This window comes from Pedobacter sp. GW460-11-11-14-TSB4, from assembly GCF_059423705.1.
Window position 1 is genome coordinate 11,645 of the sequence record NZ_JBWKYI010000017.1, and the last position, 56,927, is coordinate 68,571.

Below are 56,927 nucleotides of genomic sequence, written 5' to 3' on the forward strand. Positions count from 1 at the left end.
GCACTAAATTAGCATCGGAACTCGTACCAAAAAGCAGGACTACAATGGCCAAAAGCACAGAACCAACCGTTTCCTAATTATATTATTTTTTTCTTTTTTTGGAAATGAAAGGGCAGCCTTGCATAGCGACTGTAGTCCCGCCATCCGCTTTATCCCGATGAAACCTGTGAAACAAGCAAGCACACGATCAAAGACAAAACAGACAGTGCTTTAATCGGGATGTTCGCTCCTGTCGGGTTTAGTTAACAAAAGCCTGTTGCTAGGGTTTCCTGCACCACCTCAGTTAAATAAACCTGATTGCCGGGAACAGCTTCCGATCCTTTACCGATAAATCGGCACTAAATTAGCATCGGAACTCGTACCAAAAAGCAGGACTACAATGGCCAAAAGCACAGAACCAACCGTTTCCTAATCATCTTAAAAACTTTTATTTTAGGAAAATTGCCATCAGTATTTTCACTGCTGCTATGGTCACGCCATTTGCTTTACTTAACATCCTGTTTAGTTCTGAGAGAAATAACATTCCCCTGACCTTGCATTACCGTTAGTAATTTTTAAATTTAAAATCTCATAGCTTCAGCAATGGATAAAAAAATAGCATTACTTAAAGATAAAATCAACCAGGCAAACCTTGGTGGCGGACAGGCCCGGATCGACAGTCAGCATAAAAAAGGTAAACTCACTGCCCGCGAACGCATTCATTTTTTAATGGATGAAGGAAGCTTTGAGGAAATTGGCATGATGGTTACCCACCGCAGTACCGATTTTGGTATGGAACGCGAAAAATATCTGGGCGATGGTGTAGTAACGGGCTATGGAACAGTTAGTGGCAGGTTAACTTATGTGTTTTCTCAGGATTTCACTGTATTCGGTGGCTCGCTCTCTGAAACCCATGCAGAGAAAATTTGCAAGCTGATGGATATGGCAATGAAAAATGGTGCGCCGTTAATCGGTTTAAATGATAGTGGTGGTGCCCGCATTCAGGAAGGTGTGGTTTCATTGGGTGGTTATGCCGATATTTTTTATAAAAATGTACAGGCTTCGGGCGTAATTCCGCAGCTATCGGCCATAATGGGACCCTGTGCAGGTGGAGCCGTTTATTCGCCAGCCATTACCGATTTTATTTTAATGGTAGAAAACACTTCTTATATGTTCGTGACTGGCCCAAACGTAGTTAAAACGGTAACACACGAAGAAGTAACTTCAGAAGAGTTAGGAGGTGCCAGTACACATGCTACAAAGTCGGGCGTTACCCATTTTGCCTGTGCCAATGAAATCGAAGCGATTAACCACTTAAAAAAGCTTCTGAGTTATATGCCACAAAACTGTGAGGAAATAGCTGATCATTTACCTTACGAAACCGCTGATGAAAGCCGGCCGGAACTCAATACTTTTATGCCTGAAAATGCTTCACAGCCTTATGATATACGTGAAGTAATTTCTGCTGTGGCTGATACAGATAGTTTTTTAGAAGTACACGCGGCTTATGCTGAAAATATTGTGGTAGGTTTTGCACGCCTGGCGGGAAGAAGTATTGGTATTGTAGCCAACCAACCAGCCTATTTAGCAGGCGTTTTAGATAGTAATTCTTCTACCAAAGCTGCCCGTTTTGTCCGTTTTTGCGATTGTTTTAACATTCCATTACTCGTATTTGAAGATGTTCCGGGATTTTTACCTGGTACAGATCAGGAATGGAATGGCATTATCACCAATGGTGCAAAATTATTGTACGCTTTTAGCGAAGCCACCGTACCACGCATTACCGTAATTACCAGAAAAGCTTATGGTGGTGCTTACGATGTGATGAACAGCAAACATATTGGCGCAGATATGAATTACGCCTGGCCAAGTGCAGAAATTGCTGTAATGGGCGCTAAAGGAGCAGCCGAAATCATTTTTAAAAGAGAAATTACTTCAGCAGAAAAGCCTGAAGAAAAATGGCTGGAAAAAGAAAAATTATATTCAGATATCTTCGCGAATCCTTACCGTGCGGCCGAGCGTGGTTTTGTTGATGAAGTGATTGAACCGGCCCAAACCCGTATAAAGTTGATAAAAGCTTTTAAGATGTTGGAAAATAAGGTGGTGAATAATCCAAGAAAAAAACATGGAAATATACCTTTGTAAAGATGAAAGATGGATGAGGTAAGATGGATAATGGACTAATTTCCCATCACCCGTTTTACATGATACATATTACATTCACTATTTACATTTTACATTTCGTTACATGTTAAAACGCGCCGATATCCTCCTCATGGCTTTTTGCACAGGCCTGATTGTTGCAAATATTTACTACTGCCAACCTTTGGTAATCTTAATTGCGAAAGATTTTAATCTTACTGAAACCGATGCGGGAAGGATAACCTACCTCACACAAATCGGTTACGCTTTAGGTCTTTTCCTTTTGGTGCCATTGGGTGATATGTTTGAGCGTAAAAAACAGATCCTCGTAATTACCGGTCTCGCTATTCTGGCATTATTAGTCGCTGCGCTTTCGCATACTTTTTTTATACTAGAAGTTGCCTCTGTTTTAATAGGAGGCTGCTCTATCGTACCTCAACTCATTTTGCCCTTAGCGGCTAATTTAAGTAGCGATGAAAACCGTGGGGCCAATATTGGCATGATTATGAGTGGTTTGCTGGTTGGAATTCTAGCCTCCCGGGCCGTAAGCGGAAGTATTGGTTTTTGGTTAGGCTGGAGGGCCGTTTATTATATCGCCGCCGGAATTTGTAGCTTGCTTATTCTGTTAATGGCCAAACGTTTTCCACAAAGCTACCCCGCTTTTAAAGGAACCTACAAAGAGCTTATGCGCTCGATGTTTAGTTATATCAAAACCCAGCCGGCTTTAAGGGAGACATCGATTATCAACTTCCTGGCTTTCGCCATTATCAGCGCATTCTGGACGACTATGGTATTGTTTCTGGCTAACCCTCCTTTTAATTTCCAGACTTTACAGATTGGCTTATTTGGAATTGCAGGAGCTGCAGGCGCATTGGCTGCTCCATTGGTTGGTAAATTAAGCGATGGCAACAATCCACGTAAAAATTTAATGATTGGTTTTATATTACAAATTGTGAGTATCGCCTTGTTTTATTTTACAGGAAGCCATTTGTACCTGTTTGTAATCGGCATTGTGCTTATCGACATCGGTCAGCAAGCCATACACGTAACCAACCAGACCCGGATTTATACCCTAATACCAGAGGCCAGAAACAGACTTAACACCATTTTTATGTCGGTTAGTTTTATTGGTGCCAGCTGCGGCTCTGCCTTGGGTTTATGGCTTTGGGACCAAGGCGGATGGGCATTGTTCTGTTACGGAATGACGGGCATAATCGTCCTGAATATTTTAATTTATCAGTTTTACGGAAGAAAAAACAAATAACCAATCAATAAATTTCATGAAATCTAAAAACGCAATCAAAACACTTTCGGCCTTACTTGTTTGTCTGGCCATTTTCAGTAAAGCAAAGGCTCAGGACAGTACAAAAGTTGAACAACCCACAGAAGTAAAATCGTTAAATAAAATCAGGTTGACCTTATTAGGACTCAGTTACGAAAGAGAGCAAAAAGTGGGTAAAACAACTTCAGTTTATTTTGGTGCGGGAGCCGAAGGAGCTTTTATTTATAAAACCGAGATTACTATTGATAACAATTATAATTTTAGTGCGAACACAGAAACAGATTTCAAAGTTTATCCTGCGCTTAATGCCGGATTTAGGCATTATTATAATTTTAACAGCAGGATTAAAAAGGGTAAAAAAACCATAAATAACAGTGCAGGTTATGTAGGACTTGATGTATTAGCCATCATCCCGACGCAAAGCGACAATGTATATGGTTACCAGATTAATATTATGCCACAATGGGGATTTCAAACCAGTGTTGGCCGAAAAGTTAACTTCGAGTTGGCTTTAGGTCCTCTTGCTGCAGTTAACAAAGTCGATATCTATTATGGAGTCGGTGGAAAAATTGGCTTTAGCTTTTTATTATAATTATGGTTCAAATTGAGCAAATATTCCCTTCTTTAACCTGGCGGATCAGGCACGAGGCCATGTATCCTGAATTACCTTTTGATAGTGTAAAGCTTCCGGATGATTTTGACGGCATCCATTTTGGACTATACCTCGATCATAAATTAGCGGGAGTAGTTTCTCTATTTCATAATGGGGATGTTTATCAGTTCCGTAAACTTGCCATTCTGCCCGATACTCAAAAAGCAGGTTATGGCTCACAACTCATGGCCTATATACTCGATTTTTGTAAAATTCAAAAAGCGACAAAACTATGGTGCAATGCACGTGTAAATGCTAAGGAATTTTATTTTAAATTTGGCTTCCACGAAACCGATAAAACCTTTTTTAAAGATGGTTACGATTTTGTGGTAATGGAAAAAGAATTATAAATTACTCATCGTCATGCTGTCCCCAAGCTTCGGGATCAGCATCTTATTAGTAAGATCCTGAATCAAGTTCAGGATGACGAATAATTATAGAATAATCATATGGCTAAGAAAAAAGACGACGAAAAGAAAAAACATGTTGCTGTAGTTACTAAAAAATCGCTGCAGTTTCTTGAAGAATACATCAATAACCCTGCCCCTACCGGTTACGAATGGGAAGGGCAAAAACTTTGGTTAAACTATTTAAAACCATATATCGACGAACATTTCATCGATAACTACGGTACCGCTGTGGGTGTTATTAACCCTAAAGCTGCTTTTAAAGTAGTTATTGAAGCGCATGCAGATGAAATTTCGTGGTATGTAAATTACATCACTGCAGATGGTTTAATCTATGTGATCCGCAATGGTGGTTCAGATCACCAGATTGCCCCTTCAAAACGCGTAAACATCCATACCGAAAAAGGATTGGTTAAAGCGGTATTCGGCTGGCCGGCCATTCACACCCGCCATGGCGAAAAAGAACAGGCACCAGAATTAAAAAACATCTTTTTAGACTGTGGCTGCACCACAAAAGAAGAAGTAGAAAAATTAGGCATTCACGTAGGCTGTGTAATTACTTACGAAGATGAGTTTATGGTTTTAAACGACCGCTATTATGTTGGCCGTGCTTTAGATAACCGTGTTGGTGGCTTTATGATTGCCGAAGTGGCACGTTTATTAAAAGAGAACAAGAAAAAACTTCCTTTCGGCTTATACATCGTAAATTCAGTACAGGAAGAAATCGGTTTACGCGGCGCTGAGATGATTGCCCAGCGTATTAAACCAGACGTGGCCATTATTACCGACGTAACGCACGATACGACTACGCCAATGATTAACAAGAATATTCAGGGCGATTTATCAGCCGGTAAAGGTCCTGTAGTTTCATATGCGCCAGCTGTTCAAACCAATTTAAATAAATTATTAATTAAAACCGCCGAGAAAAACCATATTCCATTCCAACGTCAGGCCTCTTCGCGTTCTACCGGAACCGATACCGATGCATTTGCCTATTCGAATGGTGGGGTACCGTCAGCATTAATTTCGCTGCCGCTACGCTATATGCACACTACAGTAGAAATGGTACACAAAGAGGATGTTGACAATGTAATCAGCCTGATTTATGAAAGCTTGTTGAACATAAGCAACGGACAGGATTTCAGGGAGTTTAAATAATGGAAAAGGTAAACCACCAAAAAATCATCATCAGCACCTTGCTAAAGGTTTTGCTGATGGTCGTTATTATTTTTATTCTTAACTCCTGGCCAAGCATTAAACAGAGTTTTAGCGGTCATGTACCACCATTTAATTATTGGCTTGATCATAGTTTTAAAATAAGTAATATCATCCTCATCTTAGGATTTGGTGGTTATTTCTATTACAAAGATTTAACAGATCAAAAAGAGGCCATTGAAAAGGCAAAAAAAGTAAACGAGAAGTGGGATAATATCGAGGTTTGAGAATTGATCTCCTGATCGACAAACGAAATAGATTAATTCAGAATTAAATTCCAAAAAGTCAAGTTTTTTCAAACTTGACTTTTTTTTGTCCTAATCCAGCAGTCACTGTAGCACAGGTTACCTCTTGCCCAACATTCGCTTAACTCCCTGAGCACTACGTTTATTTTTATTAATACTCAAAATATCTTTACATTGTTTGTGTAATTTACCCTAATAGTTTATCCTTTATTTATGAGTATGAATAAAAAAAATATTGATCTATCCATTATCTGCGATGATCATTGGGATGTGGTATTCGACCACCTTGGCCTTGGTTTTTGGGAGCTGAGCATAGCAACAGGCATACTCCGTTCCACCCGGTCGTTTAAAAAAAACTTAGGCTGCCCGCCAGATAAGGTTTTAAGTTATGACAAAGTTTTAAGTTTAATCTTACCTGAAGATCTTGATCACGTTCAGGATGAGATTGAACTTACGGTTTCGAGAGAAAAAAACAGTTACCACTCGGTATATAGAATTTGCCGGCCTGATGGGGAGATTAGATGGATTAAAGCTGATGGAATACTATCCCAGCAGGATGGTGAAAGCTTAAAATTAATAGGAACAATTTTAGATGTAACCGATTTAAAAAATAAACCCCTGTAATTTTACGCCTCATTTAGTTCAATCCACACCGGACCGTGATCGCTTGTTTTTTCCCAGCCCCTCACTTGTTTATCTACTCCGGCAGCTTTTAAGCGATCACTAACCTGAGGACTTAGTAAAAAATGGTCAATTCTTAATCCCGCATCTCTACCATATGCATTCCTGAAATAATCCCAAAAAGTGTATATCGTTTCAGTAGGGTATAATTTTCTGATTGCATCTGTCCAGCCTTGCGCCATTAAATTTTGAAATGCCAGCCGGGTTTCAGGCCGAAATAAAGCATCGTCAACCCAGCGTTCCGGTTTATATGCATCCAGCTCTGTAGGTATTACATTATAGTCACCGCATAAAATTACCGGCAACTTATATTCCAATAGTTTTGCTGCATGCGCTGTAAAACGCTCAAACCATCGTAACTTATATTCGAATTTAGGTCCTGGTGCCGGGTTTCCGTTCGGAAGGTAAAGACAACCAATGATCACATTATTTACCATTGCTTCAATGTACCGGCTATGCAAATCTTCAGGGTCACCATCCAGGTTTCGTTTCAGCTCTTTTATTTCCAGATTTCGGGCTAATATAGCAACGCCATTCCAGCTTTTCTGGCCATGCCAAATCGCATTATAACCAGCATCCTTAATAGCCTGCTCCGGAAATTTTTCCTGCGGGGCTTTTAATTCCTGTAAACACACTACATCGGGTTGGGTTTCTTCCAGCCAACGTAACAGAACAGGTAAACGCCCGTTTATTCCATTTACATTATAAGTTGCTATTTTCATCTGTATAAATATGCTTTATGGTGATGAAACCCTACCTGCAATGGCAGTTATCATGAATAATCCGAAATAGGATGTTTGAAAATCATGATGGTTTCATTTTATAAATCTCCGCAATAAAACTCAAAAATGAAACTAAGTATTTCACATCGTAAAGCTAAATTGGCTTAGCATGAATATAAGGCATCATATTTAACTATTTACCCTATTTTTTTAAAACTAATAATAAACTAAAATGTTTAATTTTGGAGATTCATTCATGTTTGAGCGCATGTTTGAGTTTAGATATAGGGATGAGCTATTTAGCTTATCCCTTTTTTTATCTTCAAACATTACCAGTTTCTATTAGCCATTGGCTTTGCAGCCAGGTCGGAGAAATGATATTATGAAGCCAAACCAGATTTATAATTTTTAAGCATCTTTTTTAGAAGACCTCTTGCTACATGTATTTTGGTTTTTACAGTGCCCAGGGGGATATCGAGCTCAGCAGCAATTTCATGATATTTATAACCTTCAAAATAACGACAAAAACAAAAACGGCAATCCTCTGGCAAGGCATTTAACGATTTCTGGATATCCTCCATCATAAACTTTGCGGCACCCCCGTTAGACGAAGCGCTTGGAGCCAGTTGAACGGAAGTTAAATCGTCTTCCTGCTGGATCATTTCGTTTTTGCGTTTTACTTTATAATAATGATTAAGAAAGGTATTTTTTAGGATCGTAAAAAGCCAGGCCCGCACATTACTTCCCATTTCAAACTTAGCCGAAAACCTGAAGGCCTTCATAAAGGTGTCTTGAACTAAATCAGCCGCATCGTCTTCATCATGCGTATATGCTAGTGCACGATCGAAAAGTGGTTGTCTGTATTGGTATATGTCACAATTGAAATTTAATGAATCCATGATCGTTTTAAGGCTGATTGTAGATATTCAACAAACAGGACCATCCAATGTTATTTGTAGAAATACCCGATTTTTTACGGTTTATTTAAAACAGCCAAAAAAGCACCCTAAAACGATCAAAAATACTAGGCTACATAACCATTTCGCATGGCAAAACGAACTAAAGAAGCCGAGTTTTTGGTGCCTGTTTTACTAATTAAAGCTTCTCTCTGGCTCTCTACGGTTCTCCTGCTTAAGTATAATTTATCGGCTATTTCCTGATTCGTTAAGCCATCAGCAATAAGTTTTAACACATTAATTTCGCGTTCAGAAAAGTTAATTTCGGTATTCATTTTTTGCGAAAGCATATTTAACTGGGTATTAAAACGCTCTAAAATGGAGATGCATAAATTAGAAGAAAGGTACCTTTTCCCCTTCATTACATGCTGCAGGCAAAACAGTAATTCATCTTCTTCAATATCCTTTGACAGGTAAGCAAAAGCTCCTGAAATAAAGGCATTTGACGCATACTTTTCATCGTCTAAAATAGACAGAACAACTACTTTTGTGGTATACCCTCGCTCCTTTATGGTGCTGGCCAAAGCTATTCCATCAAGCCTTGGCATTACAATATCTGATAATATGATATCAGCATTTATTCCTTTTTCCAGGAGTTCCAAAACCGCTAAACCGTCTGATACTTCTGCAACAACCTTGATGCCTTCGTGTTTTTCTATAAGTGCTTTAAGTGAGGTCCGGATAATATGGTGATCATCCGCAAGAATAATGTTAATCATAATTCAAATATAACTTACGCCATTTTAAAATTAAAAACGGCTACTTAGGTAGCTCGATATAGAAGGTGGTTCCAACACCGGTTTTGCTCTCAAACCAGATTTTTCCCTGATGTAAGTCAACAATTGCCTTAATAATGCCCATACCAAATCCACCAGATTCTTCACCTTTAAGTCCTGGCCTTAAGGTTTCGGGTAAGTGGTCAAAAAGTCCGGCCTGCAGTTCTTCCGGAATTCCAATTCCATCATCAGCTACGGTAATTAAAACGGTACTTTCATATTCTTCGGCATGTAACGAAATATTTCCATAATCGGCAGTAAATTTTATTGAGTTGGAGATGAGGTTATTGATCACCTGCAAAAACTTCATGCTATCAAGGCGCAGATAAATCTGTTCAGCAGAACTGGTAAGCTTAATGTTCTTCATTTTACCCAGTTTCGATCGTTTATAAAAACGGACTACATCTCTAAGTTCCCAAACCAAATCATTTCGTTCCTTACCAATTTCTATGACAGATGACTTTAAAAACTCCCGGTTAATCATGCTCCGTACCAAAAGCAGGTTACGTTCACACATATCCTGAATAAAAGATAACGCATCTATCATCTGTTCATCGCCTGTTTGTTCAATACCGGCTAACATGGATGAAGCTGTTAATTTCATCATACCCAGTGGTTCTTTTAAATCATGCGCCAATACTTCTAAGGTGATATTTTTTCGGGCATTTATTTGTTCGATATGGATTTTATTATGGCGCATTACAGTGGTATCTTCTACTGTACCGACTAAGCGCTTTATCTCTCCATCTGCAATTGCAAACACAATTACCCGTAAATATTTTTCTCTGTCGGGAAACAACAAACGGAATTCATATTTTTTCTCTTTACCATCTTCAAGGCATTCCTGGTAGCAGGATATTACATGCGCTATATCTTCGGGGTGTATGCGGTTAAGCAGTACAGTTGGATTGGCTATAATTTCATCAATGCTGAGTTCCCAAATTTTACTTATCGATTTATTGAGGTATGAAAAATTTTGTGCCGTATCATCGAAAATAAAATATCCGTCAGCAGAACGATCCCCCAGATTACAAAAAAGTTCGTTATTTAATTCGGTCATGATTTAGTGCTTGATAACTTGTACACAAGGATAATTAAGAAGCTCCTGAGCAGTCAAATCACAAACACCATACACCGTAAAATGTTTTATATAAAAAAATAACGTAAACCTACTTTACATATAGTGGTATTTTGTCCTGTTATGTAAATATCATATACCATTCTGTAGAGATATTAACATTTTCCACACGATGTGCAAAATTATTATGCGAATAAAAACCAACTATTGCCTAAATTGTTAAGCATAAAGGAAAGATAAAAAAGTCCTGTGAGCGGGAGATCCGCGGAGGGCAGGCACACCATAAAGAAGATACCATTCTTCTTCGCAATAGCCATCGCACAGGTGGCTATTTTTGTTAGGGATCAGGCTATTTTAAAACCACCTTTTTACCGGTTTGAGCCGACTTCTTCGCAGCCGCTAAAATTTTCACCACAATTAAATTATTCTGTAGCGACGATAAATCATTTGCCGAATTAATTTCTCCATTTAAAACGGCAGACAGATAACTTAAATGATTTGAATAAATTGGTTTTAAAGGCTTTGCCTGGTAAATTTTATAATCACCCATCCCTTTATTCTTTAGTCTCAAAGTTTTATCGTTAATGGCCTGGATGTATCCGGTTGCGCCAAACACTTCCATATCTTTTATGCTAAAGGGCCAGTTCCACGACGCTTCGATAATTCCTGTAGCCGATGGGTATTCCAATAAAATTGTTGCATCGTCATCAACATTTGGATAAACATCTTTTTTAATCTGGTGGGTAATTGCAGTAACCGAAATTGGCGCTTTTCCATCCATTAGCCAAGTCATTAAATTAGCACCGTAACAGCCAAAATCTACCAATGCGCCTGCCCCGTTTTGATTGGGATCGGTTAACCAGCTTAAAAATGCTGCACTCACGCCAATTTCCTTCGGCCCCTGATGGCCATCGTGCACAATTATTTTGCGTAAGGCACCAATGGTATTGGTTTCCTTTACATCCTGATAAAGTTCCTGATTGCTCGGATACCAGGTAGTTTCGTAATTGGTAAGCACATGCACTTTATATGTTGTAGCCAATGCAGCCATTCTTTCTGCCTGCTTAACGGTTATGGCCAGCGGTTTTTCTACCATTACCGATATGCCAAGAGGAGCTGCTGCTTCTACTACTGCCAAATGTTCGCTTATGGCATTGTAAGCTAAAACCACATCAGGTTTCTTTTTCTTTAATAAATCTGTAAGATTATGATAAAACAGGCTATCAGGAATTTTATAACGGCTTTTGAACCGGTTAACCAACTCAGGATTACTTTCGGCAATACCAATAATGTTAACTTCAGCCTTCTGGTAGCTGTTCATGATGAGATAAACGTGATCGTGACTGAGCCCTGCTATGGCCACATTTAATTTTTGCTGTGCTTTAACAGCGAAAGAAATAAGTAAAAAGCAAATAAGAAAGCCATTGGCTCTAAAAAAACACCTGATCAGATAAGTAGTTATCATATGCTTATTTTCTAAAATTTGATGATTACCAAATTAGAAATTTAAAAAGCGCTTGATACTAATACCCAAAAATATTACAATGTTGAAGACAGGAAAATGGGATGACGAAATTTAAGGCCTAAATAAAAATAAAAAATCTAACGGGATGATTTAGTGTATTCTTATTGTGTAAAAAGTTGTTTATTGATATAAAAATGTTTCAGATCTTTTATTTCTAAGCGAAAATTCCTTATTAATCGGATCAAGCTCTTGTGGCTCCTCTGTAATTAACAGGTCGTTGTATTTTTCAAGCAGATGAATGTATTTGTTCATCCAGAAATATACTGAATTATTATCCGAACCAATTTGTTTACCAGGGTCTGCCGTTTGATTGGTGGATTCGGGGTTGTACTTGGGGAAAGCTTCTGGAAATGCCGAAGAAAGATCCTGACCTAATAATTTGCCTACCTGCCAAATTACTTCATGCCCAATTCTGTCTTGACCAAACCAGTTGTAAATTGTTCTGCGGCTCACATTAAGCTTTCTGGACAGCTCGCTGATGCCCATGCGATCTCTGCGCACTAAGCGCTCAAGAATTTCACCTTGTTTTAATTGTGTTGTCATTGAGATAATTAATTTTTAAAAAATGAAAAAATAATTAAATCAGTTATCGGGGACGATTGACAATTCAAATGTAAGAATAAGTGTAAAAGGTTGTATAAAAGGTGTTAATTTTTTGACATATATCAAACTACTATAGCAAATAATTGTAAAACCCCTCAAAAAACGCCGTTTTTTAAACCTATTTTTTTCAAGAGATGACGTATTACTTCAAATACAATCACCTCAAAAATTGAAATTATTTGGTTAAAGCCTTATATTCATCTTAAAAAAAGATATGGCACAGAATAAAACCACCGAAAACGATTTAAGCGTTCCAGATTTTTTAAATACCGTTCCCGACGAAAATAAGAGAGCTGATTGTTTTAAACTATCGGATATTATCAACCAGGTTACTGGTTTTAAAGCTAAAATGTGGGGCAATGCCATTGTTGGTTTTGGCAGTTATCATTATAAATATGAAAGTGGCCGCGAAGGTGATGCGCCATTAGCCGGCTTTTCGCCAAGGAAAGAGGCTATCGTTTTATATCTGTCTTCTCAATTTAAAGACCGGGAACAATTGCTTTCCAAATTCGGTAAACATAAAACATCTAAAGCCTGTATTTACCTAAAAAAAATGAGTGATATCGATATTGCTGTTTTAAAAGAAATGATTACCAATTCTGTAGCGCATACAAAAAGTTTCTATCCTTAAATATGGAAGGTGTAAAATGTATGATGGAAAGTAACCGTGCTTTCTGTTGTCACAGGCGAGCACAGATTTAACCCCTTAATGGTTGAAATAGGATTATCATTTAGAAATTTATAAGGGTCATTTATTCTTCAGCGATCGGATCAGCATGACAGAAGCACTATCCGCTTATAGATGTAAATAAGAAGTTACGCGATAATAAGTTAAATTTTACAATATTTGATTATTCCTTATATCGAACAAAAAACCGGAAATGATTAAAAAACTACACCTCTATTTATTGATAGCGAGCGCTTCTATTTCGCTTAATTCAGCTGCACAAGATGCCGTAAGCTACCAAACCCCACCAAAAGAAATTGCCGATTTATTACTTGCCAAACCAACACCCGGCGTAAGTATAGATGGCAAGGCAGAATGGATCTTGTTTAGCGAGCGCAATTCTTATCCTTCGGTAGAAGAGCTGGCCATGCCCGAATACAGAATTGCAGGCTTGAGGTTGAACCCCAATAATTACTCGCCAAGCAGGCAAACCTACATCAACAATTTTAGTTTAAAAAACATCAAATCCAACCAAACGTTTCAGGTTACAGGATTACCAACGCCTTTATATGCCAGCAACATCAGCTGGAATCCATCAGAAAATAAAATTGCCTTTACCCACACTACTCAAAAAGGGGTAGATCTTTACATTATTGATCTGGCTACAAAAAAAGCGGTAAAAACCAATAAAGCTTTTTTAAACGTAGTTTTAGGTAGTGGCCTTACCTGGTTAAATGATAACACCATTATCTACCGCACGGTAACTAAACCCGCCAGTGCCGCCCCAGCAAAACCATTAATGCCTAAAGGGCCAACTATTCAGCAAAATTTAGGCAAAGCTGCGCCCAGCGCCACTTTTCAGGATTTAATTAAATCACCTTTTGATGAGCAATTGTTTGAGTTTTTCGCAACCTCGCAATTGGTGAAAAATACAGCAGGCGTAGAAACGCCCATTGGTAAACCCGCTATTTATGGCTCAACAAGTTTATCGCCCGATAAAAACTACATGATGATCGAAACCATACGTAAACCTTTTTCTTACCTGGTTACGGCATATGGTTTTCCATCCACAGTAAGTATTACCGATTTAACCGGAAAAACCATTAAAGTGATAGCGGAACTGCCTTCATCTGAAGGTACCCCATCTGGCTATGATAATACACAAAATGTACCTCACGGTTTCGATTGGAGAGATGATGAAGCTGCAACATTGGTTTGGAGCAAGCCATTGGATAGTGGTTTAATTAAAAAGGATGTTCCCTTTCATGATGCAGTTTATGCGTTAAGTGCACCTTTTACCGGAACAGAAAAAGAATTATTTAAAACACAAACCCGTTACCGCGGTGTACAATGGGGCGATGCCAACCTTGCCCTGATTATGGAAGGCTTACGCAGCAAACAAACCAGTAAAGTGAGCCGCTATAACCCCACAACCGGTGCAGTAGAAGAATTATACAGCCGCAACCAGACAGATGCCTATGGCAATCCAGGTTCTCCGGTTACTACTAAAAACAAATATGGCCGGCAGGTCATTAAAACGGTTGACAATGGCACCAAACTGTTAATGAACAATACGGTAGGTTCATCAGAAAAAGGAGATTTACCTTTCTTAGCTAAATTCGACTTAACCACCAAAAAGAATGAAATAATCTGGCGCAGTGCCGAAGGAACCTTCGAATATGTAAGCGATGTAATTAATCCTGATAAACTGGTTTTGCTGACCCGCAAAGAGAGTCAGAAATTGGTACCGAACTACTTTATTAAAAACCTGATGCTCCGCATCGCCGATCAGCCAATTACCAATTTCACTAATCCATACCCATCATTAGAAGGCATTACCAAACAGAAAATTTCTTACAAACGTGCCGATGGTGTAGATTTAACAGGCGACCTGTATTTACCTAAAGGTTATAATAAAGATAAGGATGGGCCACTACCTTCATTAATTTGGGCTTATCCACGTGAGTTTAACTCCGCAGCAGATGCCGCACAGATCCGTGGATCAAAAGATAAATTTACAACCATTAGCTGGGCCTCACCTATATTCTGGGTAACCCGTGGTTATGCTGTGCTGGATAATGCTGAAATGCCAATTGTTGCCATAGATGGCAAAAAACCTAACGATACCTTTGTAGATCAATTACAGTTAAATGCTGAGGCTGCCATTAATAAACTGGCAGAGTTAGGTGTTGGCGATAAAAAACGTATGGCTGTTGGAGGACATAGTTATGGTGCATTTATGACCGCAAACTTATTGGCCCATACCAACCTTTTTGCTGCAGGTATTGCCCGTAGCGGAGCTTATAACCGTACCCTTACGCCATTTGGTTTTCAGAATGAAGAACGTACCTACTGGCAGGTACCACAGTTGTATTACGAAATGAGTCCGTTTAGTTATGCCGATAAAATTAAAACCCCGATATTGTTAATCCATGGCGATTCTGACGATAACCCAGGTACCTTCCCTATTAATAGCGAACGTTTGTTTAATGCCATTAAAGGTGCTGGTGGTACTACCCGTTTTGTATTTTTACCTTATGAAGCACACAGCTACCGTGGCAAAGAAAACCTGTTGCATATGCTTTGGGAGCAAGACCAATGGTTAGAAAAATACGTTAAAAACAAAAAATAATCTCTCTCTACCTTTATCGATTAAAGTGCCTCCATTTGGGGCACTTTTTTTATTTAATTATGTTTCCTTTTCGTGTGTCAGATATTCTATCTGAAACTGTAAACCAATTGTTAGTTGAATGACTTAGTATCTACCGCTTTTGAAAAGCAAACCTACTTTACACTGACCAATCCTCATTGAAATCTACCATTATAAAGCCTACATTTATGCAATAAAACTGAACATTACCTTTACTTATTTGTTAAGCCATTATGGACTACATAGACTATTATAAAATCCTCGATTTAAAGAAAGATGCAACAACTGAGGATATTAAAAAAGCTTATAGAAAATTAGCCCGAAAACATCACCCCGATCTTAATCCAAACAATGAAGAAGCCAATAAAAAATTTCAGCAAATTAATGAGGCTAACGAGGTTTTGAGTGATCCTGAGAAGCGGAAAAAATATGACAAGTATGGTAAAGATTGGCAGCATGCCGATCAGTTAGATGCCCAGCAACAGCAGCAAAGGCAGTACCAATCGCAAGGCGGAGGTTATGGAGGCAATAGCTATTCAGGAGGTTTTGGCGGCGATGATTTTTCTGATTTCTTTTCTTCCATGTTTGGTGGTGGAGGCAGAAGCAGCAGAAATTCTCCTTTTAAAGGTCAGGATTACAATGCCGATCTTCAGCTAAACCTGCTCGATGCTTATACTACTCACAAACAAACTTTAACTGTAAATGGGAAACAAGTGCGTATTACCATCCCGGCAGGTGTAGAGAACGGACAGAAAATTAAACTACCAGGTTACGGTGCACCAGGTGTAAACAATGGCCCTCCCGGAGATTTGTACATCAAATTTAATATTACAGATAACCCTAAGTTTAAACGAAAGGGAAACGACATCTATATCCAGGAAGAAATAGATGTATATACCGCTGTTTTAGGAGGCGAAAAAATTGTAGAAACCTTAAATGGCAAGGTTAAACTTAAGGTGCCCGAAGGTACACAACCCGATGCCACTTTACGTTTAAAAGGAAAAGGGTTTCCGCTTTATAAAAAGGAAAATCAGTTTGGCGATTTATATATCAAGTGGCTGGTAAAATTACCGACCAACCTCAATGCAGAACAAAAAGAACTATTCGAAAAACTTTCCAAATTCTAACCATTATGGAAACCAATCTAATACCTGTAGAAGAAATATGTGCCTACCACCATGTAGAGATTAACTTTATCCAGTCGCTGGAAGATTTTGGCCTCATCCACACGACGGTTAAAAAACAGTCGATCTTTTTACCTGTTGATGAATTGACCAAACTGGAGCGATATCTTCGTTTAGCACAAGATTTGGAGATTAATTTAGAAGGCATCCATGCGGTTTCCCATCTGCTTAATCAGGTACAGCAAATGCAGGAAGAAATAACGGCATTACAGAACGAACTTAATTATTATAAGCAATTTAACCAACATAACTAAACAACCGTTTGTGCATAATTTTGCATCAAAACTGGAAACAAAAAAACAACCTTTTTAAGATTTGTTTCTTAAATTGGCAATCTAATCTTAAAATATGAGCGATATTTCTTCAAAATTCATCGAAAAAATAAAATCATCCTATGCCCCTACAGGCTCATACATTTATTTAGGCGCCGGAATTTTAGACGGTCAGGTTTACAGCGAAGCTGAAGTTAATTTGTCGCTAAAAATGATGAACAGACACGGCTTAATTGCCGGAGCGACCGGAACAGGTAAAACGCGAACCCTGCAATTATTGGCAGAACAACTGTCAGATGCCAGCGTTCCTGTTTTCATGCTGGATGTGAAAGGTGATTTATCAGGTTTAAATCAACCTGGTTCGGTGAATCCAAAAATAGAAGAAAGAGCACAACAACTCAACAAACCTTTTTCACCATCCGGCTTTCCCATCGAAATTTATTCGCTTTCGGGCAAAATGGGGTCTCAGATGCGGGCAACGGTATTAGAATTTGGCCCAACGCTTTTATCCAAAATATTAGATTTAAACGATACGCAGGCGGGTGTTATGGCTGTAATTTTCAAATATGCCGACGATAACAAAATGCCGATTATTGATTTAAATGATTTAAAGAAGCTGGTTTCTTATTTATCAGAAGGTGCAGGTGCCGCCGAAATAAAAAGTAGTTATGGCACCATCTCAACCGCCACTTCTGGTACCATATTAAGAAAAATTGTCGCCATAGAGCAACAAGGACTAGCAGGTATGTTCGGTGAAAAATCTTTTGATATTGAAGATCTTTTCGAGCGTGTTGATGGCAAAGGAACCATAAGTTTGTTAAATATTGCCGACGTTCAAAATCAGCCCGTATTATACTCTACATTTTTGTTAAGCTTATTGGCTGAGTTATTTAACACCATGCCCGAAGTTGGCGATTTAGATAAGCCAAAACTGATCTTCTTTTTTGATGAAGCGCATTTATTGTTCAAAAATTCTTCGAAAGCATTTTTAGAGCAGATTGAAACCATCATCAGGTTAATCCGTTCAAAAGGAATTGGTGTTTTCTTCTGTACGCAAGCTCCCACAGATGTTCCGGAAAGTGTTTTAGGACAATTGGGTAACCGTGTACAACATGCATTAAGGGCATTTACGCCTAATGATGTAGATGCTTTGAAAAAAACAGTTAATACCTACCCAAAATCAGATTTTTACGAGATCGATAAAATATTAACCTCACTGGGAACAGGTCAGGCATTGGTTACTGTCTTGAACGAAAAAGGTATTCCAACGGAAGTATCTGCTACCATGCTTACCCCACCAAGGGCCGTAATGGGACCACTTACAGCTGCAGATTTCGATCAGCTTGTTCATGCCAGCTCGAAGTATACTAAATACAAAGACCCTATCGATCCTGAAAGTGCTTATGATATTCTAACTAAACGCATTAATGAGCAAACTGCAGCAGCAGAACAGGAAAAACAGGAAGCCGAAGCTCAAAAACAGGCCGAACAAGAAAGCAAACCTAAACCAGGTGAAAAGAGTCTTGTTGAACAGGTAATGGGGGCAACAATAACCCGTCAAATAGGTAAAGAAATTGTCAGGGGCATTTTTGGTATGCTTACAGGAAAGAAAACACGTTCAAAAACCGGTGGCGGACTTTTTGGATTTTAAATAAATTAACTATGAAATATCTATTTTTAGTGCTCTCGCTTATTTCGTTAAAATCCTACAGTCAATATGCACTTACGCCATTTGCAGAAGTTCAGGGCACCCAATTAAGAGAAATAAAATACGAAGATGTAACAGGATCTCCTTATTTATTTGATTACTGGGTTAATGGAAAAGTAACCACCAAATCTGGTAAACATTATGAAAACATGCCCTTAAAGTATAATGTAATGGATGATAAGCTGATTTTCAAACAAGACAAGGATTTAAAAAAGTTATTTGAATATCTAACTAAAATATAAAATAAAACACCTGGTTATTTATAATTAAAATTTAAATAGCTATTACTATTTTCGCATTATGAATACAATATGATTAAAGTAACAATCTTAATCATATAAAATTCTCAAAATAAAATAACAATAGATGAAACCCACCCTATTAATATTGGCTGCAGGTATGGCAAGCCGTTATGGAAGTATGAAACAAATTGATGGTTTTGGTCCGAATGGCGAAACCATTATCGATTATTCAATATATGATGCAATTAATGCCGGCTTTGGCAAAGTTGTATTTATTATTAAAGAAGAGTTTGTAAAAGAGTTCAAAGCTATTTTCGAACCTAAACTTGAGGGAAGAATTGAAACTGCGTATGTTTTTCAAAATTTCGACTTAAAACAGTTTGGTATTGAAGAAGAAATATACAGAGAAAAACCATGGGGTACCGCACATGCAATCCTTTCGGGCAGAAACGAAATTAAAGAACCATTCTGCGTCATTAACGCTGATGATTACTACGGTTTTGATGCCTTTAAAAAAATGGTCGATTTCTTAACTACAGAGGTAACAGACAGCAATTATGCTATTATCGGTTACGAAGTTGGCAAAACCTTATCAGAATTTGGTGCGGTTTCGCGTGGCGTTTGCAAAGTTGATGCATCAGGTAATCTGGAAGAGATTGTAGAACGTACAAAAGTTTATCCTAAAGACGGTAGTATTTTTTATGAAGAAGATGGTGAAGAGTTTCCTTTAGCTTACGAAACTCCGGTTTCGATGAATTTCTGGGGATTTACGCCAGCGGTTTTTAAAATTACCGAAGATTTGTTCAGAACATTTGCTGAGGCAAATAAAGATAAACCAAAAGCAGAATTCTTTATCCCGTTAATAGGTGAAAACCTGGTAAAAAGTAATACAGCAAGCTTTAAAGTTGTACCAACCTCAAACAAATGGTTTGGTGTAACCTATAAAGAAGATAAACCGTATGTTCAGGATTGTATTGACCAATTGGTTAAAAACGGAACATATCCAGAAAAACTATGGAACTAAATTTAGATACCGAAGTTTTAAAAGCCTACGGATACACTAAAGAAAATACAAAAATTACACAAATAGGTACGGGCTTAATTAACCGTACTTATTTGCTTTCGCCCCTGGCAGAAGAAAAAAAATATATTCTTCAAAACATCAACACCTCAGTTTTCAAATCGCCGCAAGCTATTGCAAATAATCTTCGCGCCATTGCCGACTACCTTAACTTTGCTTATCCTGAGTATCTTTTTATAAAACCAGTTTCTACCGCTAATGGCGAAGAAATGGCACATATTCATCATGAATATTGGCGGATGCTTCCTTTTGTAACCGGTACCGTTTCATTAGATGTACTGGCTGCCCCAAAACAGGCATATGAAGCAGCTAAACAATTTGGAAAACTCAGCAGGCTGTTAGATAACTTTGACGCGAAAACCCTTCAGCCTACTATTCCGGGTTTCCATGATTTAGGCTTAAGGTACGAACAGTTTGCACTGACGCTAAACCAGGCAGCAGGAGCATTAAAAGATGAGGCAAAATCAGAAATTGAAGACGCTTTAACACATCGGTATATTCTGGATTATTATACTTCTTATTCGCACAGAAAAGATTTCCCAGACCGGGTAATGCACCACGATACCAAGATCAGTAATGTGCTGTTAGATGATGAAACCAATGAAGGGATTTGTGTAATTGATCTGGATACGATTATGCCTGGAAAATTTATTTCCGATCTGGGCGATATGATGCGTACCTACCTATGTGCCTTCTCAGAGAATGAAACCGATATGGATAAGGTAAAGATACGTTTACCCTATTTCGAAGCGATGATAAGAGGTTATTTATCGGAAATGAAAAGCATTTTAACTGAAACCGAAAAAGAGCTTATCCTATTTTCGGGCAAGTATATTATTTATATGCAGGCTTTACGCTTTTTAACCGATTTTTTAAGTGGCAATAATTATTATCCTACAAGCTATCCTGCACAAAATTTAGACCGGGCAAAAAATCAGTTTAAACTATTACACGAATTATCGGTAAACGAAAAAGAATTACAGGATATTATTGAAGAAAATTTGGTTTAGTTCTTTCGTCACCCTGATATTCAGAACATCAAATGAGCAGCATGAAAATAAATAATTTTAAAGTTTGGCTTTTTATTTCCGCATCTCTTCTTTTTCTCACTTTCACCATTATAACATTTATTGCATACGGAGCTGTTGAAGAGGGTACGGATGGGAATAACCCTATAACACGCGCAATAGCCAGGCTATATTATATTTTCCGTTTTCCTACACACACTTTGTTTTTTAGTATTATGAATAGTCCTCTATTCTTTTTGGGGCTGGTATATAACTGTCTATTTTATGGTTTTCTAACAGAAAGGATCGTCTTTCTATTTAATCAAAAAAAATCAAATTGATGCACTTTAACAATATAAGACAATTGAAAGCTAATGTAAGTTAGGCCAGTTGCTAATTAAAAATCTGGATAAAAAGCACTAGACCCTTCTCCATAAACCCGACAGCAGCGAAAATACTTTTTTAAAATAGTTGCGCTAATACGAGGCAAAGTAACCAATAGAAAAGATGCTTCGTTTCTCAGCATGACAGTAGTGGTTTAAAAAGATTGAAGCGAATGGCGGGGCTGCCGTCACCAATGTGCACCAAACCCTTCATTTCCAAATCCTTTCTTTAACCATATAAGGTATTTAAGAGACATATAAGCTAAGCGCCCACCGCTATTAAAGCACAGACGTGCCTTACTAAACCCGACAGCAGCAATTCCGGTCCTTCATCGGATTAGCGAATGGCGGGACTGTTGTTTGCGAAGAGTACTAAACCGTTCGTTTTCAATAAAAACAAAAGATATATTTAAAACCTGCGAGGTTTGAATAGCGCACAAAAAAAAGCGCTCCTGTATTTAATCAGGAACGCTTTTTATATTTAAATCTTCGGACTTTACGTACCTCAGACTTTCCGACTATAAGACTATTTCTTATCGTCTTCTTTTACTTCTTCAAAATCAACGTCAGTCACGTTATCGCCACCTTGAGGCTGACCATCAGCTTGTGGTTGTTCGCCACCTTGAGGCTGACCGCCATCTTTGTACATTTCCTCTGATGCTGCGTTCCATGCATTTTGCAATTCAGCTTGTGCTGCATCGATATCTGCAAAGTTACGAGAACCGTGTGCTGCTTTCAATTTCTCTAAACCAGCTTCGATTGGCGCTTTTTTATCAGCAGATAATTTATCACCAAACTCTTTTAATTGTTTCTCAGTTGAGAAAATTAAAGCATCAGCACCGTTGATTTTATCAGCTTCTTCTTTCTGCTTAGCATCATCTGCTGCATTAGCTTCAGCTTCTTCTTTCATTTTTTTGATCTCAGCATCAGTTAAACCTGAAGATGCTTCGATACGGATTTTTTGCTCTTTACCAGTAGCTTTATCTTTAGCACTTACGTGTAAGATACCGTTAGCATCAATATCAAACGATACTTCTACCTGAGGCACACCACGAGGTGCTGGTGGAATACCATCTAAAATGAAACGGCCAATTGTACGGTTCTGACCAGCCATTGGGCGTTCACCTTGTAAAATATGGATTTCTACTGAAGGCTGGTTATCAGCTGCAGTTGAGAAAGTCTCTGATTTTTTAGTTGGAATTGTAGTGTTAGACTCGATTAATTTAGTCATTACACCACCCATAGTTTCGATACCTAATGATAAAGGTGTAACGTCTAATAACAATACATCTTTCACATCACCAGTTAACACACCACCTTGAATAGCAGCACCGATAGCTACAACCTCATCAGGGTTAACACCTTTACTTGGCTCTTTACCGAAGAAAGCTTTAACTGCTTCCTGGATAGCAGGAATACGGGTTGAACCACCTACCAGGATAATTTCGTCGATATCACTTGTGCTTAAACCAGCATTTTTCAAAGCAGATTTACAAGGATCGATCGTGCGTTTAATCAAACTATCAGCCAATTGCTCAAATTTAGCACGAGATAATGTACGTACTAAGTGTTTAGGGCCGCTGGCATCAGCAGTAATGTATGGTAAGTTAATTTCAGTTGAAGTTGTGCTCGATAACTCAATTTTAGCTTTCTCAGCAGCTTCTTTTAAACGTTGTAAAGCCATTGGGTCTTTAGCTAAATCCATGCTGTTTTCAGCTTTGAATTCGCTTGTTAACCAATCAATAATAATGTGGTCAAAGTCATCACCACCTAAGTGTGTATCACCATCAGTAGATTTTACTTCAAAAACACCGTCACCTAATTCTAAAACAGAAACGTCATGTGTACCACCACCACAGTCAAACACCACAATTTTCATGTCTTTGTGTGCTTTATCTAAACCATAAGCTAAAGCAGCTGCAGTTGGCTCGTTAATGATACGTTTTACAGTTAAACCTGCAATTTCGCCAGCTTCTTTAGTTGCCTGACGTTGTGCATCGTTAAAATAAGCAGGTACCGTAATTACCGCTTCAGTTACTTCCTGACCCAGGAAATCTTCAGCAGTTTTTTTCATTTTCTGCAAAATCATTGCAGAAATTTCCTGTGGAGTATATTTTCTGTCATCGATTTCAACACGTGGCGTGTTATTATCACCTTTAATCACTTTATAAGGTACACGTCCAGCTTCTTTCGCACTTTCGTCGTAGCTGTTACCCATAAAGCGTTTAATCGAATATATCGTTTTTGTTGGGTTGGTTATAGCCTGACGTTTAGCAGGCTCGCCAACCTTACGCTCACCGTTTTCTGCAAAAGCAACAATAGACGGTGTAGTACGTTTACCCTCACTGTTTGCGATAACTACAGGCTCGTTGCCCTCCATTACGCTTACGCAAGAGTTTGTTGTTCCTAAGTCTATTCCAATAATTTTTCCCATTGTATTTTTAATTTCTCTTTTTAAAGTATTATAATTTCTACTGCTATTAAACAATGCTTGTGCCAATTGGTTTTTGGCAGATAATATGCGCAAAAGACTGATAAAATGTAAAAAAAGAGGCTATGGTTTACTGACAGCATGACAGAATTGATGGAAGATGTGGTAGGAAAGATGGATAATGGAAGTAGAAAGGGTTAAGCTTAAAGACTAAAGCAAAGTATAAATTGTCTGTTTTTTGAAAATGTGCGTAAGTAATCCTTCGGGGGGCAGCAGCCCCGCTATCCGCTTTACTTCGTTGCACTCGTGTTCGCTATTATCGGGTTTATTCTACAGCGGCAGTGCAAACCAACAACTGGCAAGCTAAAACACAATTACAAAATAATCCTCAAAGTTTCATATCTTTAATATACAGAACCTAATCTTTGCAATCATTTAAATCTGTGTAATCCCTTATAAAATGCAATTAGCAGCTCAAATCGCAGTCGGCTTCGTCGCCTTGATTCACCTTTACATTCTTTGGTTAGAAATGTTCGCATGGACCACCAAAGCACCGAAAGTATTCAAAACTATACCTAAGGACTTATTTGTACCAACAAAAACATTGGCCGCAAACCAGGGATTATACAATGGTTTTTTAGCTGCAGGTTTAATCTGGTCCTTATGTATAAGCGATCATCACTGGAGGTTTTATGTGGCCATATTCTTTTTAACCTGTATAATTATTGCCGGCATTTATGGTGCCGCAACTGCCAGTAAAAAAATTCTTTATGTACAATCAATACCGGCTTTAATCGCATTGATTTTATTACACCTATAAGCTCGGTACTATCGGTTGGTGCCACACCGACCGAAACGCGATTCATTTGTTTTTTCATTAATTCTTACCTTTTTGGTTATGGAAATTAGCTTATCTCTACATCATTCCTTAAACCATTAAACAAATGAAGAAATATTTTATCGCAATAGCGCTCATGGGTATCATCTATACCGCGAAATCTCAAAATGTTAAACCTCTAGAAAGTTTTGAAAAAACAATTGAGAATAATAGCTTAATGCTGGATCAACCAGTAGGTTTTGTAAAAACAGAACCAATTAAAAATACAGGTATGATGTATGAATATGCGGTTATCGATACTACAAAACATATTGAGATCAGATATGCTGTTCGCTCCTTGATAGAACGGGTAAAAGAATACAAAAAGTGGCAAGAGACGAAAAAAGAAGGAGAAATTAGAACAGACCCCAATAGGATGGTTCGCGCCTCAATTATGGCAATAGGGATGAACATCGCTAATGAATTCACTAAACCACCAGCTATACAACAATTCCCTCTTGAGTCGGTAAAAAAAGATTTCAATGCCGACGCCGGATTTTTTACCACTATTACGCCAACAAAAAATTTCGGCAAAAACTACAAGTTTTGCATGATGGTTGCCATACACAAACAAGATATTGCAGACGCTTATACTTTTATATTAAGTGATGATATGGAAAACATTAAAAAATATATAACACCAGTTATTTTTAACGCTTTAAGGTTTAAAAAATAACAAGCATGCTGTAGCTCATACTAAAAAACATGTTATTTCTTTTTGTTGGTGTCACACCAACAAAAATAGTGTTCTTCTTGTCATTAATTCTATATGCAAAAATTATCTACGCTCCTCATCTTATTTACACTGTTAAGCTTTAAACCTATTGCAAATAATAAAATAAGTGAGGATAAAATTGATGAAGCCCTAGCTTTCTGCAAGAAAAATAATATGGATACCTCAATCACCATCATGGTTGATATGAGTATCCACTCAGGCAAAAACAGAATTTTTGTTTACGATTTTAAGAAAAAACAAATCGCCATCGAAGGGCTTTGTGCCCATGGTGTTGGCGGTGGTAGTACGCCAAACAAACCTGTTTTCAGCAACAAAGAAGGGAGTTATTGCACCTCTTTAGGCAAATACAAAGTTAAAGGACGCTCATATAGCAATTGGGGGATCAATATCCACTATAAAATGTATGGATTAGAAAAAACGAACAGTAATGCTTTTAAACGGATTGTGGTTTTACATTCTTATACCCCTATTCCAAACGAAGAAATTTATCCGCAAACTTTATTCGGACAAAGTGCCGGCTGCCCTGTTTTATCAGACGGTACCATGAGAAAAATTGATGCGCTGCTCAAAACCAAAAAAAAACCGGTACTGCTTTGGATTTATGAATAAATGTTAAATTAATAAAAGCGGTCGTCGCCATGAACTTGCTTCAGGACCTGGTTAATAAGGAGAATCGATACAAACGGTCGGTGTCTCACCCAACGAAAATGCCCCATCTGTTTTATAGTACATAATAGATGCTGAAATAAATTCAGCATGACGACAGTATTAGAAATTTACAACTCCAACAATCTTTCTAAGTGATGGTAACCAATTCCAAAATATTCCTTACTTGCTTTAATTTTTTGTAAAATTTCTGCTTTCCGCTCTACGCCAAGCCCTTTGCCTTTCACGCCAACAACCAGAACATTCTTAGGCGTATGCGCATCTGAAATAAATTCGAACACTTTGGTTTTATACCCGAAGTACTCTAAAATCAGCGCCCGGATTCCATCGGTAACCATTTCTGCCTGGCGTTCTAAAAAGATGCCATATTTAGTTAAAAATGAAACATCGTTCTTTACTTTATTTTGCTCAATTTCCCTGCGGATCTGCTTATGGCAGCATGGCGCAACCACAATCAGTTCGGCATTGGCTTTAATTCCCTTAAAAATGGCGTCGTCGGTAGCGGTATCACAGGCATGCAAGGCAATTAACAAGTTTACATCTTCAGCCTTGTAATCCTCAATCGTTCCCTGAAGAAAATTCAATTGAGCGAATGAAGATTTTTCGGCAACCTGATTACACAAATCAACCATATCCTGGCGATACTCCACGCCTACCACTTCAGTTTCCAATTTTAAAACCGAGTGCAGGTAATCGTACAAGGCAAAAGTTAAATAACCTTTACCTGAGCCCATATCGGCTACCTTTTTAATGCTACCTTCAGGCAATTCTTTAATTAAAGAACTTAAAATTTCAATGTAATGGTTAATCTGGCGGAATTTATCCTGCGCATTTTTGAATACCTTACCTTCTACATCGGTGATTTTCAGCTCCGTTAAATAAGACTTTGCTTCGGGTTTAATTAACCTTACTTTCTCTTTGTCGTGACTGGCAGAGGGGGCTGCTGCACTTGATGCTTTGCTTTCTCTAAAAACAACCTTACCATTGTTCAGTTCTTCCAAAATCAGGTCTTTTTCAGTGCTAAACAAGGTGGCAATCTTAAATCCATTAGCCAGATAACCGGAAATTAGGTCAACAGCATCATCAATCGCATAGTTTTTAACCACATCGCGTGTTTTGTAACGATAGGTAAAAGCTAGTTTAGTTTCGCGTTTAATGATCACTTTACGAATCAGCAATTGTTTTAATGCTTCCTCCTCTCCTTTGTAATTTCCCAAAGAAATTTTGACAAAAGTTTCGGCATCCAGGCTTTCTTTTAAAGCAGTAGTAAATTGGTTGTTGTATTCTGACACTGACATTGATTTGAACTGCAAAGATAATCAAGTTTATCCGGAGCTGAACATTCAGGAAATAATGTAACAATAGAGCGACTATACAGCGAATGATGGAAGATGTAAAAGGGAAAATGAAATGAATTTCTGCTAGAAAACCTTTATCAGAGCTCTAAATAAATGAATGACGTAATACGATTTAGAAATACGCATGGGCTATATTATCTATATTGATTCCAAAGTAGCTGAACACTTTTTTTTCAAAAAATTAAGTTTTAGATTAGAGTATATAAAAACATCTAACCACAATTCATGAGTGACTTTCAGATAAAAAAATCGCCTACCGTTTATGATGCCATTATTGTTGGCTCAGGTGCAGGTGGCGGAATGGCCGCATACGTTCTGGCACATGCAGGTCAAAAGGTTCTATTGCTAGAGGCTGGTCAAAATTTCGATCCACGACTAGATTCACATCAATTAAAATGGCCCTGGGAATCTCCCCGTCGTGGCGCCAGTACAACACGTCCATTTGGAGATTTTGATGCTTCTTATGGAGGATGGGAATTAGAAGGCGAACCTTATACCCAGAAAAATAAAAGCGAATTCGAATGGTTCCGTTCGCGTATGCTCGGTGGCCGTACCAATCACTGGGGAAGGATTTCTTTGCGAATGGGGCCTGAAGATTTTAAACCTAAAGATGGCTTAACTGATGCCTGGCCTATTACCTACGCTGATGTAAAACCCTTCTACGATAAAGTCGACCGCATGATTGGTATTTATGGAACTGCAGAAGGTTTGGAAAATGAGCCAGACGGCATTTTTATGAAACCGCCAAAACCACGATTAAACGAACTTTTTATAAAAAAAGGTGCAGAAAAGGCAGGGGTAAAAGTAATTACCGGCCGTGGATCGGTACTTACCGAAGCCTTGCCCAATAACAACGACCGTGCACCTTGTTTCTATTGCGGCCAATGCGGTAGAAGCTGTAAAGTTTATGGCGATTTTTCATCGTCATCATGTTTGGTCAACCCTGCTGTAAAAACAGGAAACCTGACTGTAATTACCGATGCCATGGTGCGCGAAGTTATTACCGATAAAGATGGTTCTGCAAAAGGCGTTTCATACGTAAACCGAAAAGACCTGCAAGAATACCAGGTAAATGGCAAACTGGTTATTTTAGGAGCCAGCGCCTGCGAATCAGCGCGTATTTTATTGAATTCAAAATCAACATCTCACCCGAATGGTTTGGCCAATAGCAGTGGTGTAGTTGGAAAATACCTGCATGACTCTACCGGAGCAAGTGTTTCGGGTTTTCTTCCACAATTAATGGATAGAAAACGTTATAATGAAGATGGCTTGGGCAGTGTGCATATCTATTCGCCATGGTGGTTAGATAACCGTAAACTAAACTTTCCACGTGGTTACCACATCGAATATTGGGGTGGTATGGGCATGCCTGCATATGGCTTTGGCGGCGGCGTAGCGCAGATGAACGGAATGGTACCTGGCAGGGATGGCAAAATGAAAGAAGCCGGAGGTTATGGAAAATCGTTGAAGGATGATTACCGTCGTTTCTATGGAACTGGTGTTGGAATGGCTGGCCGTGGTACGGCAATCGCCAGAGAAGATAACTATTGTGAAATTGACCCCAATACGGTAGATAAATACGGTATCCCGGTTTTAAGATTTAACTATAAATGGGCTAAAGATGAAATTCTGCAGGCTAAACATATGCAGGAAACCTTCCTTTCCATCATGAAAGAAATGGGTGCGGTGGTTACTTCTGAAATTCAGGGCGCAGATACCAATTACGGTTTACTCAACCCCGGAAAAATTATCCACGAAGTTGGAACCATTCGCATGGGCGACGACCCTAAAAAATCAGCGTTAAACAAATACTGCCAGGCACACGACTGTAAAAACCTGTTTGTAGTAGATGCTGGTCCATTTGTTCAACAAGGTGATAAAAATGCCACCTGGACAATTTTGGCACTTTCTATGCGTACCGCCGAATATATTTTAGCTCAAAAGAAAAAACAAAACATTTAAAGAATTACCATATGAACAGACGTGATTCGCTAAAAGCATTAGGTTTAACAGCCATAAGTACAACTGTGCTGCTTGATGCCTGTAAGCAGCCCGAAACCAAAACCGAAGTTGCCGCACCAGAAGAAAGCGCAAAAGAAGCTGGAAGAGAGCAATGGGAATTAGACCGGGATAAGAAATTAAAGGCCGAGACATTTTTTACTAAACATGAAATGGCCACCATTACCGTTCTGGCTGATATTATTATTCCTAAAGATGATGTATCAGGCAGCGCATCTGATGCTAAAGTGCCAGAGTTTATCGAATTTATTGTAAAAGATATCCCTGAACATCAAGTACCCATGCGTGGTGGCCTAAAATGGCTGGATGTATATAGCTTTAATAAATTCCAAAAATCATTTGTGGAAGCATCAGCAGACCAACAGATTTCGATTGTGGATGAAATTGCTTATCCTAAAAAAGCCAGACCCGAAATGCAGGCAGGTGTAACTTTTTTCAATAGAATGAGAGATTTAACTGCATCAGGTTTTTACACTACAGAAATTGGCGTAAAAGATATTGGTTATGTCGGTAATGCACCAAACCAATGGGCCGGTGTTCCTGAAGATGTGCTGAAACAGTACGGAATGGAGAACGTGAAGGTATAGCTTCTCAAAAAAAATCGTCATCTCGACTGGAGCATAGCGAAATGGAGAGATCTATAATAGATTTCTCGACTGCGCTGCACTCCGCTCGAAATGACGATATAATATTATTTGCATTATCGGTACGTCGTTTCTGTTACAAAGTTCCCGAAACAAGTTCAGGGTGACGACGATATTTTATTCTACTATCAATATCAAACCTTTTCCTTTTTCAATAGGAATAGATTTTCCATCGGGATAACTTCCAGCTGTTTGGAATTTATCAATTGCAGGAGCGGCTATTTTTACTTTACCGGCATCTAAACCTAACTTGGCCCAATCGATGGTTAAATTAACCTTTACATCACCCTCTGCCCAGCTGGCTAATGCAATCATGGTTTTACCCTTTTGTTTGTAAACAGTTGCCAATACTTTAGCGTTATCGGTTTTAACCGGAGAATTTTCACTCCAGTAACCGATCATCTCAGATCCTTTTATGCCAAAGTTATCCCAGGCCTTCCATAAAGGTTTTGGATCACTTTTGTCAGACCAGCCTAAACGACTTGTCATACCGTAAATCATACCGCGCCAAGGGTTTCCATCATCTTGCAGCATCTCTCCCATTAATCCAAAAGGAATTCCACTTACTTCTGTTAAAAAGAAATCGGGATTGTTTTTTTGGTAATCGAAATACTCACCAAACCATAAACGGTTCAGGTAAGGAAAATGTTCCAAATATAGGATGGCACTATTGTTAAAGCCGTCGCTTTTGTTGTATTGATTGGCCGAGTGTAAGTCGATAATACCAGGGTGGTTATCCTGTGTCAATACACGTTTAATACGTTTCATCGTTACCCGATCGAAAGCCACATCATCTAAGTATACCCCATCAATCCCGACATTGTTGACCAACCAGTTCATACCTTCTACATAATAGTTGTGCCAACGGTTCATACCGCTGTTAATTACGGCAGCATCTTTAATTTCAGGCACAAACCAGGCAGCAATATAATTAGAATCTAAATGTTCCTGTAACCAGCTAAAGCCACCGCCCTTACCCGGAGAGTACACCTCAGTACCTAAACTTCTTAAAGCGGGCCACTCATATGCATGGTTAGATAACTCGCGAACCGTATTGTAAATTTTAACTTTTAAACCTTTCGAATGTGCATTACCAATATAATCTTTCATCTTTTTCCATTCGATAAACGGGTAGTTGATCCAGGGATTGATCGGTGTGGCATGGTGGATGTTCACTACGGTTGCACCTTTAGCTTTAATCGTATCTAAATCGCCATATTTATGATAGAAGCGGTTATCCCATTGAAAATCGGTGTTTAGCAAGTGGAAGGGCGTGATTAATAAATTGAAATTATAATAAAGCACATCGCCTTTTTTCATGTTTCTTGCACCGGTAAAGTTATCAGCAAGCATCGAACTGCCTTTAACATTGATCTGGATTCCCCCTTTATCTCCATTACCCCACGATTTAGGCAATAATAAAGGCTTCTGAAGATAGAAATTGGTATTAAGCGGGCGAACATAGTTCTCATCTCTTAAATTATAGTAGAGCCCGGCATTTACATTCCCAATCCAAACGGCATCCTGGTTTTTATTGGCCACATCCCATTTCCATTTTACGGTATCTGGTCTAACACCACCCTTTTCACCTAAGCCCATCAAATATTTTGTTGAATTTTTATCAAATGGGATATGAAAATCAACATTGCTAAACTCCACATCTTTTAAAGCGGTAACCTTAACTACGTAATGTACGTAACCATCAAACTCCAAAGCACCTTCCAAATCCATTTTCAGGTTTTCTGAAGTATTCGTGGCCGTCCACTTTACCGTTCCAGCTTCCTTACTGGTGATCCGGAAATTACTAGGAACCAATTTCTCTTGTGTTTTTGGTGTATTAAAAAAATGAAAGTGAATAGGCTCGGCCAGGATATTATTTGGTTTTTCGCTATAAGCCGTCATTTCGGCATTAAAGAAGGTTTGAATCTGCTTAGGGAAACCATCTGTATTAATTTCGAACTTTCTTCCTAATAGCGAGATCACATTGCCATCAACCGTTAGTGGCGTATAAGGAGCAACAACTGTATTCGATTGTGCTAAAGTAGAATTTAACCAGGTTAAGCGGGTCTGTTTATCTGGAGTGCCTACACCGGCATCGGCTAAAACTTCATTACTTACCGTGATTTTGGCATCGATTACTTTAGATTTCCCATTGGCTTTCACTGTAAACTTTCCAGCATAAATACCAGCAGCGGTATTTTTAGGGACGTTCACCGTAATCCACATGGGCTGAATCTTACCAGAAGCTACATTTACGGTTTCAACTAAAGGTTTGTTATCGTAACTGGTTCCATTGGTATTCAAACAATTAATGTATTTTGAAGAAATCACTTTTCCTGTTGCGGTTTTTAAATCGCCGAAGCTAACCACTACATTTTTCAGTTCTCTCAATGCGAATACACCCAGTTGAAAAGCATAGTTTTCGCCTTTAGCAGCTGACCCTGTAAAAGTATTTGTAGCGCCTTTTTGTACCCAACGATAAGGTAAGTCATTTTGCATCTTAATCGGATACATCCTGTCCTCCGGAAAAACAATAAAAGCTTCTGCTGCATATTTAGCTTTAATGGCTGCTGTTTCTTTACCTGTGGCAATAACCTCCATCGGATAAAAAGCGTTAAAAGCATCGATAGATTGAATCTCTAAAACAGATGTATTTACTTTTACTAGTTTAGCCTGGTTTAACCAGCTTTGATCTACTTGTTTAGGTTTTAAATAAACGCCTTTAGGATAATTGTCCCTGCCTTCATTTTTATATGCAAGATAATAGATATAATATTTTCCAGCTCCTGCTGCTTCAAAATAAATATCAGCACTTTCCCTGGTCAGTTTATCTGTACCTGCAACTGAAACAGTTTTACCATTTGCATCTTTTATGATGATTCCTTTTAGCTCCGGATGTTCATCCCTTCTGCGCCAATCGATTTTTGCATGGGCAATTTTGCCTGTACCGGCAAACTGTACAACAACCCTATGGTTACCTAACGAATCGGGATTCCAGGCATTATTACCATTGGTGTATTTTAGTGTTTGAGCATTAAGAGATAACTGTCCGAAAAGACAGAGTAAGAGAAAAAGCCTAAATTTCATTTCAAATTTGTTTTTGGCTAATTTATAGATACCTGACTGAAATAAAGCTATGTAATGAAAAAATGAGACAAACGTTTGCTCATTTCGTTCATGAGTTCATTAGTCAATGGTTTATTAGCAGGTAGCCGGTTGCCTAGTGGAATTTATGCCATGGATCATGCGGTGTCTGATGTTACGATATAACGGCACAAAAACAAAAAAGTCCTGCTCTTTCGAACAGGACTTTCTTATGCTTAAGGTGAATAAAATTATTCTCCTTTAGGTTCTTCTGTAGCAGGCGCTTCTTCAGCAGGAGCAACTTCTTCGGCAACTTCAGCTTTCGCTTCAGCAGCTTTAGGTGCAGCAGTAGCTTTACTTCTACCACGACGAGTTGTTTTCTTCTCTTCTTTAACCTCTGCATCTTTACCGTAAACTGTATTGTAGTCTACCAATTCAATTAAAGCCATTTCAGCGTTATCACCTAAACGGTTGTTTAATTTAATGATACGAGTGTAACCACCTGGACGGTTTGCAACTTTCTCAGCAACTTCGCGGAATAAAATAGTTACTACTTCTTTATCTTGTAAGTAAGCAAATACTGTACGACGTGAGTGAGTAGTATCATTTTTTGATTTAGTGATAATTGGCTCAACATAAGTACGTAAAGCTTTAGCTTTAGCTAAAGTTGTTGTAATTCTTTTGTGCAAAATAAGTGATGAAGCCATGTTAGCTAACATCGCCTTTCTGTGGCTTGCGGTTCTACCTAAGTGGTTTACTTTTTTACCGTGTCTCATTGTTTTTTAATTGAGTGTATACCGTCTCGTTGCAATTAAGCTGAGGGAATTATACACTGTGAAAAATTATTTATTTTTCTAAGTCCCCTTTAGGGGATTTAGGGGCTACTCTTCGTCTAATTTAAATTTAGACAGGTTCATACCAAATGATAAACCTTTTGATTTTACTAATTCCTGGATCTCTGTTAAAGATTTTTTACCGAAGTTTCTGAATTTTAACATATCAGCCACATCGTAAGAAACTAAATCAGCTAAAGTACGGATATCAGCAGCTTTTAAGCAGTTTAATGCCCTAACTGAAAGATCCATATCCACTAATTCAGTTTTAAGGATTTTACGCATATGTAAAATTTCCTCATCAACTTCTTTAGTTTCTTCTTTAGCTTGAGATTCTAATACCAAATTCTCATCAGAGAATAACATAAAGTGTTGGATAAGGATCTTAGCCGCTTCTTTTAATGCTTCTTCAGGATGAATTGAACCGTCAGTAGAGATATCTAAAACCAATTTTTCATAATCCGTTTTTTGCTCAACACGAAAGTTTTCGATCGTGTATTTTACATTTTTCATTGGAGTATAAATCGAATCGATTGCGATTACACCTACAACAGCATCAGCAACTTTATTTTCTTCAGCAGGTACATAACCACGTCCTTTATTGATGGTTAATTCCACTTCCAAAGTAACAGATTTATCCATGTTGCAAATTACATGCTCAGGGTTTAAAACTGTAAAGTTGTTAGAGAATTTAGTGATATCACCAGCTTTAAACTGATCTTGACCATTAACGATGATGAAAACTTTTTCAGAATCACCTGAATCACCTGTTTTCTTAAAACGCACTTGTTTTAAGTTTAAGATAATATCAGTTAAATCTTCTACAACACCTTTCATGGTAGAAAATTCGTGAGAAACGCCTGAAAAACGAATAGTAGTAATAGCATAACCTTCTAATGAAGAAAGTAAGATTCTTCTTAAGGCATTACCAATTGTTACACCGAAACCGGGCTCTAAAGGACGAAATTCAAATGTGCCATCGAAATCAGTTGATTTCTGCATGATCACTTTGTCTGGTTTCTGAAATGCTAAAATTGCCATTTATAATTTTTTAAATTCGTTATTGAATATATAGTAACATGAAAAAAGTTAATTACCCTTTTGAGGTAATTAACCAGATCATTTATTACTTTGAGTACAACTCGATGATTAAGTTTTCCTTAATGTTTTCAGGAATCTCATCACGTTGAGGGTAGGTTAAGAATTTACCAGTTAATTCACTAGCGTTCCATTCTAACCAGGCAAACTTATTAATTGTTCTACCTGCAACTGAGTTACTAATTGATTCTAAAGATTTAGATTTTTCACGAACAGCAACCACATCACCAGCTTTTAACTGATAAGAAGGGATATTTACAACTTCACCATTCACGGTTACGTGTTTATGGCTAACTAACTGGCGTGCACCAGAACGGGTTGTTGAAATACCTAAACGGTAAACTGTGTTATCTAAACGTGCTTCTAATAACTGAAGTAAGTTATCACCGGTAATACCAGCACGAGAAGATGCTTTTTTAAACAAGTTACTGAATTGTTTTTCTAATACACCATAAGTATATTTTACTTTTTGTTTCTCCATTAACTGGATCGCATATTCAGATTGTTTTCCTCTTCTTTTTGATGAGCCATGTTGCCCAGGAGGATAATTTTTTCTGTCTAACACCTTATCAGGACCGAAGATTGGTTCTCTGAATTTACGGGCGATTTTTGATTTTGGGCCTGTATATCTTGCCATTTTTTTTCTGTTTTAAAGTATCATCCAACCTGAAGCTGGAGATTCTTAGCTTTAAAATTAATTAAACTCTTCTCTTTTTAGGAGGACGACATCCGTTGTGAGGAAGTGGAGTAATATCTTTAATAGATGTTACTTCGATACCTGCTACTTGCAAAGTTCTGATTGCAGACTCACGACCTGAACCCGGACCTTTTACAAATACTTCAACTTTACGTAAACCTAAATCAAACGCAACTTTACCACAATCTGAAGCTGCTTGACCAGCTGCATAAGGTGTGTTCTTTTTAGAACCTTTAAAGCCCATTTTACCAGCAGATGACCATGAAATAGTCTGTCCGTTGTTGTTTGTTAAGGTAACGATAATGTTGTTGAAGGTAGCATTGATATGCGCCTGACCAACAGGCTCAATTACAACGATACGTTTTTTTGTTACTTTTTTACTCTTAGCCATTTTATCTTTTAGATTTTAGATATGAGACTTGAGATATGAGACTTTCTCTACCCCGATACTCAGTATCCTACTATTTATCTTTTATTCCAGATCTGAGTAGATTTTAAAGATATGGTTCGCACATCTAAAATCTCACACCTCATACCTATCTATTACTTAGTAGCTTTTTTCTTGTTAGCAACTGTTTTTCTCTTACCCTTACGAGTACGTGAGTTGTTTTTAGTACGCTGACCACGAGAAGGTAAACCTTTTCTGTGACGTAAACCACGGTAACAACCAATATCCATTAAACGTTTGATGTTTAACTGAACCTCTGAGCGTAAAGCACCTTCCACTTTAATCTCATCGTTAATCATTGTACGGATTGCTGATAACTCATCATCAGACCAGTCTTGTACTTTTTTGTTTAAATCGATACCTGCCGTAGTTAAAATACGTTGAGCAGTTGTTCTACCAATTCCGTAGATATAGGTTAAACCGATCTCACCTCTTTTGTTTCTTGGTAAATCAATACCTGAAATCCTTGCCATATTTATTTATGTTTTAAGTAATTCCGAACGGCGGGCCACCGTTGTGCGGTTAATTACAATATTTTTTAATTACCCTTGACGTTGTTTGTATTTAGGATTTTTCTTGTTGATTACGTAAAGTTTACCTTTACGGCGAATAATCTTACAATCAGCGCTACGTTTTTTAATTGATGATCTAACTTTCATTTTATTTGTATCTATAAGTAATGCGTCCTTTTGTTAAATCATAAGGAGACATTTCCAATTTAACTTTATCCCCAGGAAGAATCTTGATGTAGTGCATCCTCATCTTTCCTGAAATGTGCGCAATAATCTCATGCCCGTTCTCGAGTTCAACTCTGAACATCGCATTGGATAATGCTTCTCTTATTACTCCGTCTTGTTCAATTGAGGCTTGTTTAGCCATATTTTATTGATTGTTACTTAATTAGCTGCTTCTAAACAGGGTTGCAAAATTAAATAAAAAATTTTAATTATTTATTTTTTTTGTTGTAAAACTTCTTCTATTATAGAAAACGTTGATAAAACATCTGCTTTGCCCTTTTTTACAGCTACTGTGTGTTCAAAATGTGCCGATGGTTTATTGTCTTTACTGGTTACCGTCCATCCATCGTTATGGAATTTAACACCGGCTACGCCTGCATTGATCATGGGTTCTATCGCAATGACCATTCCTTCTTCAAGTTTTGGCCCTGCACCACGTTTCCCATAATTCGGAACTTCTGGTTTCTCGTGAAGTTTTACACCAACACCATGTCCTACAAGCTCTCTTACTACCCCAAATCCATTAGCTTCTGCATATTGTTGAACTGCGAAACCGATATCACCGATACGCATACCCACAACCGCTTTTTCTATACCCAGTTCCAGGCAACGTTTGGTAACCTCAACCAATTTCTGTTTTTCGGCATCAATTTCCCCGATGGAGAAAGTATAGGCCGAATCGCCAAAATAATTGTTTTTAATTACGCCACAATCAACTGAAATCAAGTCGCCTTCCTTGATGATGTATTCGCTTGGAAAACCATGAACAACCTGCTCATTTGGCGAAATACATAAAGAATTTGGGAAACCATTATAGTTTAAAAATGCCGGAATCGCTCCGTGGTCACTTATAAACTCATAGGCTAGTTTATCTAACTGGATAGTAGTCATGCCTGCTTTTATCACCTTAGCCACTTCGGCCAAAGTTTTAGAAACAAGCATGGAACTTTCTCTTATTAACTCGATCTCCTCAAGAGATTTGTAATAAATTTTAGACATCCGTTACACTACAACGCTGCGTTGCTACTTGCAGCAGGAACACCTGTTCTGCCAGTAACTCTACCCGTTTTCATCAAACCATCATAATGGCGCATCAATAAATAACTTTCGATCTGCTGTAAAGTATCCAATACAACACCAACCAAAATCAATAAAGAAGTACCACCGAAGAAGTGCGCAAACTCTTGTTTAATGCCGAACTTAACCGCTAACGAAGGTAAAATAGCAATGATCGCTAAAAATACCGCACCTGGGAAAGTGATTTTAGAAATTACATCATCAATAAAAGTTGATGTTGCAAAACCCGGTTTAACACCTGGGATAAAACCACCATTTTTCTTCATATCGTCACTCATTTGAGTTGGATTAACTGTAATTGCAGTATAGAAGAAAGTAAATGCGATAATTAAAAATGCGAACGTTAAGCTATAAGCCAACGAAGTTGTGTTACTGAACTGGATTAACCAAGAACCTTGTAATGAAGGAACAAACTGCATTAAAGCACCTGGGATGAACATTAACGCCTGAGCAAAAATGATTGGCATTACACCAGCAGCATTTACCTTTAACGGAATGTACTGACGAACACCACCAAACTGGCGGTTACCAACAATTTTCTTTGCGTATTGTACAGGTACTTTACGTACACCTTGAACAATTAAAATGGTAAACATTACCACTGCAAATAATGCAACGATCTCTAAAACCAATGCCACGGGACCTCCACCTTCACTAGATGAACCTACGCGTGCACTAAATTCCTGAGAAATTGCAACTGGTAAACGGGCAATAATACCAACCATAATGATTAGTGATGTACCGTTACCAATACCTTTATCAGTAATTTTTTCGCCTAACCACATTACAAATAATGTACCTGCTGTTAATACAAACGTAGACAACACTAAGAATAAAGTATTTGGCAATAAAATAGCTTCTGCAGGAACTTGCGTTTTAACGTAACCAACAGATTGAACGATTGTGATCGCTACCGTTAGGTAACGGGTAATCTGGTTCATTTTCTTTCTACCACTTTCGCCTTCTTTCTGCATTTTTTGGAAAGAAGGAACAGCAATACCCAATAGTTGCACCACAATCGATGCAGAGATATAAGGCATTACCCCCAATGCTAAAATAGACACACGAGAGAAAGAACCTCCGGCAAACATATCTAGTAAGCCTAAGATTCCTGATTTTTCGTTATTGCCTAAAGCAGTTGGATCTACACCTGGTAAAACCACGTGAGATACGAAACGGTATACCAAAAGAATTAAGAGCGTAAACAATATACGCTCTTTTAATTCCTGAATTTTCCAGATATTACTTAAAGTAGTAAATAGCTTCTTCATTTAATAATTACAATTTTACAATAGAACCACCTGCAGCTTCAATAGCTTTTTGTGCGGTTGCAGAGAACGCATGTGCTGTAATTTCTAGCTTTGCTTTAACTTCACCACGACCTAAAATTTTAACTAAGTCGTTTTTAGAAGCTAAACCATGTGCTTGTAAAGCAGCGAAATCGATAGTTGTTAAGCTGTGTTTTTCAGCTAATGCTTGTAAAACATCTAAGTTTACACCAACATATTCTGTACGGTTGATTGGTTTGAAACCAACTTTAGGCACACGACGTTGTAAAGGCATTTGACCACCTTCGAAACCGATTTTGGTTTTGTGACCTGAACGAGAACCCGCACCTTTGTGACCACGAGTTGAAGTACCGCCACGACCAGAACCTGTACCACGACCAATTCTTTTGCTGTTTTTTGTAGAACCTACTGCAGGTTTTAAATTACTTAAATTCATTTTTTTGAATTTGTGTTGCCCTTCGCTTTCACTAAACAGGTACAACGATTAAACATATATAAAGGTAGTACAGGTTTTAGCCCATACTACCTTTAAAACTTTTACTAGATTGCTTCGATTGCTACCAGGTGGTTCACTTTGCGAACCATACCGATAATTTGCGGTGTAGCTTCAACCTCAACACTTTGGTTCATTTTAGATAAACCCAAAGCCTGAACGGTTCTTTTTTGGCGCTCGCTTCTGTCGATAACGCTTTTTACTTGTGTTATTTTGATCTTAGCCATGATATTATCCGTTAAATACTTTGTTTAAATCTATACCACGGGTTTGGGCTACTGTATAAGCATCACGCATTTTAGTTAATGCATCAACAGTTGCTTTTACCACGTTGTGTGGGTTAGATGATCCTTTAGATTTTGCCAATACGTTATGCACGCCAGCACTCTCTAATACAGCACGCATCGCACCACCAGCAATTACTCCGGTACCTACTGCAGCTGGTTTGATTAAAACGAAACCACCTGAGAATTTACCGATTTGCTCGTGAGGAACAGTACCGTTTAAAATTGGAACTTTTACCAAGTTCTTTTTAGCATCATCCACACCTTTAGCGATTGCTTCAGTTACCTCTTTCGCTTTACCTAAACCGAAACCAACAACACCGTTTTCATCACCTACAACAACAATTGCTGAGAAGCTGAAAGTACGGCCACCTTTGGTTACTTTGGCAACACGTTGTATACTAACCAAACGATCCTTTAATTCGATATCGGTGGTTTTTACTCTTTTTATATTAATAGTTGACATCTTACTTTTTCTTCAGATTAAAATACTAAACCAGCTTCGCGGGCACCCTCTGCCAACGATTTTACACGACCGTGGTATAAATAGCCATTTCTATCGAAAACAACTTCTTTAACACCTGCAGCGATTGCTTTTTCGGCAACTAATTTGCCTACTGCAACCGACTGATCGCTTTTGTTTCCAGTACCAGTAAAATCTTTCGATAATGATGATGCTGATGCTATTGTTTTACCGGTTACATCGTTAATTACCTGCGCATAAATCCCTTTATTGCTTCTATATACAGATAACCTTGGACGTTCTTCCGAACCGGTAAGTCTTTTTCTGATCCCTTTTTTAATACGATCTCTTCTTGATAATTTTTTACCTGCCATGATTACTATTTTTTAGATGCTGATTTACCTGCTTTTCTTCTTAACACTTCACCTACAAACTTGATACCTTTACCTTTATATGGCTCTGGTGCACGTAACGAACGGATTTTCGCTGCTACCTGACCGATCAATTGTTTGTCAATACTTTCTAAAATGATTTTAGGCGTCTGACCTTTTTCTGAAGATGTAGTTACTTTAATCTCTTCTGGTAACTGGAATACATAGTGGTGAGAATAACCTAAAACCAGATCTAGTGTGTTACCTTGGTTTGTAGCACGGTAACCAACACCTACTAATTCTTGAGTTAATTTATAACCTTCTGTAACACCAACAACCATGTTGTTAAGCAATGAGCGATATAAACCGTGTAATGCTTTGTGTTTCTTTTGTTCTGAAGGACGTTGAACTGTTAAAATTCCGTCTTCCTGACTTACAGTGATATCTGAATCTACTGCTTGTGTTAATTCACCTTTAGGACCTTTTACAGTTACTACGTTATCTTTTGATACGGTAATTGTAACACCTGCAGGGATTGTAATTGGGGCTTTTCCTATTCTTGACATTGTGCTGTTCTCCTAATATTAATAAACGTGACACAATACCTCACCACCAATGTTTAATTTGGCTGCTTCTTTATCGGTCATTACACCTTTAGAAGTAGATAAGATTGCGATACCTAAACCGTTTAATACTCTTGGCATATTTTCAACACCAGCATAGTTTCTCAAACCTGGTTTACTTACTCGCACTAATGTACGAATAGCAGGAACTTTAGTAATTGGATTGTATTTCAAAGCAATTTTAATGGTGCCTTGAACTGTAGTATCTTCAAACTTGTAGTTCGCGATGTAACCTTTGTCAAAAAGAACTTTAGTAATTTCTTTTTTAAGGTTTGATGCAGGAATTTCTACAACACGGTGGTTGGCCTTAATGGCATTCCTTACTCTTGTTAAATAATCTGCTATTGGATCTGTATTCATTTTTTATTATTTGTGGTAGTGGTTTCCTGTCACCACCCGGCGATGGGACCTGCTACCGGTTAAAATTCTTTTTTAGTATAGAAATAAGTATCAAGTAATAAGATACAAGTATCAAGTCCCATATGGTCCTGATACTTGCTACTCTATACTTGATACTCAGTACTAGTACTTTATATTACCAAGATGCTTTTTTAACACCTGGTATTTTACCGTCTAGTGCCATCTGGCGGAACGTTACCCTTGAAATACCAAAGGTACGCATATATCCACGAGGGCGACCAGTTAATTTACAACGGTTGTGTAAACGTACCGGAGATGAGTTTTTAGGTAATTTATCTAAACCCTCGAAATCTCCTGCAGCTTTTAATACTGCACGTTTTTCAGCGTATCTAGCTACCAATTTTTGGCGCTTAACTTCGCGTGCTTTTACACCTTCTTTTGCCATTATTCTGCTGTTTTTTGATTTTTAAATGGTAATCCGAATTGTTTCAATAACTCAAGCGCTTCAACGTCAGATTTTGCCGAAGTTACGAAAGTTATATCCATACCTAAAATTTTATTGATTTTATCGATATTAATCTCAGGGAAGATGATTTGCTCAGTAACACCTAATGTATAGTTACCTTTTCCATCAAATCCTTTATCATTGATACCTTTGAAATCGCGGATACGAGGCAAAGCTACAGAGATCAAACGATCTAAGAACTCGTACATGTTGTTATCGCGTAAAGTAACACGTACACCTACCGGCATACCTTTACGTAATTTAAAGTTAGAGATATCTTTCTTTGAATTAGCCGGAACCGCTTGCTGACCAGTAATGGTAGTCAACTCAACGATCGTGGTATCCATAATCTTTTTATCTGTAACAGAAAAACGACCAACACCCTGATTGATACAGATTTTTTCCAATTTAGGAACCTGCATTACAGTTTTGTACTGAAATTTTTCTTTTAGTGCATTTACAACTTCTTCTTTGTATTTGCTTTTTAATCTAGGTGTAGCCATTATTTAATCTCCTCTCCTGAAATTTTAGCAACTCTAACTAATTTACCATCTGCGTTAAGTTTACGACCTACGCGGGTAGCTTTACCAGATTTTGGATCAACCAACATCAAGTTAGAAATGTGAAGAGCAGCTTCTTTTTTAATAATACCACCGTTTGGATTAGCAGCATTTGGTTTAGTATGTTTAGATACTAAGTTAATGCCTTCCACAATGGCTCTGTTTTTATCTATAAGTACTGAAAGTACTTTTCCTTGTTGACCTTTTGAATCGCCAGCAATGACTTTAACTAAATCTCCTGTGCGGATTTTAAGTTTTGATGGTGTATTTACTTTGTTTCCCATTTTATAATACCTCCGGTGCTAATGATACAATTTTCATGAATTGTTTTTCACGTAGTTCTCTCGCAACCGGGCCAAAGATACGTGTACCTCTTGGCTCATCCTGTGCGTTCAATAATACAGCAGCATTATCGTCAAAACGGATATAAGAACCATCTTTACGACGGATTTCTTTTTTAGTTCTTACAACAACTGCTTTAGAAACTGTACCTTTTTTAATGTTACCTGAAGGTAACGCGCTTTTTACGGTAACAACTACTTTATCACCAATTGAAGCATAACGTTTGCCGGTTCCACCTAGCACGCGAATTACTAATACTTCTTTTGCGCCGCTGTTATCAGCAACGTTTAATCTCGATTCCTGTTGTACCATCTTATTTAGCTCTTTCTAAAATTTGTACCAATCTCCAGTTCTTGTTTTTACTCAAAGGACGAGTTTCCATAATTAATACTGTATCACCGATACCGCATTCGTTTTTCTCGTCGTGAGCCATAAATTTGGTAGTTTTCTTTACGAACTTACCATAAATCGGGTGTTTTACTTTACGTTCCACGCTCACTACAACAGATTTATCCATCTTGTTGCTTACCACTAACCCGGTTCTTGTTTTTCTTAATTGTCTTTCCATGTCGACTCTCAAATTATTTAGTTTCAGTAGCTGACTCAGTGTTTTTCACTTTAGTCAACTCAGTGTTTAAACGGGCTATGTCTTTCCTTACTTTTGCAATGCGTGAAGGATTTTCGATAGCTGAAATAGTGTGAGCGAACTTCAATTTTGATAAGTTCTCTTTTTCTTCCGCAATCTTAGCTACTAATTCTTCTTTTGAAAGCCCTGTGATTTCTGAATTTTTCATTTTTCTTTTTCTTTTACGTTGAGTGTAGCGGTTATAATAAACAAGTATTTACAACATTCACCTCAACACTTTACTATGCTTCTACGTAATCTCTACGTACTACGAATTTGGTTTGGATCGGTAATTTCTGAGCTGCTAAACGCAATGCTTCTTTAGCAACTTCTAAAGGCACACCTTCAGCTTCGAAAATTACACGTCCTGGTCTTACAACTGCTACCCAATATTCAGGAGCACCTTTACCTTTACCCATACGTACCTCAGCAGGTTTCTTAGTTACTGGTTTGTCCGGGAATATCCTGATCCATACTTGACCTTCACGTTTCATGAAACGTGTTACGGCAATACGGGCAGCCTCTATCTGGCGACTTGTGATCCAAGTAGCTTCTAAAGATTTGATACCGAAAGATCCGAATGCTAATTCAGCTCCACGAGAAGCTAAACCCTTCATTCTGCCTTTTTGCATCTTCCTGAACTTCGTTCTTTTTGGCTGTAACATTTTATTTTGTTCTAATCGTTAAACGATGTTAATAAATCAATTATTTACGAGGACCTCTGTTAGCGCCTGCGCCACCACCTCTGTTTGCACCACCCTGGCCTGGACCACGACCACCGCCTTGGTTTCCACCACGTCTGTCGTTACCACCGCCACGGTTATCTCTTCCACCACCACGGTTGTCTCTTCCACCGAAAGCTGGTTTATCTGACTGGCCTTTTGGACCGTTGTTTGCTGCACCAATGTTTGGAGACAAATCACGTTTTCCATAAACCTCACCTTTACAGATCCACACTTTAACACCTATTTTACCATAAGTAGTTAAGGCTTCAGCTAAAGCGTAGTCGATATCAGCACGGAAGGTATGCAAAGGCACTCTTCCTTCTTTGTACTGCTCAGTACGTGCCATCTCAGCACCACCTAAACGACCAGAAGTCATGATTTTGATACCTTCAGCACCCATACGCATGGTTGATGCGATAGAAGATTTCATTGCTCTACGGAATGAGATCCTTGCTTCTAATTGTTTTGCAACACCTTCTGCAACTAATTGTGCATCAAGTTCCGGGCGTTTAATTTCGAAGATGTTAATTTGAATTTCCTTTTTAGTTAATTTCTTTAACTCTTCTTTAATTTTATCAACCTCAGCACCTGCTTTACCGATTACGATACCTGGACGAGCTGTGTGGATAGTTACCGTGATACGTTTTAACGTACGCTCGATTACTACTTTTGCAACACCGCCTTTAGCGATACGGGCAGAAAGGTATTTTCTTATTTTCTCATCTTCAACTAATTTATCGGAGTAGTTGTTGCCACCGAACCAGTTAGAATCCCATCCTTTGATGATACCTAACCTGTTACCTATTGGATTTGCTTTTTGTCCCATTTCCTAAAATTAGTTTTGAGTTGTTTCTGTACTTTTACTATCTACAATCAGCGTTACGTGGTTAGAACGTTTACGAATTCTATATCCACGGCCTTGAGGAGCTGGACGTAAGCGTTTTAACTGACGGCCACCATCAACCATAACTGTTTTTACAAAAAGTTGGTTTTCTTCAGGGCGAGCACCTTCATTTTTAGATTCCCAGTTTTTGATAGCAGATAATAATAATTTCTCAACTCTTATTGCTGCTTCTTTATTGGTAAACTTTAAAATGCTTAATGCTTTTTCTACACGTTCACCTCTGATAAGATCTACAACCAAACGCATCTTACGCGGTGAGGTTGGACAATTGTTTAATTTTGCTATTGCTTCCATTGTCTAATTATTTTTTCTTTTCAGCGTGTCCTCTGAATGTTCTGGTTGGAGCAAATTCTCCCAACTTGTGACCAACCATGTTTTCTGTTACGTACACAGGGATAAATTTATTTCCGTTGTGTACAGCAAATGTATGATTCACGAAATCTGGTGATATCATTGATCTGCGAGACCAAGTTTTGATTACAGACTTTTTGCCTGAATCATTCATAGAGTTTACTTTTTTCTCTACGTTATGGTCAATATAAGGTCCTTTTTTTATCGAACGAGCCATTATTTCTTCCTTCTCTCTATGATGTAACGATTAGAATATTTTTTAAGTTCTCTGGTTTTGTAGCCTTTAGCTAAAATACCATTTCTTGAACGTGGGTGACCACCTGATGATCTACCTTCACCACCACCCATTGGGTGATCTACCGGGTTCATCGCTACCGGTCTAGTTCTCGGACGACGGCCCAACCAACGTTTACGACCAGCTTTACCTAATACTTCGTTTGCGTGATCTGAGTTAGATACTGCACCGATAGTAGCCAGACAAGTAGTCAGGATTAAACGGGTTTCGCCTGAAGGCATTTTCAAAGTAGCATATTTACCATCGCGGGCAGCTAATTGTGCGTAAGCACCTGCACTACGAGCTAATTGTGCTCCTTTTCCAGGGTGAATCTCCACGTTGTGGATGATAGAACCTAATGGAATGTTCGATAATTTTAAAGTGTTACCTACTTCTGGTGCTGCTTTGTCGCCGGATAATAATACCGAACCAACTTGCAATCCTTCAGGAGCGATGATATAACGCTTCTCGCCATCTGCATAATGTAATAATGCGATGCGGGCAGTACGGTTTGGATCGTATTCAACAGTAGCTACTGTTGCAGGAATATCGAATTTATCGCGTTTGAAGTCGATTAAACGATATGATTTTTTGTGACCACCGCCCATGTAGCGCATAGTCATTTTTCCTGTGTTGTTACGTCCACCAGACTTTTTTGATGATACAACCAATGATTTTTCGGGCTTGGTTGCTGTAATCTCCGTAAAACTAGCACCAACTCTGAAGCGGGTACCTGGAGTAACTGGTTTAAATTTTCTTAAGCCCATAGTTATAATGAATTATTAAATTAAAGGGTTGCGTAATAATCTATTGTTTCGCCGTCTTTTAACGTTACGATTGCTTTTTTGTATTTCGGGCTACGGCCAGATACAAAACCTGCTTTAGTGTAACGAGATTTAGCTTTTCCATCAACAACCATAGTGTTCACTGCAACGATGGTTACACCGTACAATTTCTCAATGGCTTGTTTAATCTGGATTTTGTTAGCCTTGTGGTTAACGCTAAACGTGAAACGGTTAGATTTCTCAGTTAAAGCTGAAGCTTTTTCGGTTAATATTGGTTTTTTTAAAATGTCCATATTATTTGGCAAATGCCTCCTCCAAAGTTTTAACAGAATCAGCAGTTAACACAAGTACACCAGCGTTTAATACATCATAAGTATTCAAATCTGCTGCAGCAATCACTTTAGTTTTCTGAACGTTTCTGCTTGATAAATAGATATTATTATTTTGTGCAGGTAAAACCAATAAAGTTTTTTGAGTACCTACGTTTAACGCAGCCAATAAACTTGTATAGTTTTTAGTTTTAATTGTATCGAAGTTGAAATCTTCTAAAACTACCACGTTGTTATCTTTTGCTTTATATGCTAAAGCAGATTTACGTGCTAATGATTTTAATTTCTTGTTCAATTTAAAACTGTAATCACGTGGCTGAGGACCGAAAACACGACCACCACCGTTAAATAACGGAGATTTAATGCTACCAGCACGGGCACCACCTGTACCTTTTTGTTTGTATAGTTTGCGAGTTGAACCAGCAATCTCATTACGTTGTTTAGATTTGTGAGTACCTTGACGTTGGTTAGCCAAATACTGTTTTACATCTAAATAAATCGCGTGGTCGTTAGGCTCGATACCAAATACCGATTCAGGAAGTTGCACCTTGGCACCTGTTTCTTTACCTGAAATGTTTAATACTTTAACTTCCATCTGATTACTTGTCTAAGATTACGTAAGAACCTTTAGCTCCTGGAATGGAACCACTAACTACTAATAAGTTTTGCTCAGCATAAACTTTCAAAACCTGTAAGTTCTGAACTTTTACCCTGTCTCCACCTGTTCTTCCTGCCATGCGCATTCCTTTGAATACACGTGAAGGGAATGATGATGCTCCCAATGAACCTGGGGCACGTAAACGGTTATGCTGACCGTGAGTCTGCATACCAACACCGGCAAATCCGTGGCGTTTTACAACACCTTGAAAACCTTTACCTTTTGAGGTACCTACAACATCAACAAAATCGCCTTCTGCGAATGCGTCAACGGTTACTACATCACCTAAATTAAGTGAAGTTGTAAACGAATCGAATTCTACCAGCTTGCGTTTCGGAGTTGTGTTTGCTTTCGCGAAATGGCCTTTTAACGGTTGAGTTGTGTTTTTCTCTTTTTTCTCATCGTAACCCAATTGGATTGATGAATACCCGTCTTTTTCTTCGGTCTTTACTTGTGTAACTACACAAGGCCCAGCCTCGATTACCGTACAAGGAATGTTTCTTCCTTCGGCATCAAAGATACTGGTCATTCCTACTTTTTTTCCAATAATTCCTGACATTTTATCTTTTCTTTTTAACACCCATCGAAGCAGTAGGGCTTCGTTCAAGGTGGTTGTACATCCCCCGAAAGGGACGGCAAAGATAGACAAGAATTATTAATTTTCAAATAGTTAGCCAAATATTTTTTCAAATAAATTGCTGATATGATGGGATTTAACTAAAAAAGAGATGTTAATGTGCCAAACCACCATTTAAACTGATGGTTATGATGGTTAAAATGATAAATCCAATCAGTACATATAGGTAATCGCGCTCAATTAAAAAGCTAAAAATAGCGAAAACAATGCGGGCAACTGGCGTAAAAATTAACATCAGGATCCCAAACTGCACAATGGCATCGCCCTGAAATGTAGATAGCCCCTTAAATATGGCCACTATAGAAGAAAACTTGCTGAGCTCGGGTTTAAAAACTTTATAGTCGGTAATGGCTCCATTATGATGGATCAGGAAAATGGCACCACCTATTAATACGATGCTCATCGAAATAATTACCCCTGCACGCAAAAGCGTACCCAAAATTACCTGGATATCTTTATCGTTTAGGTTTTCTTTTCCTGCTTTACTCATTATAATCCGCTTATTCCTTTATATATCATCTGCAGTGCCAAAAAAGCAACCACCACCGCAAATACAATTTTAAGTCTACCGGTTTTAGCCTTTAACAAAACTTTCGAGCCAACGGTTGCGCCGGTTAAAACGCCAATACACACCGGCATGGCAATGCCCGGATCAATCTGGCCACGGTGCAAATAAACCACTGCACTGGCCGCCGCCGTAACACCCATCATAAAATTACTGGTCGTGGTTGATACCTTAAAGGGCAAACGCATAATATTATCCATTGCGATTACTTTTAGTGCTCCACTTCCAATACCCAGCAAACCCGATAATGTTCCGGCAAAAAGCATCATTAAAAACCCGCCCGGAACATGTTTTACTGCATAAGCATGATCTACACCTTTATCAGGATAAGATCCGTTAAGTTTAAAAAAATTGGCCCATTTATCGGAATTATCTAAAGTAGTATGATCTACTTTTTTCTTTAAGGTCATGATGGCCGAAAAAATCAGGATACAGCCAAATAGAATGGCGATATAGTTGGCATTAAGGTAAACGGCTACAATTGCCCCACAAACGGCTCCTATTGTCGTAGCGATCTCTAAAAACATACCGATACGAATATTGGTAATCCCTTCTTTTACGTAAGCAGCCGCAGACCCCGAAGAAGTAGCGATAACAGAAACAATGGATGCACCAATGGCATAATGAATATCGACCCCCAAAGCCAGCGTGAGTAAGGGTATAATAATTACCCCACCACCCAAGCCTGTTAGCGAGCCCAATAAGCCGGCTAAAAAAGCACCTAATAAAACGATAATGGTAAACAGCAATACCGACATGCGGACAAATATAATGCACTGTTTTTGGCTAAACGAAGGATTGAGGGAATAAAATAAAGTCTATATGTTATATGGATGATGTAAGATGGGTGATGGAAAATGGCAACAGATGAGAAAAATTTATTTATAGAAGGAGATTTACTTGTGTGGCGTAAACGCACTACCCGTATTTGGTGAGCAGTAATTTTATACGATATTCTATAATGATATTTTTCAAAGGCCCTCCAACTGCCATCATTATTGATTTTATATTTATCTAGAGCGTATTTTTCGGGATGCTCACTAAGTGCTATAGTCTAATCAATAAGTTCATCGCGAACCAATATTGCGTGCTTTAAAGAATCTAATGCGATATAATGATAAATTTTTTCCAGTTCTAGCCTTGCTCCTTTACTCCAAACAACTACCATTTACTAGCCTCAGTTTTTAATTGAGCTGCAGAAATAAAATCACCTTGTTCTATTTCAGAATCCCCATCTTCAAGCTCTGCATTATACTGTTCCAATGTTTGAGGTTTCTCAAGTATTCCTTCAGATTTATCTATATTATAATTTAGACCCAATGCATCCAAAACAGCCTTAACAGCTTTCTCTGATTTCTTATTGTCTATATTTACAGTTAGCGTGATCATAATTATAAAGTTAAAAAATAATATGCAGAATTGTTAAACCGTTCTACCTTTAAAATTGCATTGTTGTCAAATTTGATAGGCCATTTAACTAAAACTTGTAATGAAGCTTACTTTCCTTGTTCAAATCCACATGCCGGAAACTTTCCAGCAATTCGAAAGCAATTTGCCTAACCGTTTCGGGTATTGGGTTAATGGTGGATTGGTTACCCCCGGCATCTTTTATCGTCCAGCCCGAAGTGTTTAACACAATACTACCGGTAGCCGCTGATTTAATTAACTTGCCTCTTGTATACGCAATCCCGTCCGAATCAATGATCACCTTTTTATTATTCCACCAGTTTTCCTGGGATACTTTTTTTAATTCGGAACGATCTAATTTAGCAGCATAACCCCACCCTTTCCCTGTTTGATGGGTCAGTTTCAATAAACCGATAAAATTGGTCAGGCTTTTAGGATTATAGATTTCAGCACTACAATACATTTCATAGTGATTCACTTTGAGTTGCCCCAGCAATGCTTTTGCGTGATCGGAATTATGAAAAATTAAAGCGATTTTCTCCGCAATTGAAGAAATAACAGCATCGGTTCCGCTATCATACTCACTACAAAACACTTCTATATCCTTTAATTGTTGTTGCAACAGCGAAACCAGTTCAGCTTTGTTGAGATTGGTTTTCATCCCTAACCGTTACTTGCCTAAGCGCTTAATCATTTCCGCACTTAAATCCCTACCATCATTTAAGCGGTTGGCAAAAAATGATTTGGCAGCTTCGAAATGTTCTTTGTAACCTTTTAAATCGCCATAACCGATAATCGATGCCCATTCGTGCACCGCGGTGTGGAATTCCAAATCGTCGCCACGGATAGATTTATCATATAAAGCCGTATTGATTGATTCTTCCAACATCGCTTCGTTTTTGAAAAGGTATTCGGCAATGCCCAACCTTAGTTTAAAGGGCGGGGTTTGGCAGATCAGGTTATCGTAAGGGTTTACGCCCATTTTATACCAGGCATATACCATGCTTAACAAACTTAAATGCGAATTGGGTTTCTGTTTATGGCTCGCATCCGATAAGCTGAATTCTTTCATGATGTTATCGTCCAGCAGTAAAAGTGCCCGGCTCTCGTGAAAAACGAAATCGCGTGCAGCGTAAATCTTTTCCCTAAACTCAGTTTCATTTTCACAGATCATCAGCTTAAACAATTCAGATTCTGCCTGCGCATAATATTTTACCTGTTTCTGTGCATAAGGATTTAAAATGGCCAAACCAGCGTAAATGTGCGATTTGTAGCTAAAAATTCTCAGTGTAGTTAAAATTTTCACATTATCGATCCCTCCTGCATAAGCCGGATTATCCCAGGGGAAAAACCCTGCATTTTTCCAGGCGGAACCCATGCTTTCGAAACCCATGTGTGTTACCGCCTGCGTATCGGCCACAATGCGGTCGTGCTCCCTATAATCGTCCATTTCAATAATGTTCGATTTTAAAGATTTATAGATTTCCAGCGCTTTGGCATACACCGCATCGGTAGCACGGTGGCGCACCACTACCAGCGTTTGCCCTTCCGGACTAAATGCAGGACCATGTAAAGAATGACAGGTTACAATCTGGGTATCTTCTGGAAGGTGTTTTTCGAAAGCTGCAATTTCGGGATGTTTAACCGAGGTTTGTCCGGCAACTATGGCGCCATATTTAGTAGAGCGGGCAAAAGTAGCCACTACCTCATCAATTTTTTCGGCCTCCACACAATAGATAATAAAGTCTGATTTACGCGCTACCTCATGTCCATCGATTAAAACTTCAATTCCTTTAGGTTCCAGCTCATTTTTTAAATCTGTAAAACGCAAGGGCATATCTGCCCCACATACCTTATAACCAGCGTTTATAAACGATAGCGCATACAATTTGCCCATATCGCCTAAACCAATAATTCCTATTTGCATGAAACAAATGTAACCTATCGCAAATAAATTTATAATAAAACTTAGATAAAATTGTTATTTAGAATGTTAAACCAGAACAATTTTATCGATTTGCCAAAACCTTAAACAAATTTTATTAACCGGAAAATAGATAAAAATGTAGTTTTACATTCTAACACCTATATTTAAACTATGCAGAAAATTAAACACACCCTATTGTTTTTAGGCGCTATGCTATTTATAAACGTTGCGTTTGGGCAAACTTTACCTGACACCACGAAAAATACCGATCCATCATTAAATGGCCAGTATCAGTTCATGTTAAAGAAATCTAAAAGCTTCAACGGCGCAAGGCTGATCAATCCGTCACGCTTATCATCGCTTTGGAAAAGTGTTAGTGATACGCTCAGAAAAGAACGCAAGCAGCTGCAAGAGGCACGTCAGGAAATTAAAGCACAGGCCGATAACATTTCGAGCTTAAAAGGCGAAGTAAATGGAAAAGAAAGTTCGCTGGCCAATGCCAATGCAGCCGTTAACGAAATTAAATTTTTAGGCATATCTTTTAATAAAGGTACTTACAATACCATTGTTTGGGCCATTATTATTGTCCTTGGAGTAGGTTTGGCCTTTGTCATTTTTCAATCCGGCAAATTAAGGCACGAAGCGAAATACAGAACGGAGCTTTATCAGGAAGTGGCCGATGAGTTTCAGGCACACAAGGTAAAAGCAAAAGATAAAGAAATGAAACTTGCACGTGAGCTGCAGGATGAACGTAATAAATGGGACGACGGAAGGGGAAGATAACTTAATCCTTCGACAGGCCACCATTGACAGACTTCAATAGAAAAATCGTCATCTCGACCGAAGGAACGCGGAGCGGAGAGATCTTTAAACTATTGATTTATGTAATCAATTAAAACTCAGGATGACCATACTTTTTCATAAGTAAAGCAGGGCTTGTGGTACTTCGGTTCCGCTAGCCCCGCCATTCGCTTTACCTCACTACGTTCAGTGTTCGCTACTGTCGGGTTTATTTGAATGTAGGCTTGTGCTTGATAGAAAATACCACACGCCTAAAACACGAAACGTTCCTACGGAACGAAAAAAAAATAAACATTTTTTTTCTACCTACGAGTCGTCCCTACGGGACGAATAATCCTTATACGAAACAAAAGGCTGGATGGTAGTTAAACACTAAACATACCTGTTTTCTTCTTAGCTTGATGACAGTGCATGGTGAGATCGAAGGAAAGGGCAAATTATCATCACTAATCGTCCCATCATAACGAATAATCTCTATACGCAATAAAAAGCCTGGATGGTGGCTAAACACTAAACATACTTGTTTTCTTAGCTTGGTGACAGTTCACTGTGAGACAGAAGGCAAGGGCAAATTATCATCACTAATCGTCCGATCGTGACGATTAATATCTATACGTAATATCTATACGCAACAAAAAGCCTGGATGGTAGTTAAACACTAAACATACCTGTTTTCTTCTCAGCTTGATGACAAATACACAATGAGACCGGATGCAAGGGCAAATTATCATCACAAATCGTTCAGTCATGACGAATAATCTTTATCCGCAACAAAAAGCCTGGATGGTAGCTAAACACTAAACATACCCGTTTTCATCTTAGCATGATGACAGTAGACGATGAGACCGAAAGCAAGGACAAATTATCATCACAAATCGTCCTATTGGGACGAATAATCCTTATACGAAACAAAAGGCTGAATGGTAGCTAAAGACTAAACATACCTGCTTTCTTCTTAGCTTGATGATAGTATACGATGAGACAGAATGCATGGGCAAATTATCATCGCAAATCGTCCTATTGGGACGAATAATCCTTATACGAAACAAAAGGCTGGATGGTAGCTAAACATACGTGTTTTCTTCTTAGCTTGATGACAGTGCACGGTGAGACCGAAGGCAAGGGCAACCTTATCATCACAAATCGTCCTGATGGGACGAATAATCCTTATACAAAACAAAAGGTTGGATGGTAGCTAAACACTAAAAGTACCTGTTTTCTTCTTAGCTTGATGACAGTACACGATGAGACAGAATGCATGGGCAACCTTATCATCACAAATCGTCCCGTCGGGACGCCTGCCTGGTAGCCAATTGATATCATGGGCATTTTTCGTTCCGTAGGAACGTTTGGTGATAGACCCATTAATAGACCACACCATTTGGCCACCTAAATCCGATTGAAGCGGTTCCGATCCTTCATCGGAATTAGCGGACAGCGGGACTGCTTTTCGCCAAAGCTAATGGAACTGCTTTCCAAAAAGATAACGGTTAAAAAAACAATTAAATTATTGGATAAATCTGTGTGTACACTTAACAATAGATTTCTCCATTCCGTTACACTTCAGTCGAAATGACGATAACATATTTAATTCTTAATGCTATATTTCAAGCCAACTTCAAATTCGCCGTTGCTATAACTCTGCATTTTTGAGGTATTGGTAGTGTACTGAAACAAAACCGAAAACTGATTTTTATAATTTGCGCCAAAACCTGCAGTAAAGCTGTTGGTACTATGATATATGCCGTTCAGCATGAGTTTGTTTTCTAAAAATTGGAGGTTTACACCTGCATCGAAAATACCATCATAATTCTGCACCCCTCTGTACACCAATTTTGGTTCGATACTGTTTATGACCTTATCGGTATTAAATTTATAACCTGCGGCAATAAAATAAATCGATCGGTCTACCACGTTGCGCAGTACATCTCTTTTAAAAAACCGTTTAAGATTAGGCAAAGCACCCTGAAGCGTCAATCTATCGGTGCGGTAAGCTACCCCAAAATCGCCATCCAGATATAACCTGCGATCATTAAAACTATTGAGTACATCATCGTCTAAATCGCCTTTGGCTTTACCAAGGTCAACCCATTCGTTCATGATACCAGCCGATAAACCAAAATCCAGGAAGCTGGCCTCGCCGTTTAAAGGTAAATGGTAAGAATAGGTTACGGTTGCCCTCGTCCGGTTAATGGCTCCGGCACCTTCATTGTAAAAAAGCACCCCCAAACCTACTTTATTACCGGCCAAACCATAATCGCCAGTTAAATATTGAATTTTTGGCGCACCATCTACTCCTGTCCACTGCGTTTTAAATGCGGCATTTAAATTTAATCCGGTTTCTAAACCCGCCATTGCCGGATTGGCCAGAAACTGGTTCTGATAGTAGATGCTCCCCATTGGGTTAAGCTGTGCAAGTGCCGGCATCGCAAACAAAAACAACAGCCCCGCTATATAACATTTCATTTCTCTCACGCTGTTATTTTTTATATAAGATTGATATAAAACCTTTAATAGAGCCATCAGCCCCCAAATCGAGCATATAATAATAGGTATCCTCCGTAAGTGGCTTCCCATTAAAGTAGCCATCCCAGTTGTTCTGGTAGCTTTGGGTAGCATAAATCAGCCTTCCTCCCCTATCAAAAATGGATAATTTGTTGTTCGGATATTTTTCTAAGCCCTTAATTACAAAAAAATCGTTTTTCCCATCTCCGTTTGGGCTAAGAATATTATTTACAATAGCTACTTCGGCAGTAGTTTGTATAATGAGAAAGGGCTGTAAAAAACCCTGGGTTAAGGTTGTGTTGGTGACCTGAAAAGTTTGTACCAGGGCCATTTCACCGATACTAAAATCGTATAATTGATTATTAATCTTACCGCTGCCACTGGCCGAATTAACCACATAGGGCAAACTTTGCGCATTTACCTTTCTCCCGAAAAACATCAACAGCAGGAGAACAAACAAATAGGATATTTTTCTCATCGTGTTTAGTTTAAAGAAATCCAGGCTGCGCCGTCACTTTGAATGGTGAAGGTTTTTGCTCCGGTAATGGTGGTGATATTAGAATCATCATTCAACAAAACAGGACTATTTAACGTAACATCACCAGATGATAAAGCCTTCACAATGACATAAATCCTTCCTTTACAGCTCGATGCGGTTGGAAGATTAACATTTACCGCCGTACCTGCATTTTTTATCCGGACCGCATAATGACTCGCATCGAGTGTTAATGCGCCTGTGGCCGTATAGGTTAAAATACTTGCTGCAACAGAACCATTAATGTTTAAAGTACTGGCATTGGCCGGGGCATAAGCCGTAGAAGTAGCAGCCGCAGTTCCGTTAAGGGTTAATGTACCGCCATTCGCTGCAAAATCGCCGGTTATTAATGGGTATGAAGTACTGGAGTTAGCTACAACCAGGGTATTACTTACGTTTGTACTGTTAGCTGCAGCATTGCTTCCAATAAAAACATTCCCGGCACCA

General features: G+C 38.4%; 67 protein-coding genes (1 of these 67 cut by a window edge). 21 read left to right on the top strand and 46 right to left on the bottom strand.

Annotated features, from left to right (window positions below; translation table 11 throughout):
- Positions 1-582 precede the first annotated feature (582 nt).
- The 7 genes from AC07YT_RS16265 to AC07YT_RS16295 all read left to right on the top strand — a co-directional run bounded on the left by AC07YT_RS16265 (position 583) and on the right by AC07YT_RS16295 (position 6,546).
- On the top strand, positions 583-2,124 hold the full coding sequence (locus AC07YT_RS16265; RefSeq protein WP_086547710.1) for an acyl-CoA carboxylase subunit beta: 1,542 nt from the start codon (positions 583-585) through the stop codon (positions 2,122-2,124).
- 103 nt (positions 2,125-2,227) lie between these two features.
- Entirely contained in the window at positions 2,228-3,385 is a 1,158-nt protein-coding gene (locus tag AC07YT_RS16270) for an MFS transporter (RefSeq protein WP_494945414.1), read from the top strand.
- Between the two features lie 16 nt (positions 3,386-3,401).
- Complete coding sequence (locus AC07YT_RS16275; RefSeq protein WP_086547711.1) at positions 3,402-3,995, top strand: hypothetical protein; 594 nt, start codon at positions 3,402-3,404, stop codon at positions 3,993-3,995.
- 2 nt (positions 3,996-3,997) lie between these two features.
- A complete protein-coding gene (locus AC07YT_RS16280) occupies positions 3,998-4,405 on the top strand; it encodes a GNAT family N-acetyltransferase (protein ID WP_494945415.1) in 408 nt (135 codons plus the stop codon).
- A gap of 99 nt (positions 4,406-4,504) precedes the next feature.
- Positions 4,505-5,620, top strand: coding sequence for a M42 family metallopeptidase (locus AC07YT_RS16285; RefSeq protein ID WP_086547713.1), 1,116 nt, complete (start codon positions 4,505-4,507; stop codon positions 5,618-5,620).
- Positions 5,620-5,904: a hypothetical protein gene (locus AC07YT_RS16290; protein ID WP_086547714.1), complete on the top strand. Its 285-nt coding sequence runs from the start codon at positions 5,620-5,622 to the stop codon at positions 5,902-5,904. The genes AC07YT_RS16285 and AC07YT_RS16290 overlap by 1 nt, the downstream gene beginning before the upstream one ends.
- A gap of 237 nt (positions 5,905-6,141) precedes the next feature.
- Complete coding sequence (locus AC07YT_RS16295; protein WP_494945416.1) at positions 6,142-6,546, top strand: PAS domain-containing protein; 405 nt, start codon at positions 6,142-6,144, stop codon at positions 6,544-6,546.
- A 2-nt stretch (positions 6,547-6,548) separates the two neighbouring features.
- Here AC07YT_RS16295 and xth read toward each other — a convergent pair whose 3' ends face one another.
- The 6 genes from xth to AC07YT_RS16325 all read right to left on the bottom strand — a co-directional run bounded on the left by xth (position 6,549) and on the right by AC07YT_RS16325 (position 12,203).
- Positions 6,549-7,325 (bottom strand): exodeoxyribonuclease III, encoded by a 777-nt coding sequence (xth, locus tag AC07YT_RS16300; RefSeq protein WP_086547716.1) that lies wholly within the window; start codon positions 7,323-7,325, stop codon positions 6,549-6,551.
- A 380-nt stretch (positions 7,326-7,705) separates the two neighbouring features.
- Positions 7,706-8,224: an RNA polymerase sigma factor gene (locus tag AC07YT_RS16305; RefSeq protein ID WP_086547717.1), complete on the bottom strand. Its 519-nt coding sequence runs from the start codon at positions 8,222-8,224 to the stop codon at positions 7,706-7,708.
- Positions 8,225-8,349: 125 nt separating this feature from the next.
- A complete protein-coding gene (locus AC07YT_RS16310; RefSeq protein ID WP_086547718.1) occupies positions 8,350-9,000 on the bottom strand; it encodes a response regulator transcription factor in 651 nt (216 codons plus the stop codon).
- A gap of 40 nt (positions 9,001-9,040) precedes the next feature.
- A complete protein-coding gene (locus AC07YT_RS16315; protein WP_086547719.1) occupies positions 9,041-10,117 on the bottom strand; it encodes a PAS domain-containing sensor histidine kinase in 1,077 nt (358 codons plus the stop codon).
- Positions 10,118-10,484: 367 nt separating this feature from the next.
- Positions 10,485-11,600, bottom strand: coding sequence for a Gfo/Idh/MocA family protein (locus AC07YT_RS16320; RefSeq protein ID WP_086547720.1), 1,116 nt, complete (start codon positions 11,598-11,600; stop codon positions 10,485-10,487).
- Positions 11,601-11,780: 180 nt separating this feature from the next.
- On the bottom strand, positions 11,781-12,203 hold the full coding sequence (locus AC07YT_RS16325; protein ID WP_086547721.1) for a helix-turn-helix domain-containing protein: 423 nt from the start codon (positions 12,201-12,203) through the stop codon (positions 11,781-11,783).
- A gap of 274 nt (positions 12,204-12,477) precedes the next feature.
- Between AC07YT_RS16325 and AC07YT_RS16330 the strand changes: the two genes are divergently transcribed.
- The 8 genes from AC07YT_RS16330 (at position 12,478) to AC07YT_RS16365 (ending at position 21,077) form a co-directional block, all read left to right on the top strand.
- Positions 12,478-12,894, top strand: a complete 417-nt coding sequence (locus tag AC07YT_RS16330; RefSeq protein WP_086547722.1) for a DUF1801 domain-containing protein — start codon at positions 12,478-12,480, stop codon at positions 12,892-12,894.
- Positions 12,895-13,144: 250 nt separating this feature from the next.
- Positions 13,145-15,562 carry an alpha/beta hydrolase family protein gene (locus AC07YT_RS16335; protein ID WP_086547723.1) on the top strand — a complete coding sequence of 806 codons (2,418 nt, stop codon included), beginning with the start codon at positions 13,145-13,147 and terminating at the stop codon, positions 15,560-15,562.
- Positions 15,563-15,813: 251 nt separating this feature from the next.
- Positions 15,814-16,707: a DnaJ C-terminal domain-containing protein gene (locus AC07YT_RS16340; protein WP_086547724.1), complete on the top strand. Its 894-nt coding sequence runs from the start codon at positions 15,814-15,816 to the stop codon at positions 16,705-16,707.
- Between the two features lie 5 nt (positions 16,708-16,712).
- Positions 16,713-17,018, top strand: a complete 306-nt coding sequence (locus AC07YT_RS16345) for a chaperone modulator CbpM (RefSeq protein ID WP_086547725.1) — start codon at positions 16,713-16,715, stop codon at positions 17,016-17,018.
- Between the two features lie 94 nt (positions 17,019-17,112).
- Positions 17,113-18,687, top strand: a complete 1,575-nt coding sequence (locus AC07YT_RS16350) for a helicase HerA-like domain-containing protein (RefSeq protein WP_086547726.1) — start codon at positions 17,113-17,115, stop codon at positions 18,685-18,687.
- 11 nt (positions 18,688-18,698) lie between these two features.
- Complete coding sequence (locus AC07YT_RS16355; protein ID WP_086547727.1) at positions 18,699-18,986, top strand: hypothetical protein; 288 nt, start codon at positions 18,699-18,701, stop codon at positions 18,984-18,986.
- 124 nt (positions 18,987-19,110) lie between these two features.
- Entirely contained in the window at positions 19,111-20,010 is a 900-nt protein-coding gene (locus AC07YT_RS16360) for a nucleotidyltransferase family protein (protein ID WP_086547728.1), read from the top strand.
- Positions 20,001-21,077, top strand: a complete 1,077-nt coding sequence (locus tag AC07YT_RS16365) for a phosphotransferase enzyme family protein (protein WP_086547729.1) — start codon at positions 20,001-20,003, stop codon at positions 21,075-21,077. Before AC07YT_RS16360 ends, AC07YT_RS16365 begins: the two co-directional genes overlap by 10 nt.
- A 906-nt stretch (positions 21,078-21,983) precedes the next feature.
- Here AC07YT_RS16365 and dnaK read toward each other — a convergent pair.
- The gene (gene dnaK, locus AC07YT_RS16370) at positions 21,984-23,891 is read right to left on the bottom strand and encodes a molecular chaperone DnaK (protein WP_086549413.1); all 1,908 of its coding nucleotides are present in this window, start codon (positions 23,889-23,891) and stop codon (positions 21,984-21,986) included.
- Between the two features lie 457 nt (positions 23,892-24,348).
- On the opposite strand from dnaK, the gene AC07YT_RS16375 reads away from it, so the two are divergent.
- From AC07YT_RS16375 to AC07YT_RS16385, 3 genes are all read left to right on the top strand, one after another.
- Entirely contained in the window at positions 24,349-24,708 is a 360-nt protein-coding gene (locus tag AC07YT_RS16375) for a DUF1304 domain-containing protein (RefSeq protein ID WP_086547731.1), read from the top strand.
- 124 nt (positions 24,709-24,832) lie between these two features.
- A complete protein-coding gene (locus AC07YT_RS16380) occupies positions 24,833-25,441 on the top strand; it encodes a hypothetical protein (RefSeq protein ID WP_086547732.1) in 609 nt (202 codons plus the stop codon).
- Between the two features lie 93 nt (positions 25,442-25,534).
- On the top strand, positions 25,535-26,110 hold the full coding sequence (locus AC07YT_RS16385; RefSeq protein ID WP_086547733.1) for a murein L,D-transpeptidase catalytic domain-containing protein: 576 nt from the start codon (positions 25,535-25,537) through the stop codon (positions 26,108-26,110).
- A gap of 167 nt (positions 26,111-26,277) precedes the next feature.
- Here the strand turns inward: AC07YT_RS16385 and AC07YT_RS16390 are convergent, their stop codons facing one another.
- A complete protein-coding gene (locus AC07YT_RS16390; RefSeq protein WP_086547734.1) occupies positions 26,278-27,465 on the bottom strand; it encodes a class I SAM-dependent methyltransferase in 1,188 nt (395 codons plus the stop codon).
- A gap of 285 nt (positions 27,466-27,750) precedes the next feature.
- Here AC07YT_RS16390 and AC07YT_RS16395 point away from each other — a divergent pair, with 285 nt between their 5' ends.
- Positions 27,751-29,487, top strand: coding sequence for a GMC family oxidoreductase (locus tag AC07YT_RS16395; RefSeq protein ID WP_086547735.1), 1,737 nt, complete (start codon positions 27,751-27,753; stop codon positions 29,485-29,487).
- Between the two features lie 11 nt (positions 29,488-29,498).
- A complete protein-coding gene (locus AC07YT_RS16400) occupies positions 29,499-30,131 on the top strand; it encodes a gluconate 2-dehydrogenase subunit 3 family protein (RefSeq protein WP_086547736.1) in 633 nt (210 codons plus the stop codon).
- Between the two features lie 174 nt (positions 30,132-30,305).
- On the opposite strand, the gene AC07YT_RS16405 is transcribed toward AC07YT_RS16400, so the two are convergent.
- From AC07YT_RS16405 to AC07YT_RS16575, 35 genes are all read right to left on the bottom strand, one after another.
- Positions 30,306-33,275 (bottom strand): glycoside hydrolase domain-containing protein, encoded by a 2,970-nt coding sequence (locus tag AC07YT_RS16405; RefSeq protein WP_086547737.1) that lies wholly within the window; start codon positions 33,273-33,275, stop codon positions 30,306-30,308.
- A gap of 248 nt (positions 33,276-33,523) precedes the next feature.
- Positions 33,524-34,048, bottom strand: a complete 525-nt coding sequence (gene rplQ, locus AC07YT_RS16410) for a 50S ribosomal protein L17 (protein WP_086547738.1) — start codon at positions 34,046-34,048, stop codon at positions 33,524-33,526.
- A 105-nt stretch (positions 34,049-34,153) separates the two neighbouring features.
- Positions 34,154-35,146: a DNA-directed RNA polymerase subunit alpha gene (locus tag AC07YT_RS16415; protein WP_025145205.1), complete on the bottom strand. Its 993-nt coding sequence runs from the start codon at positions 35,144-35,146 to the stop codon at positions 34,154-34,156.
- Between the two features lie 85 nt (positions 35,147-35,231).
- Positions 35,232-35,840: a 30S ribosomal protein S4 gene (gene rpsD, locus AC07YT_RS16420; protein WP_029282720.1), complete on the bottom strand. Its 609-nt coding sequence runs from the start codon at positions 35,838-35,840 to the stop codon at positions 35,232-35,234.
- Positions 35,841-35,901: 61 nt separating this feature from the next.
- Positions 35,902-36,291, bottom strand: a complete 390-nt coding sequence (gene rpsK, locus AC07YT_RS16425) for a 30S ribosomal protein S11 (RefSeq protein ID WP_010599885.1) — start codon at positions 36,289-36,291, stop codon at positions 35,902-35,904.
- A 152-nt stretch (positions 36,292-36,443) separates the two neighbouring features.
- Positions 36,444-36,821, bottom strand: coding sequence for a 30S ribosomal protein S13 (gene rpsM, locus AC07YT_RS16430; protein WP_010599886.1), 378 nt, complete (start codon positions 36,819-36,821; stop codon positions 36,444-36,446).
- A 69-nt stretch (positions 36,822-36,890) separates the two neighbouring features.
- Complete coding sequence (gene rpmJ, locus AC07YT_RS16435) at positions 36,891-37,007, bottom strand: 50S ribosomal protein L36 (protein ID WP_010599887.1); 117 nt, start codon at positions 37,005-37,007, stop codon at positions 36,891-36,893.
- A 1-nt stretch (position 37,008) separates the two neighbouring features.
- Entirely contained in the window at positions 37,009-37,227 is a 219-nt protein-coding gene (gene infA / locus AC07YT_RS16440; protein ID WP_010599888.1) for a translation initiation factor IF-1, read from the bottom strand.
- Positions 37,228-37,298: 71 nt separating this feature from the next.
- Positions 37,299-38,084, bottom strand: coding sequence for a type I methionyl aminopeptidase (gene map, locus AC07YT_RS16445; protein ID WP_086547739.1), 786 nt, complete (start codon positions 38,082-38,084; stop codon positions 37,299-37,301).
- Positions 38,085-38,092: 8 nt separating this feature from the next.
- The gene (secY, locus tag AC07YT_RS16450; RefSeq protein WP_029278656.1) at positions 38,093-39,433 is read right to left on the bottom strand and encodes a preprotein translocase subunit SecY; all 1,341 of its coding nucleotides are present in this window, start codon (positions 39,431-39,433) and stop codon (positions 38,093-38,095) included.
- A 7-nt stretch (positions 39,434-39,440) separates the two neighbouring features.
- A complete protein-coding gene (gene rplO / locus AC07YT_RS16455; protein ID WP_025145210.1) occupies positions 39,441-39,887 on the bottom strand; it encodes a 50S ribosomal protein L15 in 447 nt (148 codons plus the stop codon).
- A gap of 104 nt (positions 39,888-39,991) precedes the next feature.
- Positions 39,992-40,171: a 50S ribosomal protein L30 gene (rpmD, locus tag AC07YT_RS16460; protein WP_010599892.1), complete on the bottom strand. Its 180-nt coding sequence runs from the start codon at positions 40,169-40,171 to the stop codon at positions 39,992-39,994.
- A 4-nt stretch (positions 40,172-40,175) separates the two neighbouring features.
- Complete coding sequence (gene rpsE / locus AC07YT_RS16465; protein WP_010599893.1) at positions 40,176-40,694, bottom strand: 30S ribosomal protein S5; 519 nt, start codon at positions 40,692-40,694, stop codon at positions 40,176-40,178.
- Positions 40,695-40,711: 17 nt separating this feature from the next.
- A complete protein-coding gene (gene rplR / locus AC07YT_RS16470) occupies positions 40,712-41,065 on the bottom strand; it encodes a 50S ribosomal protein L18 (protein ID WP_029278655.1) in 354 nt (117 codons plus the stop codon).
- Between the two features lie 5 nt (positions 41,066-41,070).
- Positions 41,071-41,628 carry a 50S ribosomal protein L6 gene (gene rplF, locus AC07YT_RS16475; protein WP_057932149.1) on the bottom strand — a complete coding sequence of 186 codons (558 nt, stop codon included), beginning with the start codon at positions 41,626-41,628 and terminating at the stop codon, positions 41,071-41,073.
- Positions 41,629-41,646: 18 nt separating this feature from the next.
- The gene (rpsH, locus tag AC07YT_RS16480; protein WP_010599896.1) at positions 41,647-42,045 is read right to left on the bottom strand and encodes a 30S ribosomal protein S8; all 399 of its coding nucleotides are present in this window, start codon (positions 42,043-42,045) and stop codon (positions 41,647-41,649) included.
- 175 nt (positions 42,046-42,220) lie between these two features.
- Positions 42,221-42,490 carry a 30S ribosomal protein S14 gene (gene rpsN / locus AC07YT_RS16485; RefSeq protein WP_025145214.1) on the bottom strand — a complete coding sequence of 90 codons (270 nt, stop codon included), beginning with the start codon at positions 42,488-42,490 and terminating at the stop codon, positions 42,221-42,223.
- Positions 42,490-43,056 carry a 50S ribosomal protein L5 gene (gene rplE / locus AC07YT_RS16490; RefSeq protein ID WP_086547740.1) on the bottom strand — a complete coding sequence of 189 codons (567 nt, stop codon included), beginning with the start codon at positions 43,054-43,056 and terminating at the stop codon, positions 42,490-42,492. Before rplE ends, rpsN begins: the two co-directional genes overlap by 1 nt.
- Positions 43,053-43,394: a 50S ribosomal protein L24 gene (gene rplX, locus AC07YT_RS16495; RefSeq protein WP_029278653.1), complete on the bottom strand. Its 342-nt coding sequence runs from the start codon at positions 43,392-43,394 to the stop codon at positions 43,053-43,055. The genes rplE and rplX overlap by 4 nt, the downstream gene beginning before the upstream one ends.
- A 1-nt stretch (position 43,395) precedes the next feature.
- On the bottom strand, positions 43,396-43,764 hold the full coding sequence (gene rplN, locus AC07YT_RS16500; protein WP_010599900.1) for a 50S ribosomal protein L14: 369 nt from the start codon (positions 43,762-43,764) through the stop codon (positions 43,396-43,398).
- Between the two features lies 1 nt (position 43,765).
- Positions 43,766-44,020 (bottom strand): 30S ribosomal protein S17, encoded by a 255-nt coding sequence (gene rpsQ / locus AC07YT_RS16505; RefSeq protein ID WP_010599901.1) that lies wholly within the window; start codon positions 44,018-44,020, stop codon positions 43,766-43,768.
- Positions 44,021-44,033: 13 nt separating this feature from the next.
- The gene (gene rpmC, locus AC07YT_RS16510) at positions 44,034-44,246 is read right to left on the bottom strand and encodes a 50S ribosomal protein L29 (RefSeq protein ID WP_025145217.1); all 213 of its coding nucleotides are present in this window, start codon (positions 44,244-44,246) and stop codon (positions 44,034-44,036) included.
- A gap of 73 nt (positions 44,247-44,319) precedes the next feature.
- Positions 44,320-44,742, bottom strand: coding sequence for a 50S ribosomal protein L16 (gene rplP / locus AC07YT_RS16515; RefSeq protein WP_010599903.1), 423 nt, complete (start codon positions 44,740-44,742; stop codon positions 44,320-44,322).
- A 40-nt stretch (positions 44,743-44,782) separates the two neighbouring features.
- Positions 44,783-45,628, bottom strand: a complete 846-nt coding sequence (gene rpsC, locus AC07YT_RS16520) for a 30S ribosomal protein S3 (protein WP_086547741.1) — start codon at positions 45,626-45,628, stop codon at positions 44,783-44,785.
- Between the two features lie 9 nt (positions 45,629-45,637).
- A complete protein-coding gene (gene rplV / locus AC07YT_RS16525) occupies positions 45,638-46,000 on the bottom strand; it encodes a 50S ribosomal protein L22 (RefSeq protein ID WP_029278650.1) in 363 nt (120 codons plus the stop codon).
- Positions 46,001-46,007: 7 nt separating this feature from the next.
- On the bottom strand, positions 46,008-46,274 hold the full coding sequence (rpsS, locus tag AC07YT_RS16530) for a 30S ribosomal protein S19 (protein ID WP_010599906.1): 267 nt from the start codon (positions 46,272-46,274) through the stop codon (positions 46,008-46,010).
- The gene (rplB, locus tag AC07YT_RS16535) at positions 46,274-47,098 is read right to left on the bottom strand and encodes a 50S ribosomal protein L2 (RefSeq protein ID WP_086547742.1); all 825 of its coding nucleotides are present in this window, start codon (positions 47,096-47,098) and stop codon (positions 46,274-46,276) included. The genes rpsS and rplB overlap by 1 nt, the downstream gene beginning before the upstream one ends.
- A gap of 20 nt (positions 47,099-47,118) precedes the next feature.
- Positions 47,119-47,409, bottom strand: a complete 291-nt coding sequence (gene rplW / locus AC07YT_RS16540) for a 50S ribosomal protein L23 (protein ID WP_086547743.1) — start codon at positions 47,407-47,409, stop codon at positions 47,119-47,121.
- A gap of 1 nt (position 47,410) precedes the next feature.
- Positions 47,411-48,040, bottom strand: a complete 630-nt coding sequence (rplD, locus tag AC07YT_RS16545) for a 50S ribosomal protein L4 (RefSeq protein WP_055910081.1) — start codon at positions 48,038-48,040, stop codon at positions 47,411-47,413.
- A 4-nt stretch (positions 48,041-48,044) separates the two neighbouring features.
- On the bottom strand, positions 48,045-48,662 hold the full coding sequence (rplC, locus tag AC07YT_RS16550) for a 50S ribosomal protein L3 (protein ID WP_056849254.1): 618 nt from the start codon (positions 48,660-48,662) through the stop codon (positions 48,045-48,047).
- Positions 48,663-48,834: 172 nt separating this feature from the next.
- On the bottom strand, positions 48,835-49,230 hold the full coding sequence (locus AC07YT_RS16555; RefSeq protein WP_086547744.1) for a DUF1634 domain-containing protein: 396 nt from the start codon (positions 49,228-49,230) through the stop codon (positions 48,835-48,837).
- Complete coding sequence (locus AC07YT_RS16560) at positions 49,230-50,063, bottom strand: sulfite exporter TauE/SafE family protein (RefSeq protein WP_086547745.1); 834 nt, start codon at positions 50,061-50,063, stop codon at positions 49,230-49,232. The genes AC07YT_RS16555 and AC07YT_RS16560 overlap by 1 nt, the downstream gene beginning before the upstream one ends.
- A gap of 403 nt (positions 50,064-50,466) precedes the next feature.
- Positions 50,467-50,694, bottom strand: coding sequence for a hypothetical protein (locus AC07YT_RS16565; protein ID WP_086547746.1), 228 nt, complete (start codon positions 50,692-50,694; stop codon positions 50,467-50,469).
- 88 nt (positions 50,695-50,782) lie between these two features.
- Positions 50,783-51,373, bottom strand: a complete 591-nt coding sequence (locus AC07YT_RS16570; protein WP_086547747.1) for a hypothetical protein — start codon at positions 51,371-51,373, stop codon at positions 50,783-50,785.
- Between the two features lie 9 nt (positions 51,374-51,382).
- Positions 51,383-52,639: a prephenate dehydrogenase gene (locus AC07YT_RS16575; protein WP_086547748.1), complete on the bottom strand. Its 1,257-nt coding sequence runs from the start codon at positions 52,637-52,639 to the stop codon at positions 51,383-51,385.
- A 171-nt stretch (positions 52,640-52,810) separates the two neighbouring features.
- Here AC07YT_RS16575 and AC07YT_RS16580 point away from each other — a divergent pair, with 171 nt between their 5' ends.
- A complete protein-coding gene (locus AC07YT_RS16580; protein ID WP_086547749.1) occupies positions 52,811-53,422 on the top strand; it encodes a hypothetical protein in 612 nt (203 codons plus the stop codon).
- Positions 53,423-55,027: 1,605 nt separating this feature from the next.
- On the opposite strand, the gene AC07YT_RS16585 is transcribed toward AC07YT_RS16580, so the two are convergent.
- The 3 genes in view from AC07YT_RS16585 to AC07YT_RS16595 are tightly spaced (at most 13 nt apart) and all read right to left on the bottom strand, a layout consistent with a single transcriptional unit that may run on beyond the window.
- Entirely contained in the window at positions 55,028-55,906 is an 879-nt protein-coding gene (locus AC07YT_RS16585; RefSeq protein WP_086549414.1) for a PorP/SprF family type IX secretion system membrane protein, read from the bottom strand.
- 13 nt (positions 55,907-55,919) lie between these two features.
- Complete coding sequence (locus AC07YT_RS16590) at positions 55,920-56,423, bottom strand: T9SS type B sorting domain-containing protein (protein ID WP_086547750.1); 504 nt, start codon at positions 56,421-56,423, stop codon at positions 55,920-55,922.
- 5 nt (positions 56,424-56,428) lie between these two features.
- On the bottom strand, positions 56,429-56,927 hold the end of the coding sequence (locus tag AC07YT_RS16595) for a DUF8740 domain-containing protein (protein ID WP_086547751.1). 1,841 nt of this gene lie beyond the right edge of the window; 499 of the gene's 2,340 nt are visible here — the last part of the coding sequence; its start codon lies off the right edge, out of view — the gene reads right to left on this strand; it ends in the stop codon at positions 56,429-56,431.

Bases quoted from the DNA above. Each gene is read 5' to 3' on its own strand.
- AC07YT_RS16265 (WP_086547710.1), top strand. From the start codon at position 583: ATGGATAAAAAAATAGCATTACTTAAAGATAAAATCAACCAGGCAAAC.
- AC07YT_RS16270 (WP_494945414.1), top strand. From the start codon at position 2,228: ATGTTAAAACGCGCCGATATCCTCCTCATGGCTTTTTGCACAGGCCTG.
- AC07YT_RS16275 (WP_086547711.1), top strand. From the start codon at position 3,402: ATGAAATCTAAAAACGCAATCAAAACACTTTCGGCCTTACTTGTTTGT.
- AC07YT_RS16280 (WP_494945415.1), top strand. From the start codon at position 3,998: ATGGTTCAAATTGAGCAAATATTCCCTTCTTTAACCTGGCGGATCAGG.
- AC07YT_RS16285 (WP_086547713.1), top strand. From the start codon at position 4,505: ATGGCTAAGAAAAAAGACGACGAAAAGAAAAAACATGTTGCTGTAGTT.
- AC07YT_RS16290 (WP_086547714.1), top strand. From the start codon at position 5,620: ATGGAAAAGGTAAACCACCAAAAAATCATCATCAGCACCTTGCTAAAG.
- AC07YT_RS16295 (WP_494945416.1), top strand. From the start codon at position 6,142: ATGAATAAAAAAAATATTGATCTATCCATTATCTGCGATGATCATTGG.
- xth (WP_086547716.1), bottom strand. From the start codon at position 7,325: ATGAAAATAGCAACTTATAATGTAAATGGAATAAACGGGCGTTTACCT.
- AC07YT_RS16305 (WP_086547717.1), bottom strand. From the start codon at position 8,224: ATGGATTCATTAAATTTCAATTGTGACATATACCAATACAGACAACCA.
- AC07YT_RS16310 (WP_086547718.1), bottom strand. From the start codon at position 9,000: ATGATTAACATTATTCTTGCGGATGATCACCATATTATCCGGACCTCA.
- AC07YT_RS16315 (WP_086547719.1), bottom strand. From the start codon at position 10,117: ATGACCGAATTAAATAACGAACTTTTTTGTAATCTGGGGGATCGTTCT.
- AC07YT_RS16320 (WP_086547720.1), bottom strand. From the start codon at position 11,600: ATGATAACTACTTATCTGATCAGGTGTTTTTTTAGAGCCAATGGCTTT.
- AC07YT_RS16325 (WP_086547721.1), bottom strand. From the start codon at position 12,203: ATGACAACACAATTAAAACAAGGTGAAATTCTTGAGCGCTTAGTGCGC.
- AC07YT_RS16330 (WP_086547722.1), top strand. From the start codon at position 12,478: ATGGCACAGAATAAAACCACCGAAAACGATTTAAGCGTTCCAGATTTT.
- AC07YT_RS16335 (WP_086547723.1), top strand. From the start codon at position 13,145: ATGATTAAAAAACTACACCTCTATTTATTGATAGCGAGCGCTTCTATT.
- AC07YT_RS16340 (WP_086547724.1), top strand. From the start codon at position 15,814: ATGGACTACATAGACTATTATAAAATCCTCGATTTAAAGAAAGATGCA.
- AC07YT_RS16345 (WP_086547725.1), top strand. From the start codon at position 16,713: ATGGAAACCAATCTAATACCTGTAGAAGAAATATGTGCCTACCACCAT.
- AC07YT_RS16350 (WP_086547726.1), top strand. From the start codon at position 17,113: ATGAGCGATATTTCTTCAAAATTCATCGAAAAAATAAAATCATCCTAT.
- AC07YT_RS16355 (WP_086547727.1), top strand. From the start codon at position 18,699: ATGAAATATCTATTTTTAGTGCTCTCGCTTATTTCGTTAAAATCCTAC.
- AC07YT_RS16360 (WP_086547728.1), top strand. From the start codon at position 19,111: ATGAAACCCACCCTATTAATATTGGCTGCAGGTATGGCAAGCCGTTAT.
- AC07YT_RS16365 (WP_086547729.1), top strand. From the start codon at position 20,001: ATGGAACTAAATTTAGATACCGAAGTTTTAAAAGCCTACGGATACACT.
- dnaK (WP_086549413.1), bottom strand. From the start codon at position 23,891: ATGGGAAAAATTATTGGAATAGACTTAGGAACAACAAACTCTTGCGTA.
- AC07YT_RS16375 (WP_086547731.1), top strand. From the start codon at position 24,349: ATGCAATTAGCAGCTCAAATCGCAGTCGGCTTCGTCGCCTTGATTCAC.
- AC07YT_RS16380 (WP_086547732.1), top strand. From the start codon at position 24,833: ATGAAGAAATATTTTATCGCAATAGCGCTCATGGGTATCATCTATACC.
- AC07YT_RS16385 (WP_086547733.1), top strand. From the start codon at position 25,535: ATGCAAAAATTATCTACGCTCCTCATCTTATTTACACTGTTAAGCTTT.
- AC07YT_RS16390 (WP_086547734.1), bottom strand. From the start codon at position 27,465: ATGTCAGTGTCAGAATACAACAACCAATTTACTACTGCTTTAAAAGAA.
- AC07YT_RS16395 (WP_086547735.1), top strand. From the start codon at position 27,751: ATGAGTGACTTTCAGATAAAAAAATCGCCTACCGTTTATGATGCCATT.
- AC07YT_RS16400 (WP_086547736.1), top strand. From the start codon at position 29,499: ATGAACAGACGTGATTCGCTAAAAGCATTAGGTTTAACAGCCATAAGT.
- AC07YT_RS16405 (WP_086547737.1), bottom strand. From the start codon at position 33,275: ATGAAATTTAGGCTTTTTCTCTTACTCTGTCTTTTCGGACAGTTATCT.
- rplQ (WP_086547738.1), bottom strand. From the start codon at position 34,048: ATGAGACACGGTAAAAAAGTAAACCACTTAGGTAGAACCGCAAGCCAC.
- AC07YT_RS16415 (WP_025145205.1), bottom strand. From the start codon at position 35,146: ATGGCAATTTTAGCATTTCAGAAACCAGACAAAGTGATCATGCAGAAA.
- rpsD (WP_029282720.1), bottom strand. From the start codon at position 35,840: ATGGCAAGATATACAGGCCCAAAATCAAAAATCGCCCGTAAATTCAGA.
- rpsK (WP_010599885.1), bottom strand. From the start codon at position 36,291: ATGGCTAAGAGTAAAAAAGTAACAAAAAAACGTATCGTTGTAATTGAG.
- rpsM (WP_010599886.1), bottom strand. From the start codon at position 36,821: ATGGCAAGGATTTCAGGTATTGATTTACCAAGAAACAAAAGAGGTGAG.
- rpmJ (WP_010599887.1), bottom strand. From the start codon at position 37,007: ATGAAAGTTAGATCATCAATTAAAAAACGTAGCGCTGATTGTAAGATT.
- infA (WP_010599888.1), bottom strand. From the start codon at position 37,227: ATGGCTAAACAAGCCTCAATTGAACAAGACGGAGTAATAAGAGAAGCA.
- map (WP_086547739.1), bottom strand. From the start codon at position 38,084: ATGTCTAAAATTTATTACAAATCTCTTGAGGAGATCGAGTTAATAAGA.
- secY (WP_029278656.1), bottom strand. From the start codon at position 39,433: ATGAAGAAGCTATTTACTACTTTAAGTAATATCTGGAAAATTCAGGAA.
- rplO (WP_025145210.1), bottom strand. From the start codon at position 39,887: ATGAATTTAAGTAATTTAAAACCTGCAGTAGGTTCTACAAAAAACAGC.
- rpmD (WP_010599892.1), bottom strand. From the start codon at position 40,171: ATGGCTAAGATCAAAATAACACAAGTAAAAAGCGTTATCGACAGAAGC.
- rpsE (WP_010599893.1), bottom strand. From the start codon at position 40,694: ATGTCAACTATTAATATAAAAAGAGTAAAAACCACCGATATCGAATTA.
- rplR (WP_029278655.1), bottom strand. From the start codon at position 41,065: ATGGCAGGTAAAAAATTATCAAGAAGAGATCGTATTAAAAAAGGGATC.
- rplF (WP_057932149.1), bottom strand. From the start codon at position 41,628: ATGTCAAGAATAGGAAAAGCCCCAATTACAATCCCTGCAGGTGTTACA.
- rpsH (WP_010599896.1), bottom strand. From the start codon at position 42,045: ATGAATACAGATCCAATAGCAGATTATTTAACAAGAGTAAGGAATGCC.
- rpsN (WP_025145214.1), bottom strand. From the start codon at position 42,490: ATGGCAAAAGAAGGTGTAAAAGCACGCGAAGTTAAGCGCCAAAAATTG.
- rplX (WP_029278653.1), bottom strand. From the start codon at position 43,394: ATGGGAAACAAAGTAAATACACCATCAAAACTTAAAATCCGCACAGGA.
- rplN (WP_010599900.1), bottom strand. From the start codon at position 43,764: ATGGTACAACAGGAATCGAGATTAAACGTTGCTGATAACAGCGGCGCA.
- rpsQ (WP_010599901.1), bottom strand. From the start codon at position 44,020: ATGGAAAGACAATTAAGAAAAACAAGAACCGGGTTAGTGGTAAGCAAC.
- rpmC (WP_025145217.1), bottom strand. From the start codon at position 44,246: ATGAAAAATTCAGAAATCACAGGGCTTTCAAAAGAAGAATTAGTAGCT.
- rplP (WP_010599903.1), bottom strand. From the start codon at position 44,742: ATGTTACAGCCAAAAAGAACGAAGTTCAGGAAGATGCAAAAAGGCAGA.
- rpsC (WP_086547741.1), bottom strand. From the start codon at position 45,628: ATGGGACAAAAAGCAAATCCAATAGGTAACAGGTTAGGTATCATCAAA.
- rplV (WP_029278650.1), bottom strand. From the start codon at position 46,000: ATGGAAGCAATAGCAAAATTAAACAATTGTCCAACCTCACCGCGTAAG.
- rpsS (WP_010599906.1), bottom strand. From the start codon at position 46,274: ATGGCTCGTTCGATAAAAAAAGGACCTTATATTGACCATAACGTAGAG.
- rplB (WP_086547742.1), bottom strand. From the start codon at position 47,098: ATGGGCTTAAGAAAATTTAAACCAGTTACTCCAGGTACCCGCTTCAGA.
- rplW (WP_086547743.1), bottom strand. From the start codon at position 47,409: ATGGACATTTTAAAAAAACCAATATTAACCGAAAAAGCTTCAGCTTTA.
- rplD (WP_055910081.1), bottom strand. From the start codon at position 48,040: ATGGAAGTTAAAGTATTAAACATTTCAGGTAAAGAAACAGGTGCCAAG.
- rplC (WP_056849254.1), bottom strand. From the start codon at position 48,662: ATGTCAGGAATTATTGGAAAAAAAGTAGGAATGACCAGTATCTTTGAT.
- AC07YT_RS16555 (WP_086547744.1), bottom strand. From the start codon at position 49,230: ATGAGTAAAGCAGGAAAAGAAAACCTAAACGATAAAGATATCCAGGTA.
- AC07YT_RS16560 (WP_086547745.1), bottom strand. From the start codon at position 50,063: ATGTCGGTATTGCTGTTTACCATTATCGTTTTATTAGGTGCTTTTTTA.
- AC07YT_RS16565 (WP_086547746.1), bottom strand. From the start codon at position 50,694: ATGATCACGCTAACTGTAAATATAGACAATAAGAAATCAGAGAAAGCT.
- AC07YT_RS16570 (WP_086547747.1), bottom strand. From the start codon at position 51,373: ATGAAAACCAATCTCAACAAAGCTGAACTGGTTTCGCTGTTGCAACAA.
- AC07YT_RS16575 (WP_086547748.1), bottom strand. From the start codon at position 52,639: ATGCAAATAGGAATTATTGGTTTAGGCGATATGGGCAAATTGTATGCG.
- AC07YT_RS16580 (WP_086547749.1), top strand. From the start codon at position 52,811: ATGCAGAAAATTAAACACACCCTATTGTTTTTAGGCGCTATGCTATTT.
- AC07YT_RS16585 (WP_086549414.1), bottom strand. From the start codon at position 55,906: ATGAAATGTTATATAGCGGGGCTGTTGTTTTTGTTTGCGATGCCGGCA.
- AC07YT_RS16590 (WP_086547750.1), bottom strand. From the start codon at position 56,423: ATGAGAAAAATATCCTATTTGTTTGTTCTCCTGCTGTTGATGTTTTTC.